The organism is Deltaproteobacteria bacterium (assembly GCA_026712905.1).
In the GTDB taxonomy this organism is placed as follows: domain Bacteria; phylum Desulfobacterota; class Binatia; order UBA9968; family JAJDTQ01; genus JAJDTQ01.
In genome coordinates this window covers 1-50,792 of record JAPOPM010000047.1, presented here as the reverse complement: position 1 = coordinate 50,792, position 50,792 = coordinate 1, and the positions used below count along the sequence as shown (strand labels likewise).

The following is a 50,792-nucleotide window of genomic DNA, read 5'->3' as shown; positions in this document are numbered from 1 at the left end:
CCGCACATCCACGCCGACGCCGTCATCGGCTGGGCATGGTCGGTGTTCAACGACTACGATTTCGAGGCCAATCCCCTGGGCTTCCGGCCGCGCACCCTGCGCGCCCTGGCGGGGGCGTGCCGCCGCATTCGCCACCTGCCGCTGGCGGATTCCGTGGGGGTGGACTTCCACAAGACGGGTTTCGCGCCGTACATCTCAAGCCTCGTGTTGGCCAAGGACCGCGCCGACCTGCAGCGCCTGGCCCGGGACCCGGCGCAGATGCCCTACCTCTACCACTTCGGCGAGCACCGTCCCGGCATGTACACGCTGGAGACGTCCCGGGCCGGCACCGGCCCCCTCGCCGCCATCGCCAACTACCGCCTGTTTGGCCGCCAAGGCCTTCAGGTGGTGCTGGGGCACATCGTGGAGATGGCCCAGCTTCTGCGCGAACATCTGGAAGGGCACGAAGGCAGCACCGTCCTCAACCGCGACAACTTCGGCACCGTGAACCTCTTCCGCGCCTATCCGCCCGACGTGGACACCTTCGCCATCAAGCGCCAGGAGTTCGAAGACCCCGCGTACCGCGACAGCCTTCTGGCAAACAACGACTTCAACCGCAAGGTCTTCCAGTACGTCCACTCCGAAGCCATGGCCGGCCGCGGCGTCGTCATCTCCGCCACCGACTGCTACCGCCGCACCGCCTACGGCGAGCCCATCTACGCCCTGAAATCGTATATCCTGTCCCCGTTCGTGGACGAAGCGGACGTCGAGGCCGTGGTTCACAAGATCATGGAGGCGCGGGAGAGGGTGGGGTAGGGCGGGTTCTCCTTACTCCCCATCCAACTCCCTGTGCAGCCACCGCAATATCGTCGGAAACACGTCCGGCGACTCCCCCATATGCCCGCCGGGGAAGAGGCGCATGGTCTTGGGGTCGCCGCATTCGAGGAGCATGAAGAAGTCCTCGATGGGGACTTGGAGGTCGTCCTTGCCGTTGACCAGGAGCATGGGGGCGCAGGGTTTGTCGAGGAGGCCCTGGTCCTTGAGGGAGAGGATGGGCATGATCTCGCAGAGTTCCTCGAACGTGCGCTTGCCAAAGAGGTTGGCGCGGGCCTCGATGAGGTCGAAGAGGTAGGACGAGGCGTTGCGCGACCTCTGTTGCCATTCGGGCTGGAAGAAGCCGTGGATGCCGCCGCCCCAGTTGACGGCGGCGCGCAGGCGCTCGGGCTCCACGTGGGCCAGCTTGGTGGACCAGTAGCCGCCGAAGCTGGCGCCGAGGGCGGCGATGCGGTCGGAATCCACTTCGGGCCGGGTGGCGAGGTGGTCCAGGGCCGTCGAGTAGACCTCGTGGGCGGTGTCGGAGGCGAGCATCGGGGACTCGCCGGTGCCCGGGCTGTCCATGATGAAGCAGCCCCAGCCCTCGGCGAGCATGGACTCGACGAAGCTGTGGCGCTCTTCTTTCCAGTTGTCGATGCCGCCCCAGTGCATGATGACCGGCGCGGGCCGCTTGGCGGGCAGGCGCAGGTAGCCGACGACCTCCTTGTCGCCCAAGGGCAGGGCGATGCGCTCCAGCGGGGGGTCGAAGTAGCGCGAGGCGGCGAGGTAGGTCTCGATGGTCTTGCGGTACGCCTCCTGCTTGCCGGGCGAGCTGGGGAAAGGATGGCGGGCGGCGCCGTACCAGGCGGCGGCCTGGAAGTAGGCCGACTTGGCGTCCTCGGCGTTGCCTTTCTCCTCTGCTTCCTTCGCGGTCTTTTCCCAGCGCGCGCCGGGCTTGCTCCAGGCTTCGGCCCAGGCGTCCGCGTCCATGCTGTTCAGTTCCGAGAGGGCTCCTTCGGCTTCCGCCGGGTCCATGAGGTGAAAGGGACTGCGGTTGCCCACGCGCTTGCGAATACGGTCCTTGATTTCGTCCAGAGTTGCGGCTGCGGCCATGATGATGGGTCCTCCGTGTTGCTGGGGTCGGTTGAGAATATCACGATTTCGTAATACACAGTAATTCCGTCGGGTGAAGCTCATGACGAAAGAAGACCTTTACATCCAGGGCATGGAAGCGTACGCCGATGATCGGGTGGACGAGGCCATTGCGTCCTACCAGGAGGCGCTGACCGAGGATCCCGAGTACGGTGACGCGCTGCACGCCCTGGCCATGGTTTACGCGAACACGGAGCGCGTGGACGAGGCCATCGAGATGGGCAAGCGTCTGGTGGAGGCGTGCCCCGACGATGAGTTGGCGCACACGAGCCTTTCCATCTTCTACCAGCGCAAGGGGATGATCGAGGAGGCCGAGGCCGTCGCCGCCAAGGCGCGCACCCTGGGATGGAAACGGCAGCTCACCGAGAACAAGTAACCGTCATCCACCGCGCGCGGTCGTCGCGGCCGCCGTCACGTCTTCATTGCACTCACAAACCACTCGGCCGTCCGCAAAGAAGGGATAAGCATGAATCTGGACAGCATCACCGTCGATTCGATCCGGGACTCGCTGCGCGAGCGCAAGTACATCTGCGACCGGAGCCTCGCCACCGTGGTCTATCTCTCGGTACGTCTGGGCAAGCCGATCCTGCTGGAAGGCGAGGCGGGGGTGGGCAAGACCGAGATCGCCAAGGTGCTGTCGGACGTGCTCCAGACGCGGCTCATCCGGCTCCAGTGCTACGAAGGGCTGGACTCCAACACCGCGCTCTACGAGTGGAACTACCCGAAGCAGATGCTGCGCATCAAGCTGGAGGAGATCGGCGCGGGCAACCGCGAGGCGGTGGAGACCGAGATCTTCTCCGAGGAGTACCTCATCAGCCGGCCGCTGCTGGACGCCATCCGCACCGACGGCGCCGAGCCCCCGGTACTGCTCATCGATGAGATCGATCGCGCGGACATGGAGTTCGAGGCGTTCCTCCTGGAAGTGCTGTCGGACTTCCAGATCAGCATCCCCGAGGTCGGCACCATCCAGGCCGCCAAGCGGCCGTACGTGTTCCTGACCTCCAACCGCACCCGCGAGATCCACGACGCCCTCAAGCGCCGCTGCCTCTATCACTGGATCGAGTACCCCACGTTCGAGAAGGAGTACGAGATCATCATGACCAAGCATCCGGAGATCCACACGCTCATGGCCGAGCAGATCTGCGCGTTCATGCAGCAGGTGCGGCAGATGAACTTCTACAAGCGGCCGGGGGTGGCGGAGACCCTGGACTGGGCATCGGCGCTGCTGCTGCTGAACCGCGGCGAGCTGGATCCGGAGGTCGTGAAGGAGACCGTGGGCTGCGTCTTCAAGTACCGCGAGGATCTGCACCACCTGGAGGAAGAGATCTCCGGCGACAAGCTCGACATGGACCGCATCCTCAAGGAGCCGGCCACCGTGGTGGGCGGGGGTGCCCAGTAACGCGGCCGTCCGCCCGGACTCGACATGGCAAGAGAAGTCAACGAGGAAGAGATCAGTCGCGCGGTGGAGCGCTACAAGCGCCTGCGTGGCCAGGGCACCATGGCCAACATGCTCATGTTCGGCCGGGTGCTGAAGGACCTGGGCTTCCGCCTCGGGCTGAGCCAGGTCATCGACGCCAACCGCTGCCTGCCGCTCATCGACATCCGCAGCCGGCCCGACTTCCACCGGACGCTGGCGGCAAACCTGCTCCACGAACACGAGGACATCGAGCTGTTCGACCAGGTGTTCGAGGCCTTCTGGCAGGCCGACATGGAGATAGAGCCGGCCATGGAGACCATGGAGGTGCCGGCCCAGAGCCCCGACGATGGGCTGGACCCCTCGGACGACAGCAGCGGCACGACGGAGGAGACCATCGCCGAAGAGCAGGGCGCTGCCGACGAGGGCGATCCGGACGCGGACCCGATGCTGGTGCCCACCTACAGCCCCAACGAGCTGTTGAACGAAAAGGATTTCAGCGAGATGGGCATCGAGGAGAGCCGGGCCGTGACCCAGGCCATCATGCTCATCGCCTCCAAGATCGCCACCCAGGTGAGCCGGCGCAAGAAGCGCGCGCGCCGGGGCACGGAGATCGACCCGCGCGGCACCATGCGGCGCAACATCAAGTACGGCGGCGAGCTGGTGGAGCTGGTGGCGCGCAAGCGGCGCATCAAGAAGACCCGCGTGGTGCTGCTGTGCGACGTGAGCGGCTCCATGGACTGCTACAGCCGCTTCCTCATCCAGTTCATGTACGGGCTGCAGAACGAGCTGTGGGGCGTGGAGACCTTCGTCTTCAGCACCACCCTGAGCCGCATCACCCATCTGATCCGCACCAAGAACATCGGCAACGCCCTGGAGAAGATTTCCAAGAGCGTGCTGGGCTGGTCCGGCGGCACCAACATCGGGCGCTCGCTGGAGATCTTCAACCGCGACTTCGCGGTCAGCATGGTCACGCACCGCACCGTGGTGGTGATCATCAGCGACGGCTGGGACCGGGGCGACGTGGGCGTGCTGGAGCGGCAGATGCAGGCCCTCAAGCGGCGCTGCGGCAAGATGATCTGGCTCAACCCGCTGCTGGCCAGCGAGAACTACGAGCCCTTGTGCAAGGGCATGCAGGCGGCGCTGCCGTACCTGGACCTGTTCCTGTCGGCGCACAACGCCAACAGCCTGGTCCACCTGGGCCACACCATGCGCCGGCTGGTGGCGTAACGAAGAAATATCACGTTCCGGTGTCGCCGCCCCGTTTGTCGACGGCCGGCCGGCACGAGGAGGCATCGATGGAGAACATCTACGACGACGTCAAGGAATTCCTCGACAAGGGCGAGACGGTGGCGGTGGCGACCATCGTGTCCACCAAGGGCTCGACCCCGCGGGAAGTGGGGGCCAAGATGGTGGTGACCGCCTGGGGCGAGATCCTCGGCACCATCGGCGGCGGCTGCGGCGAGGCCGACGTGCGGCGCGAGGCCATCGAGGTGGTGCGCACGCGCAAGCCCCGCACCGTGCGCGTGGACCTGCTGGACGAGATCTCGTCCGACAGCCCGGCGGTGTGCGGCGGCATCATGAACGTCTTCATCGACCCCTGGTGGCAGGACGGGGACGAGAAGGGCGCGTGAGGAGCCTGTCGCGGGTGCTGGAGCCGAACCGGCGCGTGACAAGGTGAAGGATGCATGGACGCACTGGTTGAAGAGCTGATCAAGATCAAGAGTGCGGGCGCGGGCGCCGTGCTCATCACCGTGGTGGAGTCCGACGGCGTCGACGGGCTGGACAGCGGCGCCAAGTGCCTCGTGCGCGACGGGCGCATCGTGCTCGGATCGGTGAGTGATCCGGGACTCGAGGAGAAGATCGTGCGCGAAGCCGCCGAGCGGTTGGCGGAGGAGCGCTCGCAACTGCTGTCGCTGGAGACCGCCTCGGGCGGCCAGGCGGACGTCTTCTTCGAGGTGATGCCGTCGCCGCCCAAACTCATCGTCGTCGGCGCCGGACACATCGCCGTGCCGCTGGTCAAGATCGCCAAGCTCATGGACTACCACGTGGTGGTCATCGACGACCGCATCCTCTTCGCCAACCGGGAACGGTTTCCCGAGGCCGACGAGGTGGTGGTGGGGGACATGGCCGAGACCGTGAAGAGCCTGGACATCACGCCCACCACCTACGTCGTGCTCATCACCCGCGGCCACAAGTACGACGAGCCGTGCCTGCGCGAGCTGCTGGACCGCCCGGCCAAGTACATCGGCATGATCGGCAGCAAGCGCCGCATCAAGGCGTGCTTCGAGCGCTTCAAGGAGGAGGAGCAAGTCTCCGAAGAGCTCATCTCCCGTGTGTACGCCCCCATCGGCCTGGACATCGCGACGGAAACTCCCGAGGAGATCGCCCTGGGCATCCTGGCCGAGATCATCAAGGTCCGGCGCGGCGGCAAGGCCCGGTCCCTGTCCCGGAAGTAGAGGGTTCTCTCCTGTCCACGCGTTCCCGCGACATTCGGGTAAAAGGAATGGTGTTCTCGGACCTGGGACGCGCCGGCGCGTTTCTGGCCGTGGAGTGGGTGCGGGAGGCCATTCGTGAGCAGGTCGGATTCGACCCTTACCCCGGCACCCTGAACCTGCGGGCGCACGGGGACGACCTGTCGCGCTGGCAAGAGGTCCGGCGGAACGGGGCAAGGAGCGTGCTGTCGTCACCCGATCCGGGTTTCTGCGGCGCCTTCCTCTACACGGGCTTTCTCGAAGGCCGGCCATCCGCGACGGGGCCGCGCGAAAGGGTCGCGGTGGTGGTGCCCGAGGTCAAGGACTATCCCGCCGACAAGCTGGAGATCATCGCCTCGGTCTCGTTGAAGCAGAACCGCTCGGTGCGGGACGGCGACGAGCTGACCGTGGTTTTCGGCGAGTAGGCACGTTTACAGGAGGTAATGCCGCATGCGTCGTGTCATCGTAGGCCTGTCAGGGGCCACCGGATCCATCTACGGAATCCGCATACTCCAGGTGCTGCACAGGATACCGGACATCGAGACCCACCTGGTCATGAGCAAGGCAGCCAAGATGACCCTCCAGGTGGAGACGCCGCACACGGTCAAGGAAGTCGAAGCCATGGCCGACATGGTGCACGACATCAACAACATCGGCGCGAGCATCGCCAGCGGCTCGTTCCGCACCGAGGGGATGGTCATCGCGCCGTGCTCCATGAAGTCCATGGGCGGCATCGTGATGTCCGTCGGCGGCGACCTGCTGGTGCGCGCCTCGGACGTCATCCTGAAGGAGCGGAAGAAGCTCGTGCTGGTGGTGCGGGAAACCCCGCTGCACCTGGGGCACCTGGAGAGCATGGCGCAGCTCACGCGCATGGGCGCGGTGATCTTTCCGCCGGTGCCCGCCTTCTATCACCGGCCCAAGACCCTGGACGACGTCATCAACCAGACCGTGGCGCGGATCCTCGACCAGTTCGACGTCGAGACCGACATGTTCCACCGCTGGGACGAGGAGTCCCTGAGCCGTTTCCCCGGCGACAAGGAATGAGCCGGAGCCGCGTTCGCGGGTGAGCGCCGCGCGTTCGCGCCGAGAGCCGCATGGCCGAACTCGAAGAACAGGTGCTGGAATACCTCCGCACACACAACACCATGACCCTCGGCACCTGCCGCGACGGCATGCCGTGGAACGCCACGGTGTTCTATGCCAGCGACGGACTTCAGCTCTACTTCTTCTCCTCGCCGGACTCGCGCCATTGCACCAACCTCGCCGACAACCCGCGGGTGGCGGTGACCGTCCAGGAGGACTATCAGGACTGGCGCGAGATCAAGGGAATCCAGCTCGAGGGCACCGTCGAGCTCGTGGACTCTGTCATCGCCAAGGGCAAGGCTCTGGCGGTGTACGCGCGCAAGTACCCGGGTATCATCAAGCTCTTCACGGACCCGGCGAGCGGCATCTACCACAAGGCGTTTCTCAAGGTGAAGTTCTACCGGGTGATTCCGGAGAGGCTGTACTACATCGACAACCAGCAGGGGTTCGGCAAGCGGCAGGAGCTGGCGCTGGGCGAGGGCGCGGCGTCGAGCTGACGCGGCTGAACCGGGATGGCGCGGCACCCTTCGCCGCGTCCGTCCGGAGAGGATGGTTTCATGTCACGACTGGTAGGCAAGGAGATGCCGGACGAACTGTTCGCGCTGATGAGCGGCAAGTCGGTCGAAGCCGGCAAGGTGTTCATCATGGCCACGGTGGACGAGAACGGCTGGTGCCACCCGGCCATGGGCTCCTACTACGAGCTGGTGGCCAAGAGCCCGGGGCGCATCCATCTGGCCGTGGGCAAGAACAGCACCACGGAGAGGAATCTCGTGCGCACCGGCGCGCTGACTCTGGTGGTCACGGACCACGGCCTGAACTACTACCTCAAGGGCAACGCCACGCGCACGCGGGAACAATTGGACGACACTCCCTTCGCGCTGTTCCAGGTGGAGCTTCACACCGTCCTGGAAGACCAGGAACAGGGAGTCACCATCGTCACGGGCGTTCGCTATGAATTGAATCAGGGCGGCAACGCCGGGTTCATGGGGCGGATACTCGACAAGGCGCTGGCGGCCTTGTCGGCGGCGCCGTGGGAGTAAGGGGCAGGGATGCGGCGGCGCGTGGCCGCCGCTTGCGTCCGCGCGGGCCGCGTGCTAGGCCCCGGATCGTCATTCCCGCGAAAGCTTGCCCTCGACCCCGATCGGGGGCGGGAATGACGATCTGGATGTGTGACAATTCAACCAGTCTTCTACGGCGCAGGCTCCTAGCCAGTCAGCGCGGTTCGTGTTAGCTACAGAAAACTGATCGCCAGTGGCGCGGGCGGTGCGCCGCCGCCGGCATTCGACCAAACCCCCAAGGAGGACCGACAGTATGGACCCGATCACGGACCCCATCGCCATCGACGTGCACGTGCACCTTTGCGACGAGCTGACCCTCAGCTCCAAGGGCGACCGCCCGAAGCAGATGGCCCAGTACTTCAAGCGGGAACGCAAGCCCGTGTCCATCGACGAGATGGCGGACGAGTACCGCGCGCGCAACATGATGGCGGTGATACAGAACACCACCGACGAGACCATCACGGGGCTCACCCCGGTCCCGAACAAGCACGTGGCCGACGGCGTTCAGCGCAACTCCGACGTTTTCCTGGGCTTCGGCGTCATCGACCCGTGGCAGCAGAAGGTGGCGTTGCAGGAGATCCAGCGCATCAAGGACATGGGGCTCCACGGCGTGGGCGAGATCAACCCGGCCCGGCAGCAGTTCTTCCCCAACGACACCCGCTTCTATCCCCTGTGGGAGGAATGCCAGAAGCTCGAGTTGCCGATCCTGTTCCACAGCGGCATGGCAGGCGCGGGCGCCGGCACCCCCGGCGGCATGGGCAACAAGCTCAAGTTCACGCAGCCCATCCACCTAGACGACGTGGCCGCGGACTTTCCCGAGCTGAAGATCATCTGCGCCCATCCGTCGTGGCCCTGGACGGCCGAGAGCCTCGCCATCGCGCGCCACAAGAGCAACTTCTACATCGATCTCTCGGGCTGGTCGCCCAAGTACTTCGCCGCCGAGCTGGTGCAGCAGGTGAACTCGATCCTGCAGGACAAGGCCATGTTCGGCTCCGACTGGCCGGCCATCGGCGTGGAGCGCTGGCTCGACGACTTCGAGAAGGTCCAGATCAAACCCGAAGTGCGCCAGAAGATCATGCTGGACAACGCCAAGAAGTTCTTCGGCATGAACTGATTTCCGTTGAGAACCGCGGAGGCGGCCGGCCGGCCGCCTCCGCATCCCCCGCATGAAGGAGATGGGGCTCCGCAATGGCGATCGAACTGATCAAGCCCGTTCCGCCGCCCGCCTCCCGCGGCTTCCAGATCATGGCCAAGCCCACCGGGGCGATCTGCAATCTGGACTGCGTCTACTGCTACTACCTTCAGAAGGAAGACCTCTACCCCGAGGCAAAGTCGTTCCGCATGGAGTCCGACGTGCTGGAGGATTACATCGCCCAGCACATCCAGGCCTCGCCGGATCCGGTCGTCGACTTCGCCTGGCACGGGGGGGAGCCCACGATCCTGGGTCTCGATTACTTCCGTGAGATCGTCGCGCTCCAGCGCAAGCACTGCCCGGCGGGCCGCCAGGTGCGCAACGGCATGCAGACCAACGGCGTCCTGCTGGACGACGCCTGGTGCCGGTTCTTCGCCGAGGAAGGCTTTTCCATCGGTCTCAGCATCGACGGTCCCGAGAAGCTCCACGACGAATACCGCGTCACCAAGGGCCAGCAGCCCACGCACCGGAAAGTCGTGCAGGCGTACAGGCGCCTCAGGGCCCACCGGGTACCCTGCGACGTGCTCTGCGTCGTTCACGCCGGCAACGTCGGCCACCCCACCACGGTGTACCGCTACTTCAAGAGCCTCGGCGCCGACCACCAGCAGTTCATCCCGCTGGTGGAGCGGGTGCCCGGGGATTCCTCGGTAGGCCCCCGCAGCGTGCCGTCCGAGGCCTTCGGCACGTTCCTGTGCGCCATTTTCGACGAATGGATCCGCAACGACGTGGGCCGGGTCACCATCCAGATCTTCGACGAGGCGGCGCGCACCGGCCTGGGCATCGAGCACGCCCTGTGCATCTTCCGGGAAACCTGCGGCGACGTGCCCGTGGTGGAGCACAACGGCGACTTCTACTCCTGCGACCACTACGTGGACCCCGAATACCGGGTCGGCAACATCCGCGACACCTCGGTAGCGCAAATGATCGACAGCGAGGCCCAGCGGGAGTTCGGGCGCGACAAGTGGACTTCGCTGCCGCGCTACTGCCGCGAGTGCGAGGTGCGCGCCCAGTGCAACGGCGGCTGCCCCAAGGACCGCTTCATCAAGACCCCCGACGGGGAAGACGGCCTCAACTACCTGTGCGCCGGCTACAAGAAGTTCTTCATCCACAGCCGCGGGCACCTGAGCACCATGGCCGGCCTGTGGCAGGCCGGCGAGCCTATCGAGAACGTCATGCGCCAGGTGCGCGAAGCAGATGCCGCCACCCGCCCCGCCGCCGGCCGCAACGACCCCTGTCCCTGCGGCAGCGGCCGCAAGTACAAGCGCTGCTGCATGCCCCGGTAGCAACCTCCCTGAATCGTCATTCCCGCGGAAGCGGGAATCCAGGGGTGGGGAGGCTGCGCCAAAATTGTTACAAAGGGTATCAATGAAGAACGGAACGGAACCGGCGACCTTTGCCGCCATCGACGTCGGTTCCAACGCCATGCGCATGAAGATCGTCGGGCTGGAGCCGGACGGGGCCGTCACGACCCTGTGCCAGCAGCGGGCACCGGTGCGTTTGGGCCACGAGGTGTTTCTCACCGGCTTCCTCAACGACGGGCTTATCCAGAAGGCGGTGGAGGCTTTCGGCGAGTTCCGCGACGCCATCGACAGGTGGAAGGTGCGCTCCACCCGCGCCATCGCCACCAGCGCGACGCGCGAAGCCATCAACGGCGACGTGCTGGTGGAGCGGGTTTACAGCCGCACGGGAATCCATCTGGAGCGTATCACCGGCGCGGAGGAAGCCCGCCTCGTGCAGCTCGCGGTCTCGCGCAAGCTCAACGTGCGCGACAAGACCGCGCTGGTCATCGACATCGGCGGCGGCAGCGTCGAGTTCGACATCATCGACCACGGCTCCATCGTCTACTCCAGCAGCCTGCGCCTGGGGGCGGTGCGGATGCACGAGACCTTCCTGCGCAGCGAGCGCGTCTCCGATCTCCAGGTGCTGCTCCTGCGCGCCTACATGGACCAGTTGGTGGAGGCCACCCTGAACGAGGTCAACGAGCACGAGATCGACCTCATCGTGGGTACCGGCGGCAACGTGGAGGACCTGGCGGCCCTCATCGGCACACCTTCCAAGCGGGAGGCCGAAGGGATTCCCGAAGACGTGCGCTTCATACCGCTGCGCGGCCTGCAGACCATGCTCAAGGAGCTGTCCCGGCTCAGCGTGGCGCAGCGCCAGGACAAATACGGCATGAAGCCGGACCGCGCCGACGTGGTGCTGCCCGCCACCATCGTGCTGAGCGAGGTGGTGAGCAAGGTGCTGGGCTCACACGGAATCTACTCGCCGGACGTGGGTCTCAAGGACGGCGTGCTGGTGGAGATCATCGACCGCTTCAAGCACTCCTGGGACACCACCTCGGAGGAAACCGAGATCATCAAGGCGGCGGCGACCCTGGGACAGAAGTACCACTTCCATCTCGGCCACGCGCGCCAGGTGCGCTACCTGTCGGAGCTGCTCTTCGACCAACTGAAGCCGCTGCACGGCCTGCCGGCGGAGGCGCGCATGCTGCTGCGGGTGGCCGCGACGCTGCACGACATCGGCGACTTCGTGAGCCTTTCCGGACACCACAAGCACTCCTTCTACCTCATCCGCAACTCGGACATCGTCGGGCTCGGGGGGCGGCAGTTGGAACTCATTGCCAACGTCGCGCGCTACCACCGCAAGGCCTTCCCCAACGCCCAGAAGCACGAACCGTTCCGTGCCCTGTCCGAGAGCGAGCGGGAATGGGTGGGCAAGCTCGCCGCCATCCTGCGCGTGGCCGACGCCCTGGACCACGAGCACCGCTCCACGGTAAACGATCTCAAGGTGCGCATACAGCGGCGCTCCGTGACCATCGACCTACAGTCCATGGGTCCGTGCCTGCTGGAACGCTGGCAGATGGATGAGAAGGCCCGCCTCTTCCAGGAAGTCTTCGGCAGGAGCATCGAACTGCTGGTGAACGGCCGGGACGATGACCGGGCGGCGTGAAGCGCCCACGGCGATGTGAATCCGGCATGTGATGGCGAACCGGCAAGCACAGCGAATGAAGGGTGTGCCCTACTCGGGCCTGCGCAAGATGATGATGCGGGCCGGAGAGCTGGGACGGGAAGGCAAGCCGGTGATCCATCTGGAGATCGGCCGGCCGGACTTCGACACGCCGGCGCACATCAAGGCCGCCGCCCGGCGGGCGCTGGAGGAGGGCGAGGTCCATTATACCTCCAACTACGGCGTGTCGGAGCTCCGCCACGCCATCGCCGGCAAGCTGCGTTCCGAGAATGGCCTGGAGTTCGACGAGAACGGAGAGATCGCGGTCACCATCGGCGCCAACGAGGCGGTCTTTCTTGCCATGATGGCGTTCCTCAACGAGGGCGATGAAGTGCTGGTGCCGGACCCCTCGTGGCTCAACTACTTCTACTGCATCACCATGGCCGGCGGCGTGCCGGTGAGTGTGCCGTTGCGGGCGGAAAAGGGGTTCCGCATGGACCCCGAAGACGTGGCCCGGTTGCTGACGCCGCGCACGCGCATGATGGTGGTCATGAGCCCGCACAACCCCACCGGCGCCGTGCTCGACTTGGGCCACCTGGAGGCGCTGGCGGCCCTGGCCAGGGAGCGCGACCTGCTGGTGCTGGCCGACGAGATCTACGAGAAGATGCTGTACGACGGCGCCGTGCACCACAGCATCGGCGGCCTGCCGGGCATGCGCGAGCGTACCCTGCTGGTGAACGGTTTCTCCAAGAGCTACTCCATGACCGGATGGCGCCTGGGCTACGTGGCCGCGCCGCGGGACCTCATCGACGTCATGATTCGCGTGCACCAGTACACGGTGATGTGCGCCACGTCCTTCGCCCAGTACGGCGCGGTGGCGGCCTACGAGGGGCCTCAGGACTGCGTGCACGACATGCGGCGGGAGTTCACCCGCCGCCGGGAGCTGATCCTGCGCCGGCTCCAGGCCATGGAGGGCATCGATTGCCCCGTGCCCGAGGGTGCGTTCTACGCCTTCCCGTCGGTGCGGCGCCTGGGGCATTCGTGCCAGGTGGTGGCCGAGCACCTTCTGGAGGACGCGTACATCGCCACGGTGCCGGGCAGCGCGTTCGGAAAGTACGGCACGGGGCACATCCGGCTCGCGTACGCCAACTCCTACGAGAACATCGAGGAGGCCATGGACCGCATGGAGACGAGCCTGGCGAAACTATAACGAGGGGATCCATGGCGAACATTGAACTGACGTTGGCGTGTGAGGACTACGACCGCACCCGTGCCCTCAAGGATGGGTTGGTGAAGCCCGACGGCATCGATCTCAACTACGTGGCGCTGCCCGTGGAGGAGATCTTCTGGCGCATGCTTCACTTTCACGAGTTCGACGCCGCCGAGATGTCCATGGGCGCCTATCACGTGGACGCCTCGCGCGGCCACCAGCCGTTCATCGCCATCCCGGTGTTCCCGTCGCGCATGTTCCGGCACCGCTGCATCTTCGTCAACGCGGCGTCGGGCATCGAGAAACCCGAGGACTTGAAAGGCCGGCGCGTGGGCGTGCCCGAGTACACCATGACCGCGTCCGTTTGGGTGCGCGGCATGTTGCAGCACGACTTCGGCGTGGAAGCCAAAGACGTGCACTGGATCCAGGGCGGGGTGGAGCAGCCCGGGCGCAAGGACCGCGTGCCGTTCGACGCTCCGGCCGGCGTCGAGATCGACACCGAGGAAGAGCGGACCCTCGACGACATGCTGGAGAAGGGCGATATCGATGCGCTCGTGTCGGCGCGCATGCCGTCATGCTTCGTGCGCCGCGCCCCCGGCATCACCCGGCTCTTCAAGGACTGCCGCGCCGCCGAGATGGACTACTTCCGCCGCACCGGCCTGTTCCCCATCATGCACTGCATCGTGGTGCGCCGGGAGATCCACGAGGCGCACCCGTGGGTGACCCAGAACCTCTACAAGGCCTTCTGCCAGGCCAAGGACCTGTGCGCGTCGCAGATATACGATACCAACGTGCTGCGCACGCACCATCTCTGGTACCTGTTCGAATACGAGGAGACGGTGGACCTCATGGGCGAGGACTACTGGCCCTACGGCTTCGAGAGCAACCGCAAGACCCTGGAGACCTTCCACTCCTACCTGCTGGAGCAGGGCGTGATCAAGAATCCCGTGGACCTGGAAAGTCTGTACGCGTCCAACACCCGGGAAGCGTTCAAGATCTGAGGGTCGGAACGAGAACGGTTGCGCGCCGGCACACCCGGTGCGCCTACTGGAACGGCATGCCGTAGGACGGACGCACGCGGAAGTAGTCGCTGACGTACTCGTTGGCGGGGTGGCGCATCAGGCGCTCGGCGGTGCCCACCTGCTCCAGGCGGCCCTCGTGCATGAGCGCGATGCGGTCGGCCAGTTCCAGCGCATCCTCCAGGTTGTGGGTCACGAAGAGGGTGGTGAGGCGCTGGTCCCGGTGGAACGAACGGATCTCCTCGCGCACCCGCCGGCGGTTGGGCGGGTCCAGGTTGCTGAGGGGCTCGTCCATGAGCATGATCTGCGGGAACGTGGTCATGGCCCGGGCCAGGGCCACGCGCTGTTGCTGTCCGGCGGACAGTTCCGGGGGCTTACGATCGAACAGCCGTTCCTCGATGTTGAGGGCCTTGGCCAGTGGCCGGATCAGTTCGCGAATGGCCTCGACGGACCACTTGCGGATGCGCAACGGCAGCGTCAGGTTGGCGTATTTGCGGTCCTCGAAGACGCGCATGTGGGGCCACAGCGCGTAGCTCTGGAAAATGAGCTGCACGTCCCGGCGCCCGGCGGGCACGTCGTTCACCGGTACGCCGCCGATGAGCACCTCGCCCGTGTCCGGGGTCTCCAGCCCGGCGATGATGCGCAGCAGGGTGGTCTTGCCGCAACCACTCTCCCCGATGATGACCAGGAACTCGCCCTGGTCCACTTCGAGATCCAAGCCGTCCACGGCCGTCACCGATCGGAAGCGCTTGGTGATGTTGCGCAGCACGAGGTTCTTCACGCGGCCATGGTAAGGCAAAGGCCGAGGTAAGACAATCACCCATGCACAAGTCCAAGGAAACGATACAACGCCTTATACGCGCCAGCATGGGCGAGGTGAAGGCCGACCTCGTCGTGACCGGAGGGCGGCTGATCAACGTCTACAGCGGCGAGGTGCTGGAGGGCGTGGAGATGGCCGTGAGCGAGGGGCGCGTCTGTTACCTCGGCCCCAGCGCGGACCATACCCGCGGCGAGGAAACCCGGGTCATGGATGCTCGCGGCCGCTGGGTCGCGCCCGGTTTCATCGACGCGCACACCCACATCGGCCACTTCTGCCGCCCGTTCGAGCTGCTGCAGGCGTACTTGCCCCACGGCACCACCGCGCTCATGGCCTCTTGCGACGAGCACACCGTGGCCTTCGGCCTCGCCGGCATGCGGCTCTTCCTGGACGAGGTGGCGTCCCACCCGCTCCGGGTTCACACCCTGATCTCCATGGCCGCGCCGCAGGACCCGTTGCTGTGCGAGACCGAGTCGCTGTCGGACGAGGAGGTGGAGGAGGTCCTCCGCGACCCCAGGGTACTGGGCCTGGGCGAGGTGGTCTCGTGGCTGCGCCTGGTGCAGGGTGACCCGGACCTGGCGGCGCGCATCGACATGACCCTCAACCAGGGCAAGATCGTCCACGGCCATACCGCCGGGGCGCGGGACCGCCGCCTCAACGCCATCGCCGCCGCCTCGGTGTCGTCGTGCCACGAGCCCATCAACGGCGAGGACGCGCTGGCGCGCCTGCGCCTCGGCTACTGGACCATGCTGCGCGAGGGCTCCTTCCGGCAGGACCTCGAAGCCACCCTCAAGCCGCTCCTGGCCGCCGGCGTGGACACCGGCCGGGTGATCCTGGTCACCGACGGCATGGCCCCCGACGACGTCGCGACGCACGGCCACATGGACCACGTCATCCGCCGCGCCGTGGCGTGCGGCCTGAGCCCCGTGCGCGCCATCCAGGCCGCCACGCTGCACCCGGCCACCTACTCCGGTCTGGAACAGGACATCGGCGGCCTCGCGCCGGGCCGGTTCGCGGACTTCGTATTGCTGGACGACCTGGACACCGTGCGCGTCGGCGCCACCTACGTCGGTGGCGAGCCCGTGGCCGAGGCCGGCGAGTCGAACGTGGACATCGTTCCGCCGAGCTTTCCCGACGGCATGGGCCTCAAGACCGCCTTCCGTCTGCCCGTGACCGCCGAGGACATGCGCATCCGTTGCGAGGCGTCCCGCGCCCGCATCCGCGTCATGGACCTGATCAACCAGACCATTACACGGGAACGCGTCGTCGAGGTTCCGTGCGCCGGCGGGGTCCTCTCCGCGGACGTGGAAGCCGACCTCCTCAAGGTCGCTGTCTTCGACCGCCGGGAAGGCTTCAGCCCCGCCTTCGGCTTCCTGCGCGGCCTGGGGGCCGACATCGGCGCGGTGGGCACCACCGTCAACCTCGACGAGTACACACTGCTGGTGGCCGGCTCCAGCGACTACGACATGGCCTACTGCGCCAACGTGCTGCTGGAATCCGGCGGCGGCATCGCCGCCGTGGACAAGGGTCGTGTTCTCGAACAGATCCCATTTCCCATCGGCGGTCTCTTTTCCCTGGAACCCTGGCGCGAGGTGGGCGAGCGGCTCGCCGCTGTCCAGCAGATCCTGAAGGACCGCGGCAGCGCGTTCCCCAAGCCCCTCTACGCCCTGTGCTTCCTCACCTTCGTGACCCTCCCCGAACTGCGCATCACCGGCCGCGGCTTGGTGCGCGCCAAGGAACGGTGTCTCGTGCCGCTGTTGGCGGAGTGACGTCGGCCAGCCTCAACGTAGCCCGTCCAGGTACATCGGAGACTTCCGGCGTGGTTCGCCGTCGTCCTCCGTCTCACTCGAACAGTTCGAACGTACCGCGCACGCCGGCGTGGAAGCCGATGCCGGTGGTCCGGTACCCGGGGATCTCCTCGTAGTCCTTGTCGAAGAGGTTGTCGATCCGCCCGAACAGCTCCATCTGTCTGCCGAGCTTGTAGTTGGCGGCGACGTTGACGAGGACGAAGTCGTCGATCATCACGGGATCGGTCGTGCGGTTGAGCTGTTTCCCATTGTAGTCGATGCCGAGATCCACGGCCGCCCTGCCGTCCAGGAAACCGTAGCCGAGGTTGACGCTGGCTACGTGCTCGGGCCGGCGCGGGAGCGGTTGACGGTCCGGGTCCTTCGCGTCGGTGTACGTGTACTGGGCGGACAGGCTCAAGCCGTCGGCGGGCTTTGCTCTCGCGATGAGCTCCAGGCCGCGAATCCTCGATGTCCCTCCCAGGTTGTCGTAGTAATCGTCATCGCCCGTTTCGGGGTTCTGCCAATCGTAGGGGGTGCCGGCGTCATTCCAGTAGATCAGATTCGTCGGCCGGTTGTTGAAATACGTCAGGTCCAGGGAGAGCCGGCCTTCCAGCAGGTTCTGCTCCACGCCGAGGTCCCATCCCTTGCTCTCCTCGGGCTCCACATCAGGGTTCGGGCCGATGCGGCCGAACTGTTGGAACAGGTGTGACAGGGTAGGGTTCTTCACGCCCGTGCCGTAGCCGCCGTGGAAGCGCGTGCCGCTTGCGTCGACCACGTACGCCGCCGTCACCCGGAACGTCGTCGTATCCTTGAAGCGTTCGTTGTCGTCATATCGGGCGCTGCCGGATAGAAAGAGTTGTTCCCACAATCCGAGTTGGTACTCGCCGGAATAACCGTGGTTGGTGACTTCGGAGGCGCCGCCGCCGGACTTCTGCGAGTCCTTTTCCTGCTCCGCGACGAAGGTCACTGCGTGGCTCGCGTCGGGCACCGCGGTTGTCTCGAAGAAGAGGTTCGTTTCGTAGTCGAACCGTGTCTTCCTGCCGTCGTATTCATCCGTTCCCCAGCGGCTGACGACGGTCCTCCTCTTGCGGTGCACGGCCGCGCCCAAGGCATGCCGCCAATCCCCCTCGAGCAGGCTGTACTGCAACCGCCCGCGGCCCATGGCTTGGTCCGAGTCGGTGCGGTCGTCGTTGTCCGTCGGCACGTTGTCCGTTTCCACTCTCGCCTTGACGTAGCGGCCGGTGAACTCGAACTGCAGGTCGTCGGCGGGTTGCAGGCCGAGCCTGGCGCTATAGGTCCGATTCCGGTACCCGTCCTTCTCGTCTCCCGCGGCGATGGATATGCCGGAGGTGCGGAGGTCCGCCGCGCCCAGGGAGAAATGATGGCCGTGGCCTCCGCCTTGGATGCCGGCGGACACGCTGCCCGTTCCGAACGAACCGCCCTCCACGCTCACGTTCCCCGTAACCGGCCCGCGTCCCTTCTTCGTCGTGATGTGGATCACGCCGCCGATGGCGTCGCTGCCGTAGAGGCCGCTCTGCGGACCCCGGAGAATCTCGATGCGCTCGATGTCCGCGGCCAGCAGGTCCGCGAAGTTGTAGATGGCCCCGCTGCTGCTCGGGTCGTTGACTTTCACGCCGTCGATGAGGACCAGGGTGTGCCCGTGCTCCGACCCGCGGATGCGCACCGCGGTCAAGGTGCCCATGGTCCCCGAACGGTGCACCGCGATACCGGGCACGTCCCGCAGCAGGTCGGACAGGACGCGTACCTGCTTGCGCTCGATCTCCTCGGCGGTGATGACCGTGACCGCGCTGCCCACCGCCTTGGTTTCCAGCGGCACCCGGCTCGCCGAGACCACGATCTCGGGAAGCTGCTCGACATCTTGTCGGTCGTCTCCCGGCGGTGACTGGGCCGCGCCCGGTTGAAAAGTCAGAATGAGAGAGAGGGTGAGGACACCCGTGGTCAGCAACTTCATGGCAATCGTCCTTTCCCGCGAAGGCGGATTGTGGATGGAAAACGGACAGGTTTCCTGGCTCGGGCTTCCTGGCAGGCCGCTGCGGCTGCCGTCCTACTCGCCGCGCCTTCCCACCCGTCATGCGGGCAGTGGCTCGATCCGCGGTTTTCGTAGCCGTTACAGTTGCGGGGCAGCAGGGGATTCACACCCCTTTCCCTGGCATCCGTTTTTCAGGCTTTTGTCTGTGGCGGATACGGATCTCTTCGTTACGGTCTCATCGACGAACCTCCTCCAATCTGAACGCTACGGGGATCCGTACCCAGCTCGACAAGGGCGCGACCCCGCGCCGCGCCGCGTGGAACCGCCAGCGCCGCACCGCCTTCACGGCGGCTTCGTCGAGAATGTCGAAGCCCGACGTGCGTTCCACCGCGACGCGGCCCGGTGCGCCGTCCGGGTTGACGAGCACCTTGAGCAGCGTTGTGCCTTCCCAGCCGGCGCGGCGCGCCTTGCGCGGATAGCGCGGCTTGACGGTCCGCGCGTAACGGACCGGGCTGAACTCCCCACCGGCCGTGACCTGCGCCGCGGGCGTGCCGCGAGCCATGTCGCGCGCGCCTTCGGCTTCCTGGTCCGAAGGGACGGTGCCGGCGTTCAATGGATCTGCCGCCGCACCATCAGCGCCTTCCACCGTGTCCGGCTGGGCGGGCTCCTCTCTCCGTACCAGGGCTCGCGTTCGCCGCGGTTTCGGCGCCGGTTCGGTGCGAGCGGGCGTGGCCGCGACCGGTTTCGTCCGACTCGGTTCGGTGGCTGGCTTGGGCCGTGTCGCCGCCACCACGGGCTTTGATGCAACCGGTGTGGCTTTGGACACGCGTGCCGGCGGCAGGGGCTCGGCGCGCGGCGGCTGCGATGTGACGCGCCGCGGGTCGGTCCGTGCCTGGCGCGCCTTCCCGTGTCGTTTGGTCTGTTCGTTCCGCGGTGGCGACCGCTTAACGGCATCGCTCGCGGGCGCCCCGACGAACCGCACCCGCACGAGCAGCAGGTCGTCCGCGTCCGCACCCCCGGCGCCCATGGGCAAGGGCACCCACAACAGCGCGGCGTGGAACACCGCGGACCCCAACAGGCAGTACAGAAGACGGCGCACGTCGTCCTCGGCGATCCGGGGCCGGTCAGAGAGGACCGGGCCCGACGGAAGCGGGAACGAGCGCGGCTATGGGTTGAGTGCTGATGGCGAGACCCCCTCTCTCCTCGGAGAGCACGGTTGCGTCGTGTCCTCAGGTAGGTCTCCTGGCTCATGGGCTGGCCGCGTGGACCGCCTTGCCGCCTTCCCGTTCCTACGTGGGGAACAGTGGCACCCTGGCAAGGGTTCCCATCTACAGTGGCGGGACCGCACCGGCTTTAAACCGGTTTCCCTGTTATCCCCTAAGGGACCTGAGGACCGGGCGGCCGGAAGGGCCGCCCCTGAACTAGTGTCCTGTCCGGTTCATTCGAAAGAACCGGACAGGACACTAGGGTATGTAGTCGCGCGGGGAGACCTTGTCAAGACGGAGAGTCTCCCCGATGAGCGAGGCTCCGGACCGGGTGGAGCCTACCCCACGCCGGCTGCCTTCATGTCGTCGATGTAGGCCTTGAACCCTTCCTCCACGGTGTACTCGGGCTCCCAGCCGAGCACTTCCTTGGCGCGGGTGACGACCATGGGCTGCTTGGAGGAGCGCGGCGGCTTGCCGGGAATGATCTCCACGTCCAGCTTGGGCAGGAGCCCCTGAACCAGCGAAACCAGGTCGTCGAAGGTGACCACCACGCCGGTGCCGATGTTGAAGGTAGTCTCCGCCGGGGCCGGGATGGTGGCGGCCAGCTCGAGGGCCCGGCCCACGTCCTTGAAGTAGACGTATTCGAAGTCGCGCGTGGATTCCTGCGGGATGTGGGCGACGCGGCCGGTGAGGCCGGATTCCACCAGGTTCTGCAACATCTCGCCTCCGGCCGAGCCGCCCGCGAAGTGGCCGAAACCGAACACGTTGGCCAGCCGCAGCACGATGAGCTCGAAGCCGTAGAGTTGCTGATAGGCCTCCACCATGAGCTCCTTGGCCACCTTGGAGTTGCCGTAGGCGTTGCCGTCGCCCCGGTTGAACCCTTCGCCGATGGCCTCGTCGCCCTCCATGCGGCGGTTGTACACGCCCATGGTGCTGATCTGGATCAGCCGCTTGACGCCGGTGAGGCGCACGGCCTCGGCCACGTTGACCGTGCCCATGACGTTGATCTGGAGACCGCTGTAGACCGGATTGGCCACCGCGCCGCCGATGAGGCCGGCGGTGTGCAGCACCGTGTCCACGTTGTGGGTCTGCATGGCGTCGATCAGCCCGGGCAGGTCCCGGATGTCGCGCTTCAATACGGTTACGTCGACCTTGCCCAGCTTGCGTTCGAGAAAGTCCATCCTCGGCGCCATGTCGTAAAAGACTATTTTCTCGCCCCGCTGCAGCGCGCGCTGCGCGAAGGCGGTGCCCACCAAGCCGATGCCGGTAATCAGAGTGCTCATCCAGGCTCCCTTCTCGTCAGGTGTTGTTGCACAAGTACGTGCATCAAGCCCGCCGGGCTGTCAAGGCGCGTTGCCGGAAGACCGCGGACCCGAAGGGGCGGGCGGGTGGTTGTCCGTTGGGCGTGGGCACCGTCCGCGGCCGTCATGCCGGCCCGCTCACCGCCACCAGCCAGTCGTCCGCGATGCGCCGGACCGTGGCGCGCACCTCGTAGACCTCGGCCATGCGCTCGGCCGTGAGGGTCTGTGCCGGTGGGCCGTCCGCGACGATGCGACCGTCGCGCATCCACGCCAGCCGGTCGGCGAAGCGCGCGGCCAGGGCGGCCTCGTGCAACACCACCAGGGCGCCGTTGCCGGCGTCCGTGTAGGCGCGGATCAGGCTCAGGACCTGGTACTGGTGGAGCGGGTCCAGGGCCTCGGTGGGCTCGTCGGCGAGGAGAATGGGCGCTTCCCCCGCCATGGCACGGGCCATGTGGGCGCGGCACAGCTCCCCGCCCGAAAGGGTATCGCACGGCCGGTCGGCGAGCCGTTGGAGGTCACAGGCGGCCAGCGCGCGTTCCACGGCGCCGGCGTCTTCGTTCCCCAGCCGTCCGGGCGAGGCGCCATGGGCGAAGCGCCCCAGGGCCACCATGTCGCGCACCCGCAGGGGCCAGGCCAGCGACCGGGACTGCGGCAGATAGGAGAGGCGGCGGGCGCGCTCGGCGGGGGCGAGAAGGGCCGGGTCGTCGCCGTCCAGCCGGACGCTGCCCCGGCGGCGGTTCACGAGGCCGAGCACGGCTCTCAGCAGCATGGTCTTGCCGGCCCCGTTGGGACCAAGCAGCACCACGAGCTCCCCCGGCATCACCCGCAGCGACGCGCCGCGCAAGACGTCATGCTGTCCCAGGGTCACTTCGATGTCGCGCGCGCACAGCTCAGCCACGGGTCACCCGCCTTCTCGCGGCGATCCAGATGAACACCGGTGCGCCCAGGAGCGCCGCCACCACCCCGAGCTTCAACTCGGCGTCCGTCGGCGCCACCCGAACGCCGATGTCGGCCAATACCAGGATCAGGCCCGCCAGCAAGGCCGACGGCGCCAGGGTACGGGCCGGGTCGTGGTTCACCAGGGGCCGCACGAGGTGCGGCGCCACGATGCCGACGAAGCCGATGGCGCCGGCGATGGCCACCGCCGCACCGGTGGCGAGACCCGCGCCCAGCACCACCAGCCGGCGGGTGCGAGGAAGGTCGACACCCACGCCCGCCGCGCCCTCCTCGCCCAGGGTCAAGGCGGAGAGTCCGCGCCGCCCGGCGAAGAGGATCGCCAGGCCCGCCACCAGGAACGGGGCCGCGGGCAGCAGGTCGTCGAAGCTCCGGTTGGCGACCGTCCCGAGCATCCAGTTCAGCATGTCCGACAGGGAGAACGGGTGCGGCGCCAGATTCATCAGCAGCGCCGTCAGCGAACCGGCAAAGCTCGACAGCCCGACCCCCACGAGGATGAGCGTCACCACCGAACCCACTCTCCGGGCCGCCGCCGTCAGAACGGCGGTGGCGGCCAACGCGCCCGCGACGGCGGCCATGGGCAACGCGAGCGCGCCGGCGCTGGCGATCCCGTAGTAGATCACCGAAGTGGCGCCGAGGGCGGCGGCGGCGGAGACGCCCAGGACGCCCGGCTCGGCCAAGGGATTGCGCAGAAGCCCTTGCAGCGCCGCGCCCGACGCACCCAGCGCGGCGCCCACCACCAGCGCCGCCACCGCTCGCGGCAGCCGGATCTCCCACACCACGACGCGGTCCCCGACCGATCCTCCTCCCGCCAGGGCGGCAAGAATGCGGTCCACTCCCAGTGATGTGGAACCCACCAGGCACGCCGCGGCCAGAGCCGTGAGGACCGCTGCCGCCAGCACCAGGAGCACGCCCCGGTCCGTCACGGCTCGGCCCGCGTCGACGCCCCGCGGCGGAGGGTCGCCAATGCCGCGACGGCGTCGGCCACGAACCAGCCGCCGCACGATGTGGTGGCGCCGTCCAGGGCAGCGAGGGGAACGGCGCGTAGGGTGCGCCGGACCACGGGATGACGGAACGAGGTCCAGGCGTCGTCGTGGTTGGTGCCCTCGCCGAAGTCGGCCCGGGCCACGAGTGCCGGGGTGTCGTAGGCCAAGGCTTCCAGTGGAATCGGCTGCCAGCCCGACCGTGATTGGAAGTTATCGAGACCCGCGGCGGTCAGAACGTCGTGCACGAGAGTGCCGGGGCCTGCCGAATAGCCGGCGGGCGTCATGTACAACGCGTGCGCTTCCGGGCCGGGCATGCGCGCCGCGCGCAGCCGCGCGTCCATCCCGGCGATCAAGGCTTCGCCTCGTTCCGGCAACCCGAGCCCCCGGGCGGCGTGGCGGATCACCGCCCGCGCGCCGGCGATGTCGTCCGCGAACGGGATCTGCAACACCGGCACGCCGGCCCGCTCGAAGAATGTCCGCGCGTTGGGGCCGCCGCCGTACGAGCGCACCACGAGGCCCGGCTTGAGTGCCAGCACGTCTTCAGCCCGTGGACGAACCCTGGGCAACCCATCGGCGGCGGCGCGCATGTATGAGAAGGCCGCCCCGGCGTCGGGCGAGACCGCCAGGATGTCCGCGCGGTCGGCGAGTCCAAGCACGAACTGGTCCGCGCAGTAGTCCAGGCTCACGATGCGCCGGCCGGACGACTTGGCCGGGGGTGGGGGTTGGCAGGCGGCGAGAAAGAGGCATGCGACCAACGCGCCAGGCAATATCGTCATCTGTAGCTGTTGCTTGAAATCCGCGTACATGAGTGGTTCGGCCTTACGGTTCGGCGGCAAGCGTTTGCCCCGTTCGCATCATGAGGAACCATGCCTGTCCGGCCTTTGTATTGGAAACGTGGCGGCGTCTCAATGTCCGGAACCGGCGGAACCGGCCGGAATGAGCCGGAAATGCTGGGACGGCCCGGAGCACGTGCAGCGCACGGCCGATCCAACGGTGTGGTTTGTCGTGTCATCGAACATGGGCTAGACTCGCCGCACTATTTTCCCCGGGAGGGCTACAGGAACATGATCATTCCCACGGAACCCATCGGCAGCATTCCCCGGCCGGGCTATCTCATCGACGCCATGGGCGCGCACGGCGCCGGCCGGCTCGACGACGCGGGGCTGGCCCAGGCGATGGACCAGGCGGTGGCGGAGACGGTGGCGGCCATGGAGGCCACGGGGTCGCCGGTCATCACCGACGGCGAGCAGTCGAAGCCGAGCTTCGCCACCTATCCGCTGGCGGGGCTCGGAGCGCTCGCACCCGACGGGGTCGTGATCCCGTTCGAGGACGGACACACGCGGCAGCTCCCGCGCCTCACGGCGGGTCCGTTTCGCTACACGACCTATTCCGGAGCCTACGTGACCGCGGCGAAGCGGCATGCCAGCCGGCCGGTCAAGCAGGCGGTCATCGCGCCCTCCGCCATCAGCCTGATCTACCCCCAGGACGGCATCGACGGCTACTCGCGCGACGCCTTCATCGCCGACCTCGTGAACGAGTGCGAGAAGGACATCCGGTCGGCGTTCGAGGCTGGCGCGGACAGCGTCCAGATCGACTTCACCGAGGGACGGCTGTGCTGCAAGCTGGACCCGTCGCGCGGGTTGCTGAAGAACTTCGTGGCGCTCAACAACACGGTGCTGGAACGCTTCTCCGAGGCTGACCGTGGCCGCATCGGCGTGCATACGTGTCCGGGCGGCGACCAGGACTCCACGCATTCCGCGGACGTGGACTACGCCGAGTTGCTGCCGGACCTGTTCGCCATCAACGCCGGACGTTTCTTCGTGCAGATGGCCAGCGAAGCCGACCGCCCGCGCGTTCTCGACATCATCGCCCGCGAACGCCGCGCCGGCCAGATGGTGTTCGTCGGCGTCACCGATCCCATCGATCCGGGCGTCGAGAGCGCGGAAGAGGTCTGCGAGCGCATCCTGGAGGCGGCGAAGCACCTGGGGACGGACGCGCTCGGCGCCACCGACGACTGCGGCTTTTCTCCCTTTGGCGATGACGTCTCCACCGCGCGCGATACCGCTTTCGCCAAGATTCGCGCGCGGGTGGAGGGCGCGAAGCTGGCGGGAGAGCGGCTTGGATGACGAGACTCACGCCGTTCTCGCGCCTACCGGAAGGTGACTCGTGTTCCATGTCCCGCCCGTCTCCCACGCGCTCGACGACGCGATCCAGCGCGCCATCGACGGCAAGACCAAGCCCCCGGGCGCCCTGGGAGTCCTGGAGACCGTCGGCGCGCAGGTCGCGCGCGTTCAGAACACCCTGACTCCGAGGCTGCGCCACTGCCGCCTTACCATCTTCGCCGGCGACCACGGAGTCGCCGCGGAGGGTGTGTCTCTCTACCCGCAGGCCGTGACCCGTCAGATGGTGGCGAATTTCCTTGCCGGCGGCGCGGCCGCCAACGTGTTCGCACGCGCCAACGGCGTGGACCTGCAGGTCGTGGACGCCGGGGTCGCCGGCGACCCGATGGAGGCGCCGGGGCTCGTGTCCCGGCGCATCGCCGCGGGCACGCGCAACTGCGCGGTGGAGCCGGCCATGTCCCCGGAGCAATGCGAAGAAGCGCTGAGCGCGGGCGAGGAGCTCGGCGCCGCGGTGGCGGCGGACGCCGCGGCCTTCGGGGAGATGGGAATCGGCAACACCTCCTCGGCTACGCTGGTGGCCCACAAGCTTACGGGCGCGGGTTTGGACTCGCTCGTGGGGCGTGGAGCCGGCCTCGACGACGCCGGCCTGGAGCGAAAGCGTGAGGTCCTGGAACGCGCGGCCCGGCGCACCGCCGCGCGGCTCGACGGCCAGGACGCCTTGCGCGAATACGGCGGCTTCGAGATGGCCATGATGGCCGGAGCCATGCTGGGGGCGGCCCGTGCCGGGGCGGTGGTGTTGGTGGACGGTTTTATCGCCGGCGCGGTCGCGCTGGCCGCGGTGCGGTTGACGCCCGCGTTGCGGGACTACCTCGTCTTCGCCCACCGCTCCGCCGAGCACGGCCACGGTGCGGTGCTGCTGGCCTTGGAGGCGCGCCCATTGCTGGCCTTCGACATGCGCCTCGGTGAAGGCACCGGCGCGCTGCTCGCCTGGCCGGTGCTCAAGTGTGCGGCGGCCATGCTTTCGGAGATGGCGAGCTTCGAAAGCGCCGGCGTGAGCGGTCCGGTGTGATGGGCCGCCCTTCGACTTCGCTTCGCTACGTTCAGGACGAACGGATGTCCGTGTTTCCCTGGGGGATGGCGCGAGGTGCGTGAACAATGGGCGGTGTTCCTTATGGCGGTCCAGTTTCTCACGCGAGTTCCGGTGTCGTCGGCCGATCTCTTCACGGAGGCGCGCCTTGCGGCCGCCGTGCGATACTATCCGCTGGTGGGCGTCTTGGTGGGCGCGGTCGCGGGCGCGGTATTCTGGCTCGCGCACCTCGTCTTTCCGATCACCCTGGCGGTCGTGCTTGCCACCGTAGCGTCGCTGTGGGTCACCGGCGCGTTCCATGAGGACGGATTCGCCGACGCCTGCGACGGGCTTGGCGGCGGCGCCACGCGCGAGCAGGCGCTGGAGATCATGCGTGACAGCCGCCTCGGCACCTACGGCGCGTCCGGCCTCGGCCTGTTGCTGGCCATCAAGATACTGGCCCTGGCGGCGGCGCCGGCGGTGGTGATCCCGTGGCTCCTGGTGGCGGCCCACGCCGCGAGCGGCGCCTCGGCCGTGATTGCCATTGCGACGGGCCGGTACGCGAGGGAGGCCGGCGCGGCCAAGCCGGTGGCGGACGGCGTGGCTTCCGTGGGCCTGGCGCTGGCGCTGGCCACCGGGGCCGCGGCTGTGGCGCCGTCGTGGCATCTGGCGTCGCCGGTCGCGATGCTGGCCGCACTCGCGGGGCTTGTGCTCGGTCACCTTGTCATGCGCGGGTTGTACGAACGAAAACTCGGCGGATATACCGGGGATTGCCTCGGGGCCGTGCAACAGACCAGCGAGGTGGGGTACTATCTCGGTGCCGTGGCGGTTCTGTAGCGTACGAAAGGACCGGCATCTCCGCATTCCAGGGTGTGTCGGACTCCGCTGGAGAAGATGTGGCACCCACGACCCGGAAGTGTCATTCCCGCATTCCAGGGTGTGCCAAAACGTCGTCCGGGCAAGAATTGGCGCCAATTCCCCAAGCCGTCAATTGGCGCCAACCCCCCAAGTCGTCAATTGGCGCCAACCCTCCAAGTCGTCATTCCCGCGGAAGCGGGAATCCAGGGGCGGTGGAGGGGCACTACAGCGGCGTTGCCCCGCCTCCCACCCCTGGATTCCCGCTTCCGCGGGAATGACGTTCCGATACGTGGTCGCCTCACGGGTTTTGACACAGCATGCTTCTGCGGGAATGACGTTCCGTTTACGTAGTTGCCTCATGAGTTTCGACACCGGCTGTTCCGCGGGAATGACGTTCCGTTACGTAGTCGCCTCACGGATCTTGACACAGCGTGCTTGGCGGGAGTGACGTTCCGTTACGTAGTGGCCTCATGAGTCTTGACACAGCCTGGAAAGCAGGAGGGTTGTCCGAAACCATGCGCCTGATTCTCATTCGTCATACCCGGCCCGCGGTCGGTGACAACCTGTGTTACGGCGTCACGGACGTGGACGTGGCGCCGACGTTCGAGCAGGAGGCGGCGCGCGTGGTGGCGAGCCTGCCGGCGGTGGAACGGTTGGTGACCAGCCCGTTGCGGCGCTGTACGCGGTTGGCGGAGCGGATCGGCGCCGCGCGCGGTCTCGTTCCGGCGGTGGACGAGAGGCTTCGGGAAATGGATTTCGGCCGCTGGGAAGGGCTGTCGTGGGAGGCCGTCGAACGGGTCGAACTGGATGCCTGGGCGGCGGATTTTTTTCACGCCCGGCCCCATGGGGGCGAGAGTGTGCGGATGGTGGTCGAACGGGTCGGCGCGGCGCTGGCGGACATCGGGCGCAGCGGCGTGGCGCATGCGCTCGTGACCCATGGTGGCATCATCAAGGTGGCGCGCGCGTTCGTGGGCGATGCGGACGCATGGACGGAACGGGTGGATTTCGGCGCCATGGTGGAGATGGAGACTCTGGTGGACCTCGACATGGTCCGGTTCAATTCAGGTGATCGGGGATCATGGAATTGACGCGGTTCCCAGCACGGCATGGCGGCGACCTCTCGGTTGCCCGGCGGGCCTTCGGCGCCCCCGCGGGCGGGTGGCTCGACCTGTCCACGGGCGTCAACCCCTGGCCCTATCCATGCGGCGACATCGACCCGGAAACACTGACCCGCCTGCCACAGGATGACGCTCTGGAGGCACTGCTGGTGGCGGCGCGCCGTGCCTACGGAATCCCTCCCGACAGCCGCTTGGTCGCCGCGCCCGGAAGCCAGGCGCTGATCCAGGCGCTACCCGGAATGCGGCCCCGGTCCCGCGTCGCGGTTCTGGCGCCTACCTACGAAGAACACGCCGTGGCATGGCGCGGGCTGGGGCACGCCGTCGACGAGGTTGCCAGCCTCGCGGACTGCCGCGATGCCGACGTGGCGGTCGTGGTGAACCCGAACAATCCCGACGGCCGCGTGACCGACCGAGTCACGCTCGGCGCCGTCGCCGAACGATTGGCGGCGCGCGGCGGCTGGCTTGTCGTCGACGAGACCTTCGCCGACGTGGCGCCGGAGGCGAGCCTGGCGTCGACGCCGGGCCTTGCCAACACGCTCGTGATCCGCTCGTTCGGCAAGTTCTTCGGCTTGCCCGGTCTGCGCCTCGGCTTCATCACCGGGCCGCCGGCGTTGGTGGACCCCATCGGGCGTCGTCTCGGACCCTGGGCGGTCTCGGGGCCCGCCCTGGACATCGGCCGGCGCGCGTTGGCCGACACCGAGTGGGCCACCGGGACCCGCCGCCGGTTGGAAGCCATGCGGCGGGAGCTCGATGCCGTTCTCGCGGAGCGCGGTCTGACCGTGATCGGCGGCACGGATCTGTTCCGCCTCGTGGAGACCGCGGCCGCCTGTGCTCTCCATCGCGGCGTTGGCCGGGCCGGGGTCCTCGTTCGTTCCTTCGAGCGCCATCCGTGCTGGCTTCGGGTGGGTCTCCCGCCCTCCGGGGAAGCTCTCCAACGGCTCTCGGTCGAGTTGAAAAAGGCGTTGCCGTTGCCGGACGTTGACGTTCGAGAACGGAGATGAGCCTTTCCGACACCGCCGCGCTCTTGTTGGCGGCGATGCTGCTGGACGCGGTGATCGGCGATCCGCGTTGGCTCTACCGGATCATCCCGCACCCCACGGTGGTCATGGGCCGGGCGCTGTCGTTCTGTGACCGTCTGTTCAACCGGGCGGAATCTGGCAGCATGACGCGTCGTGTCGCGGGCGCGGTGTCGACGCTGGCCGTGGTGCTGTCGTTCGGCGCGCTGGGCGTCCTCGTCAGCGCCGCGCTGAGCCGCGGCTGGGGCGGTTTCTGGCTGGAGGCGTTTCTGGCATCGGTGCTGATCGCCCAGAACAGCCTCTACCGCCATGTGGCCGACGTCGCCACGGCGCTGGAACGGGGCGGGGTCGAGTCCGGTCGCGACGCCGTGGCCCATGTCGTCGGCCGTGATCCCGAGTCCCTCGACCTCCACGGCGTCGCCCGGAGCGCCGTGGAATCGCTGGCCGAGAACTTCAACGACGGCGTGGTGGCGCCGGTGCTGTGGGGCCTGCTCTTCGGTTTCCCGGGCATCGTGGCCTACAAGGCCCTGAACACCGCGGACAGCATGATTGGTCATCTCGATTCGCGCTACCGCGACTTCGGCTGGGCGGCCGCCCGTCTGGACGACGTGGCCAACTGGTTGCCCGCGCGCGTGGCCGGAGTCCTGCTGGCCGCATCCGGCGGACAATGGGGTGTCCGGCGCGTTGCGCATGCCCTGGGGATCATGCGGCGGGACGGCGGCGCCCACCGTTCGGTCAACGCCGGCTATCCGGAAGGCGCGATGGCCGGGGCCTTGGACCTGCGGTTGGCCGGACCGCGCCGTTACAAGGGAGTCGTCACCGCGGACCCGTGGCTGGGGGAGGGGACTGCGGCGGCTACGGAGAATGACATCCGGCGGGGTCTGCGGGTCTATGTCGGCGCCTGCCTGCTGTTGGCCGTGTTGGTCGGGGTGCCTTGGGTTGCGGGCGCGGAGCGCTGACGCCGTTGCTCGCCATCAAGGAATCCGGACACCCCTAACCGTCATCCCCGCGAAGCAGGTTGTGTCAAAACGTCGTCCGGACAAGAATTGGCGCCAATCCTCCGAGTCGTCATTCCCGCGGAAGCGGGAATCCAGGGGTGGCGAGGCGGGGAAGCGCCTCGGTAGTGCCCACCACCGCCCCTGGATTCCCGCTTCCGCGGGAATGACGTTCTGTAGGGTCCTTGCCGCACGTGTTTTGACACAGCCTGGAAAGCGGGAATCCAGGGGTGGGGAGGGGTCGAGACGGACGCTACCGTGCGGCCGCCATCAGCCGGTCGATGTCGATCGCGGCTTCAAATGCCTCGGCCACGGCGTCGAGGGCCTCGTCGACAGCGGCCTCGTAGGCCGGGCCGAACGGGCCGGTCACGCCGAGGGCCTGCAGGAAAACGCGCCGGAATTCGTCCGCGGTGAAGAGTCCGTGGACGTAGCAGCCCATGACGCGCCCGTCGGCGGATACGCCGCCGGGGTCGTGTGCCGGGCCATCGGGCACGAGGAACGGCCGGACGGGGCCGCGGCACGTGCTTTCGCCGACGTGCATTTCGTATCCCGTGAAGCGAGCGTCCACGTTCTTGCCGACCCCCGTGACCTGCGTGAGCGTCTTTCCGTCGGTGAGCACCGTCTCATGATCGAGAAGGCCCAGGCCGGCTTCCTCGCCCGGCGGTCCTTCGATGCCGTGCGGATCCGCCACCTCTCGTCCGAGCATCTGGTAGCCGGCGCAGATGCCCAGGACCGCGCCTCCCCGACGGTGGTGCGCGAGGATGTCGATGTCCCATCCCTCGCGCTTGAGTGCCCGCAGATCGGCGACCGTCGCCTTGGAGCCCGGTAGGATTACCAAGTGCGCGTCGCCGGGCAAGGGGCGTCCGGGCGGCACCACCTCCAAGCGCACGGCGGGCTCGGTCGTTAGCGGATCGAGGTCGTCGAAGTTGGCGATGTGCGGCAGGCGCGGGACGGCGACGCGGAAGGCGCCGGCGCCGGGCGCCGGCGGCCTGTTGTCGAGCGAAAATGCGTCTTCTTGCGGCAGGCGCAGGGCGGCGGCGAGATAGGGGATGATGCCGAAGGAGGGCAGGCCGGTGCGCGCGGTGATCGCTTCCAGGCCGTCCGCGAACAGGCGGACGTCGCCGCGGAACCGGTTGATCAGGTAGCCTTGCAGCAACCGGCGCTCGTCTTCGGCCAGCAGCTCCCACGTGCCCACGAGGTTCGCGATGACCCCGCCCCGGTCGATGTCGGCCACCAGCACCACCGGCGCGCCGGCCGCGGTGGCGAAGCCCATGTTGGCGATGTCGTGGGCGCGCAGGTTGACTTCGGCCGGGCTGCCCGCGCCCTCCACCAGCACGAAGTCCGCTTCCGCCGTGAGCCGCTCGAAGCTCTCCAGGACCGCGGGCATCAACTCGCGCTTCGCGCTCTGAAACCCGGCGGCGCCGTAGTTGCCGCGCACCTTGCCCTGCACCACCACCTGGGCGCCGACATCCGACTGCGGCTTGAGCAGCACCGGGGTCATGTCCACCGACGGCTCCACGCCGCAGGCCCGGGCCTGAAGGGCCTGGGCGCGGCCGATCTCCCCGCCGTCCGCCGTCACCGCGGCATTGTTGGACATGTTCTGCGGCTTGAACGGGCGCACGGCGTAGCCCCGGCGCGCCAGAATACGGCAGAGGCCGGCGGTGACCAGCGACTTGCCGGCGTCCGAGGCCGTCCCCTGGAACATGAGCGTCCGGGCAGTCATCAGTCGGGCGCCGGACCCTTGAGGGTCATGGGGATGCCGGCGGCCATGAAGAAGACGCGGTTTGCAACGCGGCCGACAGCTTGGTTGAGCTGTCCCGCGTGGTCCCGAAAGGCGCGTGCCATGGCGTTGTCCGGTACGATGCCGAGCCCCACCTCGTTGGCCACCAGCACCACCGGTCCGGGCGCGGAGGCGAGCGCTGCGAGCAGCGCTTCGCACGCGGCGTCCACGTCACGCTCGTGGTGCATGAGGTTGCCGAGCCAGACGGTAAGGCAGTCCACCAACAGGCCCGTGCGCGGTGCGCTTTCCCGCCGGATCACGGCGGACAGATCAAGCGGTTCCTCGACGGTGTGCCAGTCCGGGCCTCGGCGGGCTCGATGCTGCGCGATGCGCTCCGCCATCTCATCGTCGGTGACGACCGCGGTGGCGACATAAACGCGTTGATCCCACGCCCTCGCAAGTCCCTCGGCGAACGCGCTCTTGCCCGCGCGCGCCCCGCCCAGCACCAGCGTCAGGTCGGGCCTTGCCGCGGGGTCGTTCACGGGCAGGCCCGCGTTGAAGATCGGTAGCGTGCGACGCGCGGAAACAGAATGGAATGGGCATCAGACATACGGACTGTAATCGTATACAGGGAGCCACCAAAATCAAACGCGCGAACACGCCGCCGTGCCCCGAATCGTCATTCTTGCTTTCCAGGCTGTGTCGAAACACCATCTGAGAGAGGCACCGCCACCCCGAAATCGTCATTCCCGCTTCCGGGGGAATGACGATCCGGGGAGCCAGGGAGCGTTCTTGACACCTCCAAGGCTTTTCCGTATTGCTGAATCCCACGGAGGACGCCATGAAGAGGACCCATGACATGGGCGGGGACCCCGACGCGGGGGCCCTCGACCGCACTGAACACGCGATGGACGACTGGGAGGTTCTCGCCGACGCGCTGAACCAGGTGCTCGGGGTAAAGGGCATCAAGTGCACCGATGAAACCCGGCGCGCGCGGGAGGATATGGATTCGGAAGCGTATCTGTCGCTGAGCTACTACGAGCGCTGGATCGCCAGCCTGGAGACCATCCTGGTGGAGAAGGGTCTTGTGACCCGGGAAGAGGTGGACCGGAAGGTGGCTGAGCTGGAAGAGCGCTGGGGTGAGCCATGAGCGGTGGAGCGGTTTTCCGGGACGGCGCGGCGGTGCGGGTGAAGTCCCACTTCCAGCCGGGCCACGTGCGCACGCCGTTCTACATCAAGGGCAAGACCGGCTGGGTGGAACGGTGCTACGGCGAGTTCCGCAACCCGGAGTCCCTGGGCCACAGCGGTGACGGGTTGCCGCGGGTGCGGCTCTACCTGGTGGGCTTTCACCAACAGGACGTGTGGGACGGTTACAACGCGGGCAGCAAGGACAAGATCTTCGTGGATATCTTCGAGCACTGGCTCGAGCCCGCCGCCGAGGCGGGCGCCTGAGCAGAGAGAGGGAAAAGGGATGGCACACGAACACGAACCGGGAGAGGAGCACGAGGCGGGGCCGCGGCATGAGCTGAGCCACTGGGCCAAGCGCGCCTACGCCATGCGCGACATCCTTATCGACAAGGGTGTCGTCACCGAGGAGGACATCCGCCAGCATGCGGAGTTCACCGAGTCCAAGACGCCGGCCAACGGCGCCCGGCTGGTGGCGCTCGCCTGGACCGATCCCGAGTTCAAGGCGCGCTTCGTGGCGGATCCCAAGAAGGTGTGCGCCGAGATGGGCATCGACGCGAGCACGCTCAACGAGTTCGTGGTCCTGGAGAACACGGACACGGTGCGCCACATGGTGGTATGCACGCTGTGTTCGTGCTACCCGCGTCCGATCCTGGGACGGCCGCCCGACTGGTACAAGAGCTTCAACTACCGCAAGCGCGCGGTGAACGACCCGAGAGGGGTCATGCGTGAGTTCGGCCTGGAAGTGTCCGACGACGTCGAGGTCCGGGTGCACGACAGCACCGCGGACATGCGTTATCTGGTGATCCCGGCGCGCCCGGCGGACACCGAGAACCTGAGCGTCGAGGAGCTTGAGAAGCTCGTGACGCGAGACAGCATGATCGGTGTGATGGACGCGTTGGCGGCCGTTCCGGGATAGGGGGCGTCGTGTTTCACGTGGACCTCTCACCCTTCGGCGTCGACGTCGATCGCCTGCGCACCGACCGCCTGACCCGTCTCCAGGGCATCATGCGCGCGCGCGACCTGAGCGCGATGCTGCTCACCGACCCGCTCAATATCCGCTACGCCACCAACACCGTGCTGTGGCTCAACCTGCGCGCCACCGGCGTGCAGCGCTTCGTGCTCGTGCCCGCCGACGGCGAGCCCGTGACATACGAACGACTCTTCGGCAGCGAGCGTGCCGCCGGCCTCAAGAAGGGAGGCTCGATCCAGGGCTTCGGCGCCTACATGTTCGGCATGCGGCCGCCGGTGGCCACACAGGACTTCGTGAACCTGGCGGTGGACGGGTTGAAGCAGATGGGCGTTTCCGGAGAACGGGTGGGTGTCGACGCCTTGTGTCTCGGCGCGGTGGACCTCTTGCGGGAGAGCGGCTTCACGGTGGTGGACGGCCTGCCGGCCCTGGGCGAGGCGCGCGTGGTCAAGACGCCGGACGAGGTGGAGCTGATTCGCTGGACCAGCCGCGCGAAAGAGGGCGGCTACGACCTGGTGCGGGAGGCCGTGCGCAAGCCCCCGGTGGTGGAAGAGCGGCTCAGCCGCATGATGCTCGAATACCTGCTGGAGCAGGGCTTCGAGGCGGGCAGCGAGTTCATCTCGATCTTCGATTCCTCACAAATGGCCATCCGGCCGCATCGCGAGCCCATGGGCATGGACCTGGTGATGACCGAGGGCGATCTGGTCATCTGCGACGCCACCGTGTCCGGACCCGGCGGCTACTACAGCGACTTCGCCCGGACCTTCTGCCACGGCACTCCGTCCCAGGCGGACAAGGACCGCTACGCGGAAGCGTACGCGACGCTCCAGGAGGCACTGGCTTACGTTCGGCCCGGTCCGTGCACGGAGCTGTTCGCGCGCTTCGGCCGGGACTCCACTTCGCGGCTCCCCGGCCTGGACGGCTTTCACGGTGTGGGCATGTGCATCTACGAGGCGCCCTGGCTGCGCGGGTTCGATCCGCCGGAGTACAACCTGTCCCTGGAAGAGAACATGATCATCGCCTTCGAGATCAACCACCACCCGGTGAAGCTGGAGCACCTGCTGCGAGTCACGGCGGACGGCGCCGAGATCCTTTCTACCTATCCCATGGAGCCGGAGCTGACGCCGGCGTAGTGAGACGGCCTCGGAACCCCGCCACCCCTGGATTCCCGCGTCCGCGGGAATGACGGTACGGGGCGTCGGTGCCATTTCCCGTCCAAGTGGAGCCCTGGCACGTCGGTCGCGCGGGAATGACGTGTTTCTATGGCTTTTGCCTGAGTCAACCCTGCGTCAGAAGCCGAACTGCGCCATGTCCACCTGGGCGCCGCTTTTGCGGCATTCTTCGATGAAGACCTGGTGGATGGCCGGGTCCTGGTCCTCGTACTCGATCTGGGCGCCGCCCTTCTTGACGTCCTCGCCGGTGTCCTTCAGTTCCTCCACCTTGTACTTGAAGCCCCAGGGCTTGAGCGCCAGGTAGCGCGCGGGCTCGGCGCCGTTGTTGAAGTGCTGGTGCCACCACTGGATGGGCGGCACGAACATGCTCATGCGGCCCCATTCCACGCGTTTCCGCGGGGCGCCTTCCTCCCACAGGAAGGAGTAGCCGGAGCCGGTCAGCATGATGATGTGCGCGCCGGCGCCGTGCCGGTGGGCCTTCTTGTACTTGCCCACGGGGAATTCCGAGAGGTGTGCGCTCATGGTGTTGTCGACGAACTCGAACAGGGTGGTGCGGTTGCCGCCGCCGCGCTCCTTGTAGTCCTTGGGCTGGAACTGCCACAGGTCGGCGATGAAGTTGGACTCCCACACCCGGCCCTTCTTGACGCCTTCGAGGTAGCGCCCGGGTTGGCCCCACTCGTTGGCGTCGCCCTGGTAGCGGTCGCCGAAGGTGAACGGGTTGTTGAAGATGTAGTCCAGGTTCCGGTAGCGGTTGATGACCATGGTGGCGTCGGTGAGCGAGATCATCCGCACCGGTTCCTTTCCCTGGGCGTTGAAGTGCTGGAACCACGTGTTGAGCGGGACGGAGAAGAGGCTGCCCTTCTGCCACTCCAGGGTGTGCTTGCGGCCGCCCTCGTTCCACAGCGTGGTGGCCCCTTGGCCGGACAGGATGAACACCGCTTCCTCGAACAAGTGGCGCTGCGGCCGCAGCTCCTTGCCCGGCGCGATCTCCTGGATCACCGTGTCGCAGGTGCCGCCGGCGCCGTCGAGATTGACGAACGCGCCCTTGCCGCCGGTACGTGCCCACTCGCCCAACTCCAGCTCCAGCAGGTCGTCGATGATGAACCCCTTGTATACCGGGACCCCTTCCCACTGCTGGTAGATCTCGTAGGGGCTGATGGGGGCGAAGCCGGAGGCTTCGTTGAGGTTCCGTTCCGACCCGTTTGCCGTGTCGATGGTGGCGGCCTTGCTCATGGGAATGCTCCTTCCTTGGGTTCCGGTACTTGCCTCTACGCGCGCTCTTCCCGGTAGAGCCCGAAGGCCTCCTTCACCGGACGGTCGTTGACCGAGAACAGGATGGCTTCGTCCTTGTTGCCGTTCTCGTGCGCGTGCCACGACCACAGCGGCACGGTGAAGAAGTCGCCCTCGCTCCATTCCATGCGCTGGTCGTTGACGATGGTGGCGCCGCTGCCGCGGAACACGTGGTAGATGGTCGTGCTGGTGTGGCGGTGCGAGCGCGTCTCCTCGCCGGGCCGGATCATCTGGATCTCGCAGCCGATGGTGCGCAGCGTGAAGCCGCCGTTGCGTGGGTTGACGTAGCGCAGCAGCACACCGTCGCACTCGTCGCCCGGGCTCGACGCCAGCGCCTTCAGCGATTCGTAAGTCGTCTCCCACGGATAGCGGAAGGGAGGGTCGGGGAACTCCGAAAGCTGCTCGGGCGGCCGCGCCCAGCCGAACTGGTGCAGGCTGAAGTTGGGCATAGCCTCCACCGGCTGCTGTTTCTGGCTGAAGGGCTCCACCGCCATCACCTCCAGGGCCTTGAGCAGCGGGCCGTCGTGGCCGTCGAGCCACACGATGTTTTCGCCGGTGCCGTTGTAGTGGTCGTGCCAGGTCCACTGCGGCGTCAGGATCAGGTCGCCGGGGTGCATGGTGAAGCGCTCGCCCTCCACCGTGGTGAAGGCGCCGCCGCCTTTGAGGACGAAGCGCAGTGCCGTCAGGGTATGGCGGTGGGCCTTGGCGATCTCTCCGGGCTTCACGAGCTGGATGGAGGTGTGCACCGTGTTGGTGGCGCCGGTGGTGCCGGGCACGCCCGGATTCAGGAGCCGGATGGTGCGCCGCTCCGACTGTTCCAGGCTTACCAGTTCGCCGGCCTGCAGCAGCCCGTCGTAGATGTCGCCCCACTTCCACAGGTAGGGGACCACGGTGGTGCGCGGCTCCAGGACCTCGCCGTCGTTGTCCGTGATGTTGGAAGCCCAGAAACCCGCCAAACGCTTGGTGGCCAGATCCTTGTTCAGGTCTTCGAGGCTCATGGTCGTCTCCTTGGCGAACCGGTCAACCCTCGATGCGCTGCATGACGTAGGCCAGGCCGCCGCGGTAGGCGCGGTCGATGGCCATGCACTGCTTGGCGGCGCGCAGCACCGTGTCGTAGTCCTCCTGAGTGCGCACGTGCCGGTCGTAGACCCCGTCCATCATGTCCGAGTGTTCGGTGTCGGCGGTGGAGTGGACGTTCAGCGAGATCATCCGTTTGAGGCTGATGCCCAGTTCGTTCTCGAACTTCTTGCCGATGCGGTAGGACATGCCGCCGTCGGTGATGATCTCGGGGTTGTTGCGCCGCTCCAGCATCTGGGAGGAGGTGAACGAGGCCAGCCACGGCCCCTTGATGGCGATGAGGTGCCACGCCATGAAGGCCGCCTGGGCCATGGGCGGGAGCTCCGCGTTGTCGAAGTCTTCCTGCGTCAGGCCGATGACCTCACCCTGCTTGACCGTTAGCGTGTAATGGTCCATGTCGCAGCGCGGGTCGTTGATCAGCTCGTCGCTTTCGTGCTGCCAAACGAGGGACTTCACGTCGAGCGGCGCCGCGGCCTGGACGTAGGCCCAGCAGTCCCGCCGGTTCTTCGTGTAGATGGCGTTCTGCACGACGTAGTAGCGTCCCCGCTCCATGGTCCAGGGCAGCGTCAGCAGGTCCTGGAACTCGTCGGTCCCGTACTGGCGGTTGCACATCTCGTTCAGCGTGCTCTTGAGCTTGGCGATATCGGGCATGTCTCCGTCTCCTGTGGCGCGGCCCCCGAGAGCCTGGTCAAGGCTCTGCTTGACGCGATCCGGCGAGGCCGCCCGGCGTTCCGAATGAACGAGCTTCTAGTCCAGCGCCTCCATCATGTTGACGAGCTGTTCCCGGTAGGCGCGGTCGATGACGAGGCTTTCCCGCGCCCCGCGCAGCAGCGCCTGCTGATCTTCCTGGGTATGGCAGTGCTCCCGCGCCACGGCTAGCAGGAGCTGGCCGTGCTCGATGTCGGCGGTCACGTGCTCGGCGTTGTTGATCTGGTGCTTCAGCGGAATACCCAGGTCCCGTTCCAGGTTCTTGCCGACGCGGTAGGACAGCGATCCGCCGCGCACCAGTTCGTCGGAATTGCGCATTTCCAGCACCGCCGACGCCGCCACCGCCTCGCGCCAGGGGCGGTCCTTGGCCAGATGGATCCACGCGTAGAAGCATGCCGTGGCCGCGTCCAGCGGGCGCACGCGCTCGAAGTCCTCCGGGTCGAGCCCGAAGATCTTGCCCTCCCGCACCGCAAGGGTGATGTGGTCGACCTTGCCCGCGGTCTTGTCGCCCATGAGCTCCTCGCCCTCGTGCTCCCAGACCAGCCGTTTCACGCTAAGCGGCGATGCGCCCGCCACGAACCCCCAGCAGTCCCGCCGGTTGGCCACGTAGTGCTTCATCTGGATGGACAGGGCCTGGGCGCGGGCCTGGGTGAAGCGGACGCCCAGCAGCCGGCGGAAGGGCGGGGTCTCGAACTGCCCGTTCACCAGCTCCACCAACTCGTGCCAGACACCCTCCACGCCGTTGCCTGCCGCGGTCTGCGTTTCCATACGGTCTCCTCAAGCCTTCCGACGCGCGTGTCGGGCGTGAGGGTGCCAGCGAAACCGGGGTTGACCGTGACCTTGCGTCACAGCCGGTCCGCCCATTTTGCCCGGACCTCGGCCTTGTACTCGGCGCTCACGGCCGAGATCTTGGGGAAGGCGTCCTTCCAACTGTAGGGCCGGCATGCGTCCACGACCATGCAGGAGCTGGTCAGCTCCCGGCGCTGCTTGTCTTCCGGCGAAAGCCTCGGGTTCAGGATGCTCGCGGCCACGTCGAGGATCTCGGAGTCGCTCCGGGGGTCCCAACGCGTGGACATGGCCCACAGCACCTCGCCCATGTTGGTGATGTCCACGTCCTCGTCCACCACGATGACCATGCGCACGTCGCGCCCGCCGTCGCGCGTGGCGAGGACGCCGTACCCCGCCTGCTTGGCGTGGCCCGAGTAGCGTTGCTTGATGGCCACGGTCACCATGAACCGTCCCTGGCGCGGGAACCACACGCCCTGCACCTCGGGGATGCCGGCGCGTTCCAGGGACGACCAGATGTTGGCCGAGCGGATGTACTTGTGGGTTTCGCTGTTGAGGAAGGTCCGCAGTGGGGGATCGCCGGTGATGATGGGGTCGTCGCGGTGATAGACGGCCTCCACCTTCACCACCGGGGCTTGCCGCGACCCCGAGGCGTAGTATCCCGGCCACTCGCCGAACGGTCCCTCCTCGTGGGTCTCCTGCTCGGGCGGCGGAATGTGGCCTTCGAACACGATGTCCGCGAAGGCCGGCACCGGGAGGCCCGTCCGGCTCCCCTTGATGACCGGCACCGGGGTCTCCAGCAGGCCGCCGAGAAAGTCGTACTCGCTCATGTTCCAGGGAATGCCCACGGCGCTCGCGGTCATCATGCCGGGCGGCAGCCCGCATACGACGGCCACCGGGCAACTCTCGCCCCGCGCCCAGTACTTGCGGGCGATGAGATCGCCGTGCTTTCCGGGAATCATCCACACGCCCATCGTGTTCTCGTCGTGGACCTGCACGCGGTACGTGCCGACGTTGACGTAGCCGGTATCGGGATCGCGGCACACGGTGGCGGTGAACGTGCCGATGTAGCGTCCGCCGTCGTCCGCGTGCCACTTGGGGGTCGGGAACTTGAGCACGTCGACGTCGCCGTCGAAGGCGACGTTTTCGAGCAGCGGGGACTCGCCGATCTCCGCGGGCGGGATGGGCTCGAGGTTCTGCAGCCGTCCCTTCATGGACCGCACCAGTTCCATGCCGCGCACGTCCGGCGGCATGCCCAGGGCCAGGGCGTCGGACTCGGGCGAGCGCAGGACGTTGCTCAGGACGCGGTAGCCCTGGGGAAAATCCGGAATGGAGTCGAACAGGAGCGCGGAGCGCTCTTCCGCTTCCGCGCTGATCTCGGTGAGCGCGCCGATCTCCAGGTTCCAGTGCGCCTCCCGCACCTCCTTGAGCTTTCCCGCCTGCTTGAGACGGTCGATGAAGGTCCTGAGGTTGAGGGCGGCCTCGACGTCCCTGGGTGCGCTTGTCATGCATCGGTCTCCGGGCCGGCTGAGGGGCCGGTGCCGTCGCGTCGAAATGGCGCGGGTTCCGTGGAATCTATAGGCACCGCCCACTTCGGCTGTCAACCTGGACATCCACGCACTTATCGTCTAAGTCCATACAGGGCCGGGTTCCACCCCAGCGCGTGTCCAGCACGAGGCACAGGTCATCGAGCCTGTCCGCGCCTGTTCACGATCCACCCCGCCACCTGACACGGTTCAGCCGGCGAGCCATCCCAGAGGAGGTCGAAAGAAGTCATGGCACAGATCACCGATCCGTTGCGGCAACACGATTGGAACTCTCCAGAATACGTCGAGGATTGGGCTCAGCGCCAGCGGCGCAACGAGACTCTGCGGGCGCGGCAGTTCGCGCTCATGGCCGAGCTGGTGCCGTTCGACGGCGACGCGGCGTTTCGGTTCATGGACGTGGGGTGCGGCTACGGCGCCCTCAGCAAGTATCTCCTGGAGACTTTCCCCGGCGCTACGGCGGTGTGCCATGACGGCTCCGCGGCCATGGCGGACCTGGGCGGCCAGCGCATGAAGGAGCTCGAAGGGCGGTTCGAGTACGTCGTCTCCGACTTCAGCAAGAAGGACTGGAGCCGCGTGGCCGAGGGCGAGTTCGACCTGGTGGTGTCGTGCAACGCCATCCACAACGTCCGCGTGGGGGACGTCATCAAGGACATCTACGAGGAGATCTTCGGGCGCCTGCGCTCGGGCGGGCGCTTCTTCAACCTCGATCGCGGCTCGGCCACGATGGAGGACCAGGTCGCGTGGTTCCGGAGCGCCGGCTTCCAGGACGTGACGTGTCACCAGAAAAGCTCCGGCCTCTCCCTTTACGGGGGGGCCAAACCCTGATCCTCGCCGGCCCCGAGGTTCTCTTCCGATGACGGGCGCACGGCCCGGCAGTCTGGCTCTCCTGTACAGTACGGTCCTGCTCATGAGCCTGGGGCACGGCATGGTGTTCCCGACCATTCCGCTGCTGGCGGCCTCCTTCGGCGTGTCGGCCGGCCTGGCCGTGCAAGTGGTCACCGCCCACGCCCTGGGACGCACCGTCGTGCTCATTCCCGCGGGCCTGCTCATCGACCGCTACGGCGCCAAGGCCGCCATGCTGGCGGGAAGCGCCCTGGTGCTGTGCGGCGCCTTCACCACCGCGGTCACGCCCTGGTTCGTGCTGCTCTTCCTCGGGCAGTTCCTCGCCGGCGTGGGCGACAGCGTGTGGAGCATGGCGCGGGAGGTGTCCGGCGTCGAGATGGTGGAGCAGCGCCAGCGCGGACGGCTCCTGAGCGGCTTCATGGGGGTCAAGTCCGCGGGCACCGCCATCGGCCCGGTGCTGGGCGGCATCGTCGCCCAGTGGGTGGGTTTCCGCGCGGTCTTCCTGTCGTACGCGGGCGCCGCCGCGCTCGTGCTCGTGACCGCGCTCCTGGCGCGCCGCGACACGGTTCGCGGCAGGGTCGGCAAGATCGCCTGGTGGGGAAAGGTGTCGGACGTGCTGCCGCATCTGCGCGCCACCTTCGTCGTGCTGGTGATCGCCACTTTCAGCATGCAGATGTACCGCACCACCCTGCAAGGCATGCTGCCGCTCTTCGCCGGCGTGGAGCTGGGCTTCTCCGCCGCGCAAGTCGGGAGCCTCTTCGGCGTCTCTGGCCTGTTCGTTCTGCTCATGATCCTGCCCGCCGGGTTCATCACCGACCGCGTGGGCCGCAAGTACGCCAGCGTCCCCAGCACCGCGCTCCCGGGTATCGCGTTCCTGGCCTTGCCCTTCGCCGCGACCCTGCCACAACTGGTGGCCATCATGGTGCTCATCGGCCTCGCCCAGGGCATGTCCCTGGGGGCGCTGTCGGTGTCCACCTACGACGTCATTCCCGAGAGCGCCCGGGGCAGGCTCCAGGGCCTGCGCCGCACCGTGGGCGAGTCCGGCGCCGTCATGGGTCCGCTGGTGGGCGGCTGGCTCGCCGACGCCTTCAGCGCGGGCAGGGCGTTCCTCTTCTATGCCCCCATCCTCCTGGGCGCCGCCGCCGGGCTGGCGTTCGTGGCAAGGGAGACGCTGGGGCGGGAGTGAGGGCAGGGGCCTTGGGCGGATTGAGTCGGCGGCCCGCTTCATGGGAGACTTGGAACCGGAGGAAACCAGCAGTGCCAGAGGAGATTTCCGGAACAGGGAGCGGCGAGTGGCTGTATCAGTTGCGCGTCAATCTGGCCGATGACGTCGCCGAGCCCGCTCGGGCAGGAAACGACCATCCAGGTCTGCGTCCCCTGCGAAATATACTGGCCCGCCACAACGCGGCGCTGCAATGCCAGTACGACGCCTTCGCCGGCTACTGCGCCGAAGCGGAACGGCAGGGCGTGGACAAGTACCCGCTCTACGCCTGGACCAAGGCCACCATCGAGGACGCCGCCAAGAAGGCGAAGTACCTCAGGTCGTTTACGCTCCACGTGGACGGCGACGAGGTCTATGCCAAGGCCAAGGCCGATGCCCTGGAGGCGGAGCTAGAACCCCTGGTGGGTGGCGCGGTGGTGATCGCGCTGGCGAAGCACGACACCAATCCCGTCAATAGCCCTCAGCCGCCGAAGCGGTATCGCACCTGAACAAACTAGGCCAATTAAAAATCAGATTTTGAAATAGCCTAAATTTGTGGTATGCTCGGTCTTTGTCATGATTGACCGAGACCTCGCCTCCAAGCTCAGGAACGCAGGGCGAACCTCGCCGGCCATTACCCTCACCGGTCCGCGGCAGAGTGGCAAGACGACCTTGTGCCGTGCGGTGTTCCCGCAACACCCCTACGCGAGCCTGGAGGCTCCCGACGTGCGCGCCTTCGCCAACGAGGATCCTCGCGGCTTCCTGGCACAGTTCCCCGAAGGGGCCGTCATCGACGAGGTCCAGCGCGTCCCGGAGTTGCTTTCCTACCTCCAGGTCTTCATCGATGAAGACCCGGCACCCGGGCACTGGATTCTTACCGGTTCACAAAATCTCTCGCTCCTGGAATCGGTGAGCCAGTCCCTGGCCGGCAGGACGGCGGTCTACAATCTGTTGCCATTGCACCGGGGCGAGGTCGTGCGCTTTCCGTATCATCCCCAGAGCCTTGACGCGGCGCTCCTGACCGGCGGATACCCACGCATTTTCGATCAGCAACTTGACCCCGCGGATTGGCTGCGATCCTACGTGGCGACTTATATCGAACGCGACGTCCGCACCATCGCCAACGTGGGCGATCTCACTGCATTCCAGCGCTTTCTCGAACTTTGCGCCGGCCGTACCTCGCAGTTGCTCAACTACTCCTCGCTGGCTGATGACTGCGGCGTGTCCCAACCGACCGCCAAGGCTTGGCTCAGCATATTGGAGACCAGTTTCGTGGTGTTTCGTCTGCCGGGGTTTCACGCGAATCTGCGCAAGCGCCTGGTGAAGATGCCCAAGCTGCACTTCTACGACACGGGGCTTCTTTGCTGGATACTCGGCATCCGTACCCCCGAGCAACTTCGCGCACATCCTCTTCGCGGTGCGATTTTCGAGACCTGGGTGGTTTCCGAGATCGCCAAAAGCCGCGCGAACCGGGGCGAGACGAGGGGCCTTTCGTTCTACCGGGATCGCAACGGGGCCGAAGTCGATCTCGTCATCGAGGACCCGTCCGGCGTCACCCTGGTGGAAGCCAAGTCGGCCGAGACGCCGTCGTCCGCTCTCTTTGGGGGCACCCGCAGGGTCCGGAGCCATCTCGCGGGATTGGGCCGGCCCTGCTCCGTGCTGGTGGCCTACGGGGGCAACCAAACGCAGGAGCGTTCGGACGGCAGTCTCGTACCTTGGGAGAGGCTGTACGAGTTCGACCTCTGATGCGATGCTTCGCGTCACGGTTGACAACGCGCCCCGGCTCAAAATATGCATAGCCCAGTTCCTCGAAGTGGCGAAAGGCTGCAGTGATTCTTTGGAGGCAACGACAATGAAAGTTCTTTCCGGGCGATCCGAGAAGGGTCTTCTTCGGCGGCGCGCCGCCGTCATGGCCATGGCGGTCGGGATGTTGCTCGCCTTCATCACCGGGGCGGCCGCGCAGACGGGCGGCGACGCGCTCAAGCAACTCGTCGCCGCGGCGCAAAAGGAAGGCGAGCTGAACGTCTTCGGTTCCGGCGACTGGCACTCGCCGCGGCTCATGGCGGCCCTCCAGAAGGGGCTCAACAAGACCTACGGCATCAACGTACGTCTCAAGGCGACCCCCGGACCGAGCGCGTCGAAGCTGATGCCGCGGATGATCGACGAGGTCAAGACCGGACGCGCCGCCAGCACCGACATCTTCTTTGCCCCGTCGCGCCAGCAGATCCCGTCGGATCAGGCCGGAGCGCTCCTGCGGGTGGACTGGAAAAAGCTCATGCCGGGCCTCAAGGACGAGGAGGTGGGCATCAACGGCGCCGCCGTGGTCATCGGCGCCTCCATCCACATCATCGGCTACAACACGAACCTCGTGAAGGCCAAGGACTTGCCGAAGTCCTACAAGGACTTCACCAACCCCAGGTACAAGGGCAAGATCGGCACCACGGTCTTTGCCGTGGGCTGGGTCGAGGCGGCGATCCATCTGGGTGAGGAAGAAGCCACGCGCATCGTCGACGCCATGGTCGCCAACGGCACCATCATCGGCACGACCCGAACGGGAGTCCAGAACCGCGTGGCCACGGGCGAGTTTCCGATCTTCGCCTTCGACACCAAGCCGGTGGCCTATTCGCGACTCAAGGCCAAGGGGGCCCCGGTAGACTACACCACCATGGACGACTTCATGTCGGGCACCGCGAGCGAGGCCAGCGTGCCCAAGACGAGCGCGCATCCCAATCTCGCCAAGCTGCTGTCCGTCTACATGCTGACCAAGCAGGGCCAAGACACCATCTGGAAGGTCATCGGGCGCGATTCACCGTTCCGCGACGGTTCTCAGCTCAACAAGCTGGTGGAGAGCAAGCGCGCCGCCGGCGCCAAGATCTACTTCGGCACCGACCAGAACGTGGTGAAGAACGCGTACTTCTACCGGAAGGTTTCCCGGAAGCTCGCCAAGAAACTGCGCGGGAACTAGTGTCCTGAGCGTGAGCGACTCCTACATCGTCGGCGTCGACATCGGCGGGACCTTCACCGATTGCGTCGCGGTCAGCGGCGAGGGGACCATGACCCTGGGCAAGGCTTCCTCGACGCCGGACAATTTCGCCCTGGGCGTGCTCGACGCGGTGCGGGACGCGGCGCACCATCTCGGCATGGCGGACGAGCGCGGGCTGCTGAGCGCCACCCGGCTCTTCTACCACGCCTGCACCATCGGCGATAACACGCTGATCACCCGGAGCGGCGCGCGCACCGGCCTCATCGCCACCGCCGGGTTCGGCGACACCATCCTGATGATGCGCGGCGGCGTGGTGGCCGGACTGCCCGAGGCCGAGGCCCACCACATGGCGGCGCTCACCAAGCCCGAACCCCTGGTCCCCAAGCGTTTCATCGCCGAGGTCAACGAGCGGGTCGATTTCGAAGGGGAGGTGCTGGCGGACCTGGACGAGGCGGAAGCCGAGCGGGCGATCCGAAAACTCGTGGACAATGGCGTCGAGTCGGTGGCGGTCTCGCTCCTGTGGTCCATCGCCAACGACCGCCACGAACGAGTGATCGGCGAGCTCCTGCGCCGGCGGTACCCGGACCTTTTCGTAACCCTCTCCAGCGAGGCGGCTTCCTTCCAGGGGGAATACGAACGTACCGCCACGACGGTCTTCAATGCCTACATCGGCCCGCGAATCGGCTCCTACCTCAACGACCTGCGCGTGATCCTGGCGGACCGGGGCCTGCGGCGCGAGCCGTTGATCATGCAGGCCTACGGCGGGGTCCTGGGCGTGGACGACTCGGTGCGCAAGGCGGTGGGAACCATCGAGTCCGGCCCGGCGGCCGGGGTCGCCGCCTGCCGCTTCATGGGGAGCCTGAGCGGCATCGACAACATCGTGGCCGCGGACATGGGCGGCACCACCTTCAAGGTCGGCATCATCCGCGATGCCGCCGTCGAGCGGGACTACCAGCCGATCTTCCTTCGCTACCGGTTGCTGTCGCCCAAGATCTGGGTGGAATCCATCGGCGCCGGCGGCGGCAGCATCGCCTGGATCGAGGAAGGCACCGGTCTTTTGAAGGTCGGCCCCCGGGGCGCCGGGGCCACGCCCGGGCCGGTGTGCTACAACCGCGGCGGCACCGAGCCCACGGTCACCGACGCGAGCCTGGTCCTGGGGTACCTGAACCCGGGGTATTTCCTGGGCGGGCAGATTGCCCTGGACGTGGAAGCCGCCCGGCGGGCGGTGGAGGAGAGGGTGGCCGGGCCCTTGGGCATGAGCGTCACCGAGGCGGCCGGCGCCATCCACCGCATCGTCAACGCCCAGATGAGCGACCTCATCCGAAACGCCACCATCCAGCGCGGCCACGACCCGCGAGGCGATACCATGTTCGCCTTCGGCGGCGCCTGTCCGGTGCACGCCGGCCGGTTCGCTGCCGAGCTCGGAATCGAGCAGGTGGTGATCCCGGTCACCGCGTCAGTGCACGGCGCGGTGGGTCTGGTGTCCTCGGACGTGGTGTACGAGGAAGGGGTCTCCGACCGCACCCTGGTGCCGGTGCCCGCCGACCGGGTCAACGCGTCCTTCTCGCCGATCCTGTCCAAGGTCCGCCGCAGCCTGGAGGACGCGGGTTTCGGCGCCCGGGACATCACCCTCGCGCGCAGCGTGGACATGCGCTACCGCTACCAGGTCCACGAGATCAACGTGCCGATTCCACCGGGTGAGGCGGTCTTGACCGACGAGGATCTCGAGGGCGTCTACGCCCGGTTCGACCGGCTCTACGAGGCGGCCTACGGCAAGGGCTCGGCCTACCGGGCGGCCGGCAAGGAGATCGTCACCCTGCGGGTCACCGGGTCCGGGGCGCTGCCCAAGCCGGCCCTGCGGCCCCTGGAGGAAGGCGGCGCGGCCGCGGCGGCCCGAAAGGGCCAGCGGCCGGTCTACTTCGAGGAGTTCGGCGACTACGTGCCCACCGTGTTGTACGACATCGCCAGGATGCGGCCGGGCATGGTCATCGCCGAGCCCGGCGTCATCGAGACGCCGATCACGACGATCCTGATCAACCCGGGCGACCGGGCGGTGATGGACGGCATCGGCAACATCCGGATCACGGTCGGCTCGCAAGCGACCCTTTCCGGGGGAGCCGCGACTCTTTCCAGGGGAGAGAACGATGGCTGACAACGGCCGGACCGTGGATCCGGTGACCTTCGAGATCCTCTCGCACCGGCTCCAGCGCATCGCCAAGGAGATGGGCACGACCATCGAGCGCGTCGGGGGAACCGTCAACACCACCCAGATGCACGACTACATGGCCTCGCTCTACCGCGCCGACGGCGAGATCCTGGCCACCGGCGAGTCCATGCCCTGGCACGTGGCCTGCGCCGGGTTCACGGTCAAGTGGATCATCGAGCGCTTTGCCGAGTATGACGGGGTGAACGAGGACGACGTCTTTCTGCTGAACGATCCCTACGTCTCGGCGGTGCACCAATCGGACGTCTACGTCGTTTCCCCCATCCACGTGGAGGGGCGCCTGATCGGCTGGAGCGCGTCGTTCGTCCACGTGATGGACATCGGCGCCATGTCGCCGGGGGGCGATTCTCCCGAAGCCAAGGAGATCTGCCACGAGGGCCTGCGCATTCCGGGCATCAAGCTGGTGGACCGGGGCAACCTCCGCAAGGACGTGTTCGACACCCTGATCAACATGACCCGGCGGCCCGACATGGTGGCCCTGGACATCAACTGCCAACTGGCCGGCCACAGCGTGGCCAAGTCGCGCATGCGACAGTTCTACACCCTCCACGGCGTCGACCTCATGGACGCCGTGGCCGCCCAGATGATCGACTACTCCGAGCGGGCCCTGCGCAAACGGCTGGAGGACATCCCGGACGGCGAGTGGAGCGACAGCGCCGCCATCGAGTCCAGGGAGGGCTCCTGGACCGTGAGGCTGACCCTTAGGAAACAGGGCAGCCGCATGGTCTTCGACTTCACCGGCACCGACCCCCAGGCGCCCGTCGGCGTCAATCTGCCCTACCACGCCACCTTCGGCACCTGCTTCGAAGGCCTCGTGGAGACCGTGGCCTACGATGTTCCCCGCAACCATGGGCTGTTCCGGCCCATCGAGACCATCGCGCCGCCGGGGACCCTGGTCAACGTCACCCATCCGGCTCCGGTTTCCCTCAACACCACCTCGGGGGGCGCCACCGCCAAGTACCTGGTGGTATCGGTGCTGAACGGCATGCTGGCGGGCAGCCAGGCGTGGCGCGACGAGATCATGGTGCGCATCTGGGGCGGGCGCCGGGTGCGGACCTCGGGGGTCAACCAGCACGGCATGTTCTATTCGACGAGCCTGGCCATGTCGCCGCTGAGCGGCAGCGGCGCCCGCGCCACCATGGACGGGGTCGACACCACCAAGCTTGACTTCATGACCTGTCCCAACGTGGAGTGGCTGGAGGCCAACTGCCCGATGCTGTTCCTGTTCCGGCGCCACGCCAGGGACCAGCAGGGGGCCGGCCGGTTCCGCGGCGGCACCGGGGCGGAAATGGCGTTCTCGGTGCACAAGGCGCCCAACGGCAAGATCGAGGGCGTGGCCTTCGGCGTGGCCGGCCTCGTCAACGGCGGCCGCGGCATTTTCGGGGGCTACCCGGGGGCGCCGAGCATTCTGGTGCACCTGGGAGGGACCACGCTGGGTGAGATGCTGGGCGCGGACCGGGTGCCGCAGGCCCTCGACGAGCTCGGCGGTACGCCGCGGGTGCTGCCCTACGCGAGCTTCGAGCTCAGGCGGGACGACGTCCTCTACTACACCCTCGGCATGGGCGGGGGCTACGGCTGTCCGCTGGACCGGGATCCGGCGGCGGTGTTGAAGGACGTGGAGGACGAGCTGGTGTCGGCGGAGACCGCCCGCGGCGTCTACGGCGTGGTCGTCGATGCGGATTCCCTCACCGTGGACGTTCAGGCCACCAGCGACCTCCGGCGGCGGCGTCTGCTGGAGAACCGGGGAGGGGGGGCGTGAGCCGGCCGCTGCGGGAAAACCTCGAGGTGGTGGAGGAGCAGGGCGGCGAATGGGTCCGGTGCGCCGCCTGCGGCCACCGGCTGTGCAGTGCCGCCGAGGACTGGCGCGAGGCTTGCGTGAAGCGGCTGCTGCCGCCCGGCCGCATGGGGCCGTTCCACGAGATCATGGAAGGCCGCGCCGTGCTCGATGAACGCTATTGCCCGGGCTGCGGCCTGTCGCTGGATGCGACGGTGATCGTGGACGAGGAACGGCCGGCGCAGCGCGCCGCGCCGAACCGGGTGACGGGGGAACCGCTGGTCCTGGATGCGGGGAGCGCCGCGGTGGTGGTGCTCGACCTCAACACCAAGGCCGAGGAGGCGTCCCAGCCGGCTCAACCGCTGATACGGCCGGCCGGCGTCTTCCTCGACAAGGCCCGGGCGGCATCGGTGCCGGTGGTCTTTACCGTGGTGGTGTGGGAGAAGGACACGCCGGCCGGCGCGGTGGCCGGAGCCCTGGCGCGCCGGGACAACGAACCGGTCCTGTATCCCAACGGCTACGACAAGTTCCTCGGCGGCGGCCTGCGGGAGTTGCTGGAAGGTTGGGGGACGGACACGCTGGTGTTCCTGGGCGGCGCGGCGAACTTCGCATTGCTCTACACCGCCACCACGGCCGCGCGCGCCTACGGCTACACGGTGGTGGTGCCCCTCGACGGGGTCTACGCCCATTCCGACTATGAGATGGAGTACACGCTGCATCAGTTCACGGTCCTGCCCCGGGTCGCCGACAGGTTCCGCT

General features: G+C 67.2%; 49 protein-coding genes and 2 riboswitches. Of the genes, 34 read left to right on the top strand and 15 right to left on the bottom strand.

The features are described from left to right. Positions 1-795, top strand: a 795-nt coding sequence (locus OXF11_03830; protein ID MCY4486230.1) for a pyridoxal-dependent decarboxylase, incomplete at its 5' end; no start/stop codon positions are given. Between the two features lie 12 nt (positions 796-807). On the opposite strand, the gene OXF11_03825 is transcribed toward OXF11_03830, so the two are convergent. Beyond that, positions 808-1,905, bottom strand: a complete 1,098-nt coding sequence (locus tag OXF11_03825) for an alpha/beta fold hydrolase (protein ID MCY4486229.1) — start codon at positions 1,903-1,905, stop codon at positions 808-810. Positions 1,906-1,987: 82 nt separating this feature from the next. On the opposite strand from OXF11_03825, the gene OXF11_03820 reads away from it, so the two are divergent. The 14 genes from OXF11_03820 (at position 1,988) to OXF11_03755 (ending at position 14,322) form a co-directional block, all read left to right on the top strand. Then, a complete protein-coding gene (locus OXF11_03820; protein ID MCY4486228.1) occupies positions 1,988-2,320 on the top strand; it encodes a tetratricopeptide repeat protein in 333 nt (110 codons plus the stop codon). Between the two features lie 90 nt (positions 2,321-2,410). Then, positions 2,411-3,343 (top strand): MoxR family ATPase, encoded by a 933-nt coding sequence (locus OXF11_03815; protein ID MCY4486227.1) that lies wholly within the window; start codon positions 2,411-2,413, stop codon positions 3,341-3,343. A 24-nt stretch (positions 3,344-3,367) separates the two neighbouring features. Further along, a complete protein-coding gene (locus OXF11_03810; protein ID MCY4486226.1) occupies positions 3,368-4,588 on the top strand; it encodes a VWA domain-containing protein in 1,221 nt (406 codons plus the stop codon). 68 nt (positions 4,589-4,656) lie between these two features. Continuing rightward, positions 4,657-4,992 carry an XdhC family protein gene (locus tag OXF11_03805; GenBank protein MCY4486225.1) on the top strand — a complete coding sequence of 112 codons (336 nt, stop codon included), beginning with the start codon at positions 4,657-4,659 and terminating at the stop codon, positions 4,990-4,992. A gap of 54 nt (positions 4,993-5,046) precedes the next feature. After that, the gene (locus OXF11_03800; protein ID MCY4486224.1) at positions 5,047-5,817 is read left to right on the top strand and encodes an XdhC/CoxI family protein; all 771 of its coding nucleotides are present in this window, start codon (positions 5,047-5,049) and stop codon (positions 5,815-5,817) included. A gap of 47 nt (positions 5,818-5,864) precedes the next feature. Continuing rightward, entirely contained in the window at positions 5,865-6,257 is a 393-nt protein-coding gene (locus OXF11_03795) for a CTP-dependent riboflavin kinase (protein MCY4486223.1), read from the top strand. 25 nt (positions 6,258-6,282) lie between these two features. After that, positions 6,283-6,876 (top strand): UbiX family flavin prenyltransferase, encoded by a 594-nt coding sequence (locus tag OXF11_03790; GenBank protein MCY4486222.1) that lies wholly within the window; start codon positions 6,283-6,285, stop codon positions 6,874-6,876. 50 nt (positions 6,877-6,926) lie between these two features. Further along, positions 6,927-7,412, top strand: a complete 486-nt coding sequence (locus tag OXF11_03785; GenBank protein MCY4486221.1) for a pyridoxamine 5'-phosphate oxidase family protein — start codon at positions 6,927-6,929, stop codon at positions 7,410-7,412. Positions 7,413-7,472: 60 nt separating this feature from the next. Next, positions 7,473-7,955, top strand: a complete 483-nt coding sequence (locus OXF11_03780; GenBank protein ID MCY4486220.1) for a hypothetical protein — start codon at positions 7,473-7,475, stop codon at positions 7,953-7,955. 271 nt (positions 7,956-8,226) lie between these two features. After that, positions 8,227-9,087, top strand: coding sequence for an amidohydrolase family protein (locus OXF11_03775; protein ID MCY4486219.1), 861 nt, complete (start codon positions 8,227-8,229; stop codon positions 9,085-9,087). A gap of 74 nt (positions 9,088-9,161) precedes the next feature. Then, complete coding sequence (locus OXF11_03770; protein ID MCY4486218.1) at positions 9,162-10,448, top strand: anaerobic sulfatase maturase; 1,287 nt, start codon at positions 9,162-9,164, stop codon at positions 10,446-10,448. Positions 10,449-10,530: 82 nt separating this feature from the next. Then, the gene (locus tag OXF11_03765; protein MCY4486217.1) at positions 10,531-12,114 is read left to right on the top strand and encodes a Ppx/GppA phosphatase family protein; all 1,584 of its coding nucleotides are present in this window, start codon (positions 10,531-10,533) and stop codon (positions 12,112-12,114) included. Positions 12,115-12,145: 31 nt separating this feature from the next. Further along, positions 12,146-13,321, top strand: a complete 1,176-nt coding sequence (locus OXF11_03760) for a pyridoxal phosphate-dependent aminotransferase (GenBank protein ID MCY4486216.1) — start codon at positions 12,146-12,148, stop codon at positions 13,319-13,321. Positions 13,322-13,332: 11 nt separating this feature from the next. After that, positions 13,333-14,322 carry an ABC transporter substrate-binding protein gene (locus OXF11_03755; protein ID MCY4486215.1) on the top strand — a complete coding sequence of 330 codons (990 nt, stop codon included), beginning with the start codon at positions 13,333-13,335 and terminating at the stop codon, positions 14,320-14,322. 43 nt (positions 14,323-14,365) lie between these two features. Here the strand turns inward: OXF11_03755 and OXF11_03750 are convergent, their stop codons facing one another. After that, positions 14,366-15,109: an ABC transporter ATP-binding protein gene (locus OXF11_03750; GenBank protein MCY4486214.1), complete on the bottom strand. Its 744-nt coding sequence runs from the start codon at positions 15,107-15,109 to the stop codon at positions 14,366-14,368. A 53-nt stretch (positions 15,110-15,162) separates the two neighbouring features. On the opposite strand from OXF11_03750, the gene OXF11_03745 reads away from it, so the two are divergent. Further along, positions 15,163-16,926 (top strand): amidohydrolase family protein, encoded by a 1,764-nt coding sequence (locus OXF11_03745; GenBank protein MCY4486213.1) that lies wholly within the window; start codon positions 15,163-15,165, stop codon positions 16,924-16,926. 73 nt (positions 16,927-16,999) lie between these two features. On the opposite strand, the gene OXF11_03740 is transcribed toward OXF11_03745, so the two are convergent. The 6 genes from OXF11_03740 to OXF11_03715 all read right to left on the bottom strand — a co-directional run bounded on the left by OXF11_03740 (position 17,000) and on the right by OXF11_03715 (position 24,156). After that, positions 17,000-18,916 carry a TonB-dependent receptor gene (locus tag OXF11_03740; protein ID MCY4486212.1) on the bottom strand — a complete coding sequence of 639 codons (1,917 nt, stop codon included), beginning with the start codon at positions 18,914-18,916 and terminating at the stop codon, positions 17,000-17,002. A gap of 26 nt (positions 18,917-18,942) precedes the next feature. Beyond that, positions 18,943-19,137, bottom strand: a riboswitch (cobalamin riboswitch). Positions 19,138-19,169: 32 nt separating this feature from the next. Further along, positions 19,170-20,033: an energy transducer TonB gene (locus tag OXF11_03735; protein ID MCY4486211.1), complete on the bottom strand. Its 864-nt coding sequence runs from the start codon at positions 20,031-20,033 to the stop codon at positions 19,170-19,172. Positions 20,034-20,148: 115 nt separating this feature from the next. After that, positions 20,149-20,339, bottom strand: a riboswitch (cobalamin riboswitch). Positions 20,340-20,477: 138 nt separating this feature from the next. Further along, the gene (locus tag OXF11_03730; protein ID MCY4486210.1) at positions 20,478-21,422 is read right to left on the bottom strand and encodes an NAD(P)-dependent oxidoreductase; all 945 of its coding nucleotides are present in this window, start codon (positions 21,420-21,422) and stop codon (positions 20,478-20,480) included. Between the two features lie 142 nt (positions 21,423-21,564). Further along, complete coding sequence (locus OXF11_03725) at positions 21,565-22,338, bottom strand: ABC transporter ATP-binding protein (protein MCY4486209.1); 774 nt, start codon at positions 22,336-22,338, stop codon at positions 21,565-21,567. Continuing rightward, positions 22,331-23,320, bottom strand: coding sequence for an iron ABC transporter permease (locus OXF11_03720; protein MCY4486208.1), 990 nt, complete (start codon positions 23,318-23,320; stop codon positions 22,331-22,333). Before OXF11_03720 ends, OXF11_03725 begins: the two co-directional genes overlap by 8 nt. After that, on the bottom strand, positions 23,317-24,156 hold the full coding sequence (locus OXF11_03715) for an ABC transporter substrate-binding protein (GenBank protein MCY4486207.1): 840 nt from the start codon (positions 24,154-24,156) through the stop codon (positions 23,317-23,319). The genes OXF11_03720 and OXF11_03715 overlap by 4 nt, the downstream gene beginning before the upstream one ends. Before the next feature lie 288 nt (positions 24,157-24,444). Here OXF11_03715 and OXF11_03710 point away from each other — a divergent pair, with 288 nt between their 5' ends. The 6 genes from OXF11_03710 (at position 24,445) to cbiB (ending at position 30,517) form a co-directional block, all read left to right on the top strand. Continuing rightward, the gene (locus OXF11_03710; GenBank protein ID MCY4486206.1) at positions 24,445-25,506 is read left to right on the top strand and encodes a cobalamin-independent methionine synthase II family protein; all 1,062 of its coding nucleotides are present in this window, start codon (positions 24,445-24,447) and stop codon (positions 25,504-25,506) included. 40 nt (positions 25,507-25,546) lie between these two features. Beyond that, a complete protein-coding gene (gene cobT, locus OXF11_03705) occupies positions 25,547-26,569 on the top strand; it encodes a nicotinate-nucleotide--dimethylbenzimidazole phosphoribosyltransferase (protein MCY4486205.1) in 1,023 nt (340 codons plus the stop codon). A 75-nt stretch (positions 26,570-26,644) separates the two neighbouring features. After that, positions 26,645-27,403, top strand: a complete 759-nt coding sequence (gene cobS, locus OXF11_03700) for an adenosylcobinamide-GDP ribazoletransferase (protein ID MCY4486204.1) — start codon at positions 26,645-26,647, stop codon at positions 27,401-27,403. A 536-nt stretch (positions 27,404-27,939) separates the two neighbouring features. Beyond that, a complete protein-coding gene (locus OXF11_03695; protein MCY4486203.1) occupies positions 27,940-28,512 on the top strand; it encodes an alpha-ribazole phosphatase family protein in 573 nt (190 codons plus the stop codon). Continuing rightward, positions 28,503-29,543, top strand: coding sequence for a threonine-phosphate decarboxylase CobD (cobD, locus tag OXF11_03690; GenBank protein ID MCY4486202.1), 1,041 nt, complete (start codon positions 28,503-28,505; stop codon positions 29,541-29,543). The genes OXF11_03695 and cobD overlap by 10 nt, the downstream gene beginning before the upstream one ends. Further along, positions 29,540-30,517 (top strand): adenosylcobinamide-phosphate synthase CbiB, encoded by a 978-nt coding sequence (gene cbiB, locus OXF11_03685; GenBank protein MCY4486201.1) that lies wholly within the window; start codon positions 29,540-29,542, stop codon positions 30,515-30,517. The genes cobD and cbiB overlap by 4 nt, the downstream gene beginning before the upstream one ends. 289 nt (positions 30,518-30,806) lie before the next feature. On the opposite strand, the gene OXF11_03680 is transcribed toward cbiB, so the two are convergent. Both OXF11_03680 and cobU read right to left on the bottom strand, forming a co-directional pair. After that, on the bottom strand, positions 30,807-32,276 hold the full coding sequence (locus OXF11_03680; GenBank protein MCY4486200.1) for a cobyric acid synthase: 1,470 nt from the start codon (positions 32,274-32,276) through the stop codon (positions 30,807-30,809). Next, on the bottom strand, positions 32,276-32,821 hold the full coding sequence (gene cobU, locus OXF11_03675) for a bifunctional adenosylcobinamide kinase/adenosylcobinamide-phosphate guanylyltransferase (protein ID MCY4486199.1): 546 nt from the start codon (positions 32,819-32,821) through the stop codon (positions 32,276-32,278). The genes OXF11_03680 and cobU overlap by 1 nt, the downstream gene beginning before the upstream one ends. Before the next feature lie 293 nt (positions 32,822-33,114). Between cobU and OXF11_03670 the strand changes: the two genes are divergently transcribed. The 4 genes from OXF11_03670 to OXF11_03655 are packed head-to-tail and all read left to right on the top strand — an operon-like array spanning position 33,115 to position 35,561. After that, positions 33,115-33,423 (top strand): nitrile hydratase subunit beta, encoded by a 309-nt coding sequence (locus OXF11_03670; GenBank protein ID MCY4486198.1) that lies wholly within the window; start codon positions 33,115-33,117, stop codon positions 33,421-33,423. Further along, positions 33,420-33,725, top strand: a complete 306-nt coding sequence (locus OXF11_03665; protein MCY4486197.1) for a nitrile hydratase subunit beta — start codon at positions 33,420-33,422, stop codon at positions 33,723-33,725. The genes OXF11_03670 and OXF11_03665 overlap by 4 nt, the downstream gene beginning before the upstream one ends. A 19-nt stretch (positions 33,726-33,744) precedes the next feature. Beyond that, entirely contained in the window at positions 33,745-34,377 is a 633-nt protein-coding gene (nthA, locus tag OXF11_03660; GenBank protein ID MCY4486196.1) for a nitrile hydratase subunit alpha, read from the top strand. Positions 34,378-34,385: 8 nt separating this feature from the next. Beyond that, entirely contained in the window at positions 34,386-35,561 is a 1,176-nt protein-coding gene (locus OXF11_03655; protein ID MCY4486195.1) for a M24 family metallopeptidase, read from the top strand. A gap of 156 nt (positions 35,562-35,717) precedes the next feature. Here OXF11_03655 and OXF11_03650 read toward each other — a convergent pair whose 3' ends face one another. The 5 genes from OXF11_03650 to OXF11_03630 all read right to left on the bottom strand — a co-directional run bounded on the left by OXF11_03650 (position 35,718) and on the right by OXF11_03630 (position 40,969). Further along, positions 35,718-36,833 carry a cupin domain-containing protein gene (locus OXF11_03650; GenBank protein MCY4486194.1) on the bottom strand — a complete coding sequence of 372 codons (1,116 nt, stop codon included), beginning with the start codon at positions 36,831-36,833 and terminating at the stop codon, positions 35,718-35,720. A 35-nt stretch (positions 36,834-36,868) separates the two neighbouring features. Then, positions 36,869-37,888 carry a cupin domain-containing protein gene (locus tag OXF11_03645; protein ID MCY4486193.1) on the bottom strand — a complete coding sequence of 340 codons (1,020 nt, stop codon included), beginning with the start codon at positions 37,886-37,888 and terminating at the stop codon, positions 36,869-36,871. A gap of 22 nt (positions 37,889-37,910) precedes the next feature. Then, positions 37,911-38,618 carry an iron-containing redox enzyme family protein gene (locus OXF11_03640; protein MCY4486192.1) on the bottom strand — a complete coding sequence of 236 codons (708 nt, stop codon included), beginning with the start codon at positions 38,616-38,618 and terminating at the stop codon, positions 37,911-37,913. A 96-nt stretch (positions 38,619-38,714) separates the two neighbouring features. Beyond that, complete coding sequence (locus OXF11_03635; GenBank protein ID MCY4486191.1) at positions 38,715-39,443, bottom strand: iron-containing redox enzyme family protein; 729 nt, start codon at positions 39,441-39,443, stop codon at positions 38,715-38,717. Between the two features lie 77 nt (positions 39,444-39,520). Further along, positions 39,521-40,969 carry a UbiD family decarboxylase gene (locus OXF11_03630; protein ID MCY4486190.1) on the bottom strand — a complete coding sequence of 483 codons (1,449 nt, stop codon included), beginning with the start codon at positions 40,967-40,969 and terminating at the stop codon, positions 39,521-39,523. 267 nt (positions 40,970-41,236) lie between these two features. Between OXF11_03630 and OXF11_03625 the strand changes: the two genes are divergently transcribed. The 8 genes from OXF11_03625 to OXF11_03590 all read left to right on the top strand — a co-directional run. Further along, complete coding sequence (locus tag OXF11_03625; GenBank protein MCY4486189.1) at positions 41,237-41,833, top strand: methyltransferase domain-containing protein; 597 nt, start codon at positions 41,237-41,239, stop codon at positions 41,831-41,833. A gap of 28 nt (positions 41,834-41,861) precedes the next feature. Then, positions 41,862-43,037, top strand: a complete 1,176-nt coding sequence (locus tag OXF11_03620; GenBank protein MCY4486188.1) for an MFS transporter — start codon at positions 41,862-41,864, stop codon at positions 43,035-43,037. A gap of 71 nt (positions 43,038-43,108) precedes the next feature. Continuing rightward, positions 43,109-43,561, top strand: coding sequence for a hypothetical protein (locus OXF11_03615; GenBank protein MCY4486187.1), 453 nt, complete (start codon positions 43,109-43,111; stop codon positions 43,559-43,561). Positions 43,562-43,628: 67 nt separating this feature from the next. Continuing rightward, a complete protein-coding gene (locus OXF11_03610) occupies positions 43,629-44,798 on the top strand; it encodes an ATP-binding protein (protein ID MCY4486186.1) in 1,170 nt (389 codons plus the stop codon). Between the two features lie 106 nt (positions 44,799-44,904). Further along, the gene (locus tag OXF11_03605) at positions 44,905-46,017 is read left to right on the top strand and encodes an ABC transporter substrate-binding protein (GenBank protein ID MCY4486185.1); all 1,113 of its coding nucleotides are present in this window, start codon (positions 44,905-44,907) and stop codon (positions 46,015-46,017) included. Between the two features lie 10 nt (positions 46,018-46,027). Then, positions 46,028-48,187: a hydantoinase/oxoprolinase family protein gene (locus tag OXF11_03600; GenBank protein ID MCY4486184.1), complete on the top strand. Its 2,160-nt coding sequence runs from the start codon at positions 46,028-46,030 to the stop codon at positions 48,185-48,187. Continuing rightward, a complete protein-coding gene (locus tag OXF11_03595; protein MCY4486183.1) occupies positions 48,180-50,018 on the top strand; it encodes a hydantoinase B/oxoprolinase family protein in 1,839 nt (612 codons plus the stop codon). The genes OXF11_03600 and OXF11_03595 overlap by 8 nt, the downstream gene beginning before the upstream one ends. Continuing rightward, positions 50,015-50,792 (top strand): isochorismatase family protein (locus OXF11_03590; GenBank protein ID MCY4486182.1); only part of this gene is annotated, 778 nt, incomplete at its 3' end. The genes OXF11_03595 and OXF11_03590, both read left to right, overlap by 4 nt.

Excerpts from the sequence above, each read along its gene's own strand:
- nthA (MCY4486196.1), top strand. The coding sequence starts at position 33,745 with ATGGCACACGAACACGAACCGGGAGAGGAGCACGAGGCGGGGCCGCGG.
- OXF11_03745 (MCY4486213.1), top strand. The coding sequence starts at position 15,163 with ATGCACAAGTCCAAGGAAACGATACAACGCCTTATACGCGCCAGCATG.
- OXF11_03810 (MCY4486226.1), top strand. The coding sequence starts at position 3,368 with ATGGCAAGAGAAGTCAACGAGGAAGAGATCAGTCGCGCGGTGGAGCGC.
- OXF11_03740 (MCY4486212.1), bottom strand. The coding sequence starts at position 18,916 with ATGAAGTTGCTGACCACGGGTGTCCTCACCCTCTCTCTCATTCTGACT.
- OXF11_03670 (MCY4486198.1), top strand. The coding sequence starts at position 33,115 with ATGAAGAGGACCCATGACATGGGCGGGGACCCCGACGCGGGGGCCCTC.
- OXF11_03765 (MCY4486217.1), top strand. The coding sequence starts at position 10,531 with ATGAAGAACGGAACGGAACCGGCGACCTTTGCCGCCATCGACGTCGGT.
- OXF11_03755 (MCY4486215.1), top strand. The coding sequence starts at position 13,333 with ATGGCGAACATTGAACTGACGTTGGCGTGTGAGGACTACGACCGCACC.
- cbiB (MCY4486201.1), top strand. The coding sequence starts at position 29,540 with ATGAGCCTTTCCGACACCGCCGCGCTCTTGTTGGCGGCGATGCTGCTG.
- OXF11_03640 (MCY4486192.1), bottom strand. The coding sequence starts at position 38,618 with ATGCCCGATATCGCCAAGCTCAAGAGCACGCTGAACGAGATGTGCAAC.
- OXF11_03790 (MCY4486222.1), top strand. The coding sequence starts at position 6,283 with ATGCGTCGTGTCATCGTAGGCCTGTCAGGGGCCACCGGATCCATCTAC.
- OXF11_03780 (MCY4486220.1), top strand. The coding sequence starts at position 7,473 with ATGTCACGACTGGTAGGCAAGGAGATGCCGGACGAACTGTTCGCGCTG.
- OXF11_03650 (MCY4486194.1), bottom strand. The coding sequence starts at position 36,833 with ATGAGCAAGGCCGCCACCATCGACACGGCAAACGGGTCGGAACGGAAC.
- OXF11_03805 (MCY4486225.1), top strand. The coding sequence starts at position 4,657 with ATGGAGAACATCTACGACGACGTCAAGGAATTCCTCGACAAGGGCGAG.
- OXF11_03800 (MCY4486224.1), top strand. The coding sequence starts at position 5,047 with ATGGACGCACTGGTTGAAGAGCTGATCAAGATCAAGAGTGCGGGCGCG.
- OXF11_03645 (MCY4486193.1), bottom strand. The coding sequence starts at position 37,888 with ATGAGCCTCGAAGACCTGAACAAGGATCTGGCCACCAAGCGTTTGGCG.
- OXF11_03825 (MCY4486229.1), bottom strand. The coding sequence starts at position 1,905 with ATGGCCGCAGCCGCAACTCTGGACGAAATCAAGGACCGTATTCGCAAG.
- OXF11_03815 (MCY4486227.1), top strand. The coding sequence starts at position 2,411 with ATGAATCTGGACAGCATCACCGTCGATTCGATCCGGGACTCGCTGCGC.
- OXF11_03625 (MCY4486189.1), top strand. The coding sequence starts at position 41,237 with ATGGCACAGATCACCGATCCGTTGCGGCAACACGATTGGAACTCTCCA.
- cobD (MCY4486202.1), top strand. The coding sequence starts at position 28,503 with ATGGAATTGACGCGGTTCCCAGCACGGCATGGCGGCGACCTCTCGGTT.
- OXF11_03695 (MCY4486203.1), top strand. The coding sequence starts at position 27,940 with ATGCGCCTGATTCTCATTCGTCATACCCGGCCCGCGGTCGGTGACAAC.
- OXF11_03820 (MCY4486228.1), top strand. The coding sequence starts at position 1,988 with ATGACGAAAGAAGACCTTTACATCCAGGGCATGGAAGCGTACGCCGAT.
- OXF11_03715 (MCY4486207.1), bottom strand. The coding sequence starts at position 24,156 with ATGACGATATTGCCTGGCGCGTTGGTCGCATGCCTCTTTCTCGCCGCC.
- OXF11_03730 (MCY4486210.1), bottom strand. The coding sequence starts at position 21,422 with ATGAGCACTCTGATTACCGGCATCGGCTTGGTGGGCACCGCCTTCGCG.
- OXF11_03785 (MCY4486221.1), top strand. The coding sequence starts at position 6,927 with ATGGCCGAACTCGAAGAACAGGTGCTGGAATACCTCCGCACACACAAC.
- OXF11_03795 (MCY4486223.1), top strand. The coding sequence starts at position 5,865 with ATGGTGTTCTCGGACCTGGGACGCGCCGGCGCGTTTCTGGCCGTGGAG.
- OXF11_03610 (MCY4486186.1), top strand. The coding sequence starts at position 43,629 with ATGATTGACCGAGACCTCGCCTCCAAGCTCAGGAACGCAGGGCGAACC.
- OXF11_03620 (MCY4486188.1), top strand. The coding sequence starts at position 41,862 with ATGACGGGCGCACGGCCCGGCAGTCTGGCTCTCCTGTACAGTACGGTC.
- OXF11_03605 (MCY4486185.1), top strand. The coding sequence starts at position 44,905 with ATGAAAGTTCTTTCCGGGCGATCCGAGAAGGGTCTTCTTCGGCGGCGC.
- OXF11_03770 (MCY4486218.1), top strand. The coding sequence starts at position 9,162 with ATGGCGATCGAACTGATCAAGCCCGTTCCGCCGCCCGCCTCCCGCGGC.
- OXF11_03680 (MCY4486200.1), bottom strand. The coding sequence starts at position 32,276 with ATGACTGCCCGGACGCTCATGTTCCAGGGGACGGCCTCGGACGCCGGC.
- OXF11_03710 (MCY4486206.1), top strand. The coding sequence starts at position 24,445 with ATGATCATTCCCACGGAACCCATCGGCAGCATTCCCCGGCCGGGCTAT.
- OXF11_03630 (MCY4486190.1), bottom strand. The coding sequence starts at position 40,969 with ATGACAAGCGCACCCAGGGACGTCGAGGCCGCCCTCAACCTCAGGACC.
- OXF11_03760 (MCY4486216.1), top strand. The coding sequence starts at position 12,146 with ATGGCGAACCGGCAAGCACAGCGAATGAAGGGTGTGCCCTACTCGGGC.
- OXF11_03635 (MCY4486191.1), bottom strand. The coding sequence starts at position 39,443 with ATGGAAACGCAGACCGCGGCAGGCAACGGCGTGGAGGGTGTCTGGCAC.
- OXF11_03665 (MCY4486197.1), top strand. The coding sequence starts at position 33,420 with ATGAGCGGTGGAGCGGTTTTCCGGGACGGCGCGGCGGTGCGGGTGAAG.
- OXF11_03595 (MCY4486183.1), top strand. The coding sequence starts at position 48,180 with ATGGCTGACAACGGCCGGACCGTGGATCCGGTGACCTTCGAGATCCTC.
- OXF11_03775 (MCY4486219.1), top strand. The coding sequence starts at position 8,227 with ATGGACCCGATCACGGACCCCATCGCCATCGACGTGCACGTGCACCTT.